General features: G+C 69.4%; 34 protein-coding genes and 1 rRNA gene. 23 read left to right on the top strand and 12 right to left on the bottom strand.

The genetic code is table 11. From position 1 onward, the window contains the following. Positions 1–92: 92 nt before the first annotated feature. The 3 genes from ACPT94_RS39735 to eccE form a co-directional block, all read right to left on the bottom strand. Positions 93–3,554, bottom strand: coding sequence for an SCO5717 family growth-regulating ATPase (locus ACPT94_RS39735; RefSeq protein ID WP_425247993.1), 3,462 nt, complete (start codon positions 3,552–3,554; stop codon positions 93–95). Between the two features lie 290 nt (positions 3,555–3,844). Then, positions 3,845–4,612 carry a hypothetical protein gene (locus tag ACPT94_RS39730; RefSeq protein WP_360345536.1) on the bottom strand — a complete coding sequence of 256 codons (768 nt, stop codon included), beginning with the start codon at positions 4,610–4,612 and terminating at the stop codon, positions 3,845–3,847. A 5-nt stretch (positions 4,613–4,617) separates the two neighbouring features. Next, positions 4,618–5,934, bottom strand: a complete 1,317-nt coding sequence (eccE, locus tag ACPT94_RS39725) for a type VII secretion protein EccE (protein WP_360345538.1) — start codon at positions 5,932–5,934, stop codon at positions 4,618–4,620. A gap of 197 nt (positions 5,935–6,131) precedes the next feature. Between eccE and eccB the strand changes: the two genes are divergently transcribed. The 12 genes from eccB (at position 6,132) to ACPT94_RS39665 (ending at position 16,818) form a co-directional block, all read left to right on the top strand. Continuing rightward, the gene (gene eccB, locus ACPT94_RS39720) at positions 6,132–7,658 is read left to right on the top strand and encodes a type VII secretion protein EccB (protein ID WP_360345540.1); all 1,527 of its coding nucleotides are present in this window, start codon (positions 6,132–6,134) and stop codon (positions 7,656–7,658) included. Between the two features lie 14 nt (positions 7,659–7,672). Next, the gene (mycP, locus tag ACPT94_RS39715; RefSeq protein WP_360345542.1) at positions 7,673–8,923 is read left to right on the top strand and encodes a type VII secretion-associated serine protease mycosin; all 1,251 of its coding nucleotides are present in this window, start codon (positions 7,673–7,675) and stop codon (positions 8,921–8,923) included. Further along, positions 8,911–9,519, top strand: coding sequence for a hypothetical protein (locus ACPT94_RS39710; RefSeq protein WP_360345544.1), 609 nt, complete (start codon positions 8,911–8,913; stop codon positions 9,517–9,519). Before mycP ends, ACPT94_RS39710 begins: the two co-directional genes overlap by 13 nt. Before the next feature lie 237 nt (positions 9,520–9,756). Next, on the top strand, positions 9,757–10,269 hold the full coding sequence (locus ACPT94_RS39705) for an SAV_915 family protein (protein WP_360345546.1): 513 nt from the start codon (positions 9,757–9,759) through the stop codon (positions 10,267–10,269). Then, the gene (locus tag ACPT94_RS39700) at positions 10,269–10,571 is read left to right on the top strand and encodes a DUF6317 family protein (RefSeq protein WP_360345548.1); all 303 of its coding nucleotides are present in this window, start codon (positions 10,269–10,271) and stop codon (positions 10,569–10,571) included. Before ACPT94_RS39705 ends, ACPT94_RS39700 begins: the two co-directional genes overlap by 1 nt. A 315-nt stretch (positions 10,572–10,886) precedes the next feature. After that, positions 10,887–11,840: a hypothetical protein gene (locus ACPT94_RS39695; RefSeq protein WP_425247992.1), complete on the top strand. Its 954-nt coding sequence runs from the start codon at positions 10,887–10,889 to the stop codon at positions 11,838–11,840. A 10-nt stretch (positions 11,841–11,850) separates the two neighbouring features. Then, positions 11,851–12,351 (top strand): hypothetical protein, encoded by a 501-nt coding sequence (locus tag ACPT94_RS39690; RefSeq protein WP_360345552.1) that lies wholly within the window; start codon positions 11,851–11,853, stop codon positions 12,349–12,351. 176 nt (positions 12,352–12,527) lie between these two features. Further along, positions 12,528–12,962, top strand: coding sequence for a DUF2563 family protein (locus tag ACPT94_RS39685; RefSeq protein ID WP_360345554.1), 435 nt, complete (start codon positions 12,528–12,530; stop codon positions 12,960–12,962). Next, on the top strand, positions 12,962–14,677 hold the full coding sequence (locus ACPT94_RS39680) for a hypothetical protein (RefSeq protein ID WP_425247991.1): 1,716 nt from the start codon (positions 12,962–12,964) through the stop codon (positions 14,675–14,677). The genes ACPT94_RS39685 and ACPT94_RS39680 overlap by 1 nt, the downstream gene beginning before the upstream one ends. A gap of 124 nt (positions 14,678–14,801) precedes the next feature. Then, on the top strand, positions 14,802–15,980 hold the full coding sequence (locus ACPT94_RS39675) for a S8 family serine peptidase (RefSeq protein ID WP_425247990.1): 1,179 nt from the start codon (positions 14,802–14,804) through the stop codon (positions 15,978–15,980). 117 nt (positions 15,981–16,097) lie between these two features. Continuing rightward, the gene (locus tag ACPT94_RS39670) at positions 16,098–16,436 is read left to right on the top strand and encodes a WXG100 family type VII secretion target (protein WP_360345560.1); all 339 of its coding nucleotides are present in this window, start codon (positions 16,098–16,100) and stop codon (positions 16,434–16,436) included. A gap of 79 nt (positions 16,437–16,515) precedes the next feature. Continuing rightward, positions 16,516–16,818, top strand: a complete 303-nt coding sequence (locus ACPT94_RS39665) for a WXG100 family type VII secretion target (protein ID WP_360345562.1) — start codon at positions 16,516–16,518, stop codon at positions 16,816–16,818. Positions 16,819–16,924: 106 nt separating this feature from the next. On the opposite strand, the gene ACPT94_RS39660 is transcribed toward ACPT94_RS39665, so the two are convergent. From ACPT94_RS39660 to eccCa, 6 genes are all read right to left on the bottom strand, one after another. After that, a complete protein-coding gene (locus ACPT94_RS39660; protein ID WP_360345564.1) occupies positions 16,925–17,914 on the bottom strand; it encodes a hypothetical protein in 990 nt (329 codons plus the stop codon). Between the two features lie 366 nt (positions 17,915–18,280). Beyond that, the gene (locus tag ACPT94_RS39655) at positions 18,281–18,838 is read right to left on the bottom strand and encodes a hypothetical protein (protein ID WP_360345566.1); all 558 of its coding nucleotides are present in this window, start codon (positions 18,836–18,838) and stop codon (positions 18,281–18,283) included. 22 nt (positions 18,839–18,860) lie between these two features. Next, positions 18,861–21,164 carry a hypothetical protein gene (locus ACPT94_RS39650; RefSeq protein WP_425247989.1) on the bottom strand — a complete coding sequence of 768 codons (2,304 nt, stop codon included), beginning with the start codon at positions 21,162–21,164 and terminating at the stop codon, positions 18,861–18,863. Then, on the bottom strand, positions 21,164–21,685 hold the full coding sequence (locus tag ACPT94_RS39645) for a hypothetical protein (RefSeq protein WP_425247988.1): 522 nt from the start codon (positions 21,683–21,685) through the stop codon (positions 21,164–21,166). Before ACPT94_RS39645 ends, ACPT94_RS39650 begins: the two co-directional genes overlap by 1 nt. 191 nt (positions 21,686–21,876) lie before the next feature. After that, the gene (locus ACPT94_RS39640; protein WP_360345571.1) at positions 21,877–22,107 is read right to left on the bottom strand and encodes a DUF6199 family natural product biosynthesis protein; all 231 of its coding nucleotides are present in this window, start codon (positions 22,105–22,107) and stop codon (positions 21,877–21,879) included. Between the two features lie 33 nt (positions 22,108–22,140). After that, on the bottom strand, positions 22,141–26,109 hold the full coding sequence (eccCa, locus tag ACPT94_RS39635; protein WP_360345573.1) for a type VII secretion protein EccCa: 3,969 nt from the start codon (positions 26,107–26,109) through the stop codon (positions 22,141–22,143). A gap of 316 nt (positions 26,110–26,425) precedes the next feature. Here eccCa and eccD point away from each other — a divergent pair, with 316 nt between their 5' ends. Continuing rightward, positions 26,426–27,931 (top strand): type VII secretion integral membrane protein EccD, encoded by a 1,506-nt coding sequence (gene eccD, locus ACPT94_RS39630; RefSeq protein WP_425247987.1) that lies wholly within the window; start codon positions 26,426–26,428, stop codon positions 27,929–27,931. A gap of 57 nt (positions 27,932–27,988) precedes the next feature. Then, on the top strand, positions 27,989–29,518 hold the full coding sequence (locus ACPT94_RS39625) for an outer membrane protein assembly factor BamB family protein (RefSeq protein ID WP_425247986.1): 1,530 nt from the start codon (positions 27,989–27,991) through the stop codon (positions 29,516–29,518). A 43-nt stretch (positions 29,519–29,561) separates the two neighbouring features. Here the strand turns inward: ACPT94_RS39625 and ACPT94_RS39620 are convergent, their stop codons facing one another. Further along, positions 29,562–29,858 (bottom strand): DUF397 domain-containing protein, encoded by a 297-nt coding sequence (locus tag ACPT94_RS39620; RefSeq protein ID WP_425247985.1) that lies wholly within the window; start codon positions 29,856–29,858, stop codon positions 29,562–29,564. 266 nt (positions 29,859–30,124) lie between these two features. On the opposite strand from ACPT94_RS39620, the gene rpsO reads away from it, so the two are divergent. The 5 genes from rpsO to ACPT94_RS39595 all read left to right on the top strand — a co-directional run bounded on the left by rpsO (position 30,125) and on the right by ACPT94_RS39595 (position 35,590). Continuing rightward, positions 30,125–30,412, top strand: coding sequence for a 30S ribosomal protein S15 (gene rpsO / locus ACPT94_RS39615; RefSeq protein ID WP_043504552.1), 288 nt, complete (start codon positions 30,125–30,127; stop codon positions 30,410–30,412). A gap of 312 nt (positions 30,413–30,724) precedes the next feature. Then, the gene (locus ACPT94_RS39610) at positions 30,725–32,947 is read left to right on the top strand and encodes a polyribonucleotide nucleotidyltransferase (protein ID WP_360345581.1); all 2,223 of its coding nucleotides are present in this window, start codon (positions 30,725–30,727) and stop codon (positions 32,945–32,947) included. Beyond that, positions 32,944–34,323: a M16 family metallopeptidase gene (locus ACPT94_RS39605; protein WP_360345583.1), complete on the top strand. Its 1,380-nt coding sequence runs from the start codon at positions 32,944–32,946 to the stop codon at positions 34,321–34,323. The genes ACPT94_RS39610 and ACPT94_RS39605 overlap by 4 nt, the downstream gene beginning before the upstream one ends. Before the next feature lie 44 nt (positions 34,324–34,367). Beyond that, complete coding sequence (gene dapB / locus ACPT94_RS39600) at positions 34,368–35,120, top strand: 4-hydroxy-tetrahydrodipicolinate reductase (protein ID WP_360345585.1); 753 nt, start codon at positions 34,368–34,370, stop codon at positions 35,118–35,120. An 11-nt stretch (positions 35,121–35,131) separates the two neighbouring features. Further along, positions 35,132–35,590, top strand: coding sequence for a hypothetical protein (locus ACPT94_RS39595; protein WP_360345587.1), 459 nt, complete (start codon positions 35,132–35,134; stop codon positions 35,588–35,590). 157 nt (positions 35,591–35,747) lie between these two features. On the opposite strand, the gene ACPT94_RS39590 is transcribed toward ACPT94_RS39595, so the two are convergent. Continuing rightward, a complete protein-coding gene (locus tag ACPT94_RS39590; protein ID WP_360345589.1) occupies positions 35,748–36,302 on the bottom strand; it encodes a YdbT family protein in 555 nt (184 codons plus the stop codon). 92 nt (positions 36,303–36,394) lie between these two features. Beyond that, positions 36,395–36,631: a hypothetical protein gene (locus tag ACPT94_RS39585; protein WP_360345591.1), complete on the bottom strand. Its 237-nt coding sequence runs from the start codon at positions 36,629–36,631 to the stop codon at positions 36,395–36,397. 199 nt (positions 36,632–36,830) lie between these two features. Between ACPT94_RS39585 and thyX the strand changes: the two genes are divergently transcribed. From thyX to ACPT94_RS39565, 4 genes are all read left to right on the top strand, one after another. Next, complete coding sequence (gene thyX / locus ACPT94_RS39580) at positions 36,831–37,571, top strand: FAD-dependent thymidylate synthase (RefSeq protein ID WP_360345593.1); 741 nt, start codon at positions 36,831–36,833, stop codon at positions 37,569–37,571. A 193-nt stretch (positions 37,572–37,764) separates the two neighbouring features. Then, positions 37,765–38,664, top strand: coding sequence for a 4-hydroxy-tetrahydrodipicolinate synthase (dapA, locus tag ACPT94_RS39575; RefSeq protein WP_360345595.1), 900 nt, complete (start codon positions 37,765–37,767; stop codon positions 38,662–38,664). Positions 38,665–38,796: 132 nt separating this feature from the next. Further along, positions 38,797–40,482: a ribonuclease J gene (locus tag ACPT94_RS39570; protein ID WP_360345597.1), complete on the top strand. Its 1,686-nt coding sequence runs from the start codon at positions 38,797–38,799 to the stop codon at positions 40,480–40,482. Between the two features lie 521 nt (positions 40,483–41,003). Beyond that, positions 41,004–42,529, top strand: a 16S ribosomal RNA gene (locus ACPT94_RS39565). The last annotated feature ends 100 nt before the right edge of the window (positions 42,530–42,629 follow it).

Here is a 42,629-nt window from a genome sequence, read left to right as displayed (position 1 = left end):
GGTGGGGGGGGGGGTGGGTGCGCGGTTTGGGCGTTCACACCGCAAGGGGGGGGGGGGGGCGGCCGCCCCCCGCCCCCCCTTTCACTGTGCGGCTACTGCTGCGGGGGCGGGGGAGGAGGCGGCGTCTGGCCCTCGGGGCCCTGCGGAGGCTGCGGGTAGCCCGCGGGGCTCTGTCCGGGCTGCGGCTGCTGCGGGTAGGGCTGACCGGGCTGGGCCTGCTGCGGGAACGGCTGACCGGGCTGCGGCATCTGCGGCTGTCCCTGCGGGGGATAGGGCTGTCCTGGCTGGGGCTGCTGGGGCTGTCCCTGCGGGGGATACGGCTGCTGGCCCGGCTGCGGATAAGCCTGTCCCGCCTGCTGCGGAGGGTAGGGCTGGCCGGGGAACGGCTGGCCGGGCATGGGCGGGGCGGCGACCGGCGGCGGGTTGCCGTCGTTGGTCCACAAGCCGTGCATCTGCTGGTGCCGGACGAAGTCCTCCGCGACCATCGCCGCGAGGTTGAAATACGCCTCCCGGACCTTCGGCCGCATCATGTCGAGGTCGACCTCCGCGCCGGCGGCCAGGTGCTCGTCGAAGGGAACGACGACCACGCCACGGCACCGGGTCTCGAAGTGCGCGACGATGTCCTCAACCTTGATCATCTTGCCGGTCTCGCGGACACCCGAGATGACCGTGAGGGACCGCGAGACGAGCTCGGCGTACCCGTGCGCCGACAGCCAGTCCAGCGTCGTACTGGCGCTGCTCGCGCCGTCGACCGACGGCGTCGAGATGATGATGAGCTGGTCGGCGAGGTCCAGCACCCCGCGCATGGCGCTGTAGAGCAGACCCGTGCCCGAGTCGGTCAGGATGACCGGGTACTGCTTGCCGAGCACGTCGATCGCGCGCCGGTAGTCCTCGTCGTTGAAGGTCGTCGAGACGGCCGGGTCGACGTCGTTGGCGATGATCTCCAGGCCGGAGGGGGCCTGGGAGGTGAACCGCCGGATGTCCATGTACGAGTTGAGGTACGGGATCGCCTGGACGAGGTCACGGATGGTGGCCCCGGTCTCCCGCCGCACCCGGCGGCCGAGGGTGCCGGCGTCCGGGTTGGCGTCGATGGCGAGGATCTTGTCCTGCCGCTCGGTGGCGAGCGTGGAGCCGAGCGCGGTGGTGGTGGTCGTCTTGCCGACGCCGCCCTTGAGACTGATGACGGCGATCCGGTAGCAGGACAGCACGGGTGTGCGGATCAGCTCCAGCTTCCGCTGCCGCTCGGCCTCTTCCTTCTTCCCACCCAGCTTGAACCGGCCGCCGCCGACCGCCGGGCGGCTGCTCTTCGCCTTCTGCTTCTTGTTGTTGAGCAGCCGGTCGGAGGACAGCTCCACCGCCGCGGTGTAACCCAGCGGTGCGGCACTCGGGTTGACCGGCTGCCGCTGGTCGTGCTGGATCGGCTGCGGCCAGGCGGCGCCGGCGCGGGGGTCAGCGGGGGGCTGGGGGAATGGGGGAGCCTGGCTGCCGTCGGCCTGCTGCGGGATGCCGGGGTGCGCCTGGGGCGCCTGCGGCGTCGGGGGCTGCGGGAAGCCGTAACCGCCGGGCGCGGTGGGGCCGGTGGGCGGCTGAGCAGCCGACGGGGCCGACTCCGCCTGGGCGTCGGGGGTGGCAGGTGGAGCCGCCGGGTTCGGGCCCGGCTGCGGGAAGCCGTAGCCGCCCGGGGTGGCCGGGGGCGTCGGCGCGGGACCGGCGGGGGGCTGGGGGAAGCCGTAGCCGGCCGGGGTGTTGGGCGCCGGGGGCTGGGGGAAGCCGTAGCCGGGCTGGGCGTTGGGCGCGGTGGGCGGTTGCGGTGCCGGGGGTTGCTGCTGTGCGGCCGGGGCGTTGGGGGCGGGGGGCTGCGGGAAGCCGTAGCCGGGCTGGGCGTTGGGCGCAGGGGGTTGCGGAGCCTGGGGCTGCTGCTGCGCGGCCGGGGTGTTGGGCGCCGGGGGCTGGGGGAAGCCGTAGCCGGGCTGGGCGTTGGGCGGTTGCGGTGCCGGGGGTTGCTGCTGTGCGGCCGGGGCGTTGGGGGCGGGGGGCTGGGGGAAGCCGTAGCCCGGCTGGGTGTGGGGGGCAGGCGGCTGCGGGAAGCCGTAGCCGGGCTGCTGCGGGGTCGGTGCGGAGGGCGGCGGGTTCCAGGCGGGCGGCGCGGGCGGCTGCTGTGCCGCCGCGGCCGCCGCGGGGTCCGCCTGCTGCGGCTGGGCCGGCCACTGGGCCGCCGGTGCCGGCGCGGCAGGCTGGTACGACGGCGGCAGCGGCGGCACACCGTTCTGCGGGGCCGGCGGGGGAGTCCAGGCGGGCGGGGCCGAGGGAACGGCGCTCGGCGGCTCGGCGTCCGGCGCGGCAGCATCCGCCGGTTCGGCCGTCGGTACCTCGCCCGACGGCTCGTCGCCGGCGGAGTCCCCCTCCGCAACGGCGTTTTCCGCGACGGGAGCAGCGTTCTGGGGCTCTGCCTCCCCGGCGTCGCCGGACACGGCCTCCTCGGCCTCGGAGATCTCCGCGCCGTCGCCTCCGGCGGACGCGCCGTCGGCGTCGCTCGTCTCGCTTTCGGCCTCCGCGGACACGGCGGATCCACCCACACCGTCGCCCTCGGCGGACGCGCTCTCCACGTCGCCGTCCCCCGAGTCGGCCGCACGACCGGCATCCGCGTCGGCATCCGACGGGGCGTCAGCGGCCGCAGCCGCGTCGACTGCGCCTGCCCCGTCAGGTGCGCCTTCCCCGTGGGGCTCGGCGGCCTCCGCCGAAACCTCGCCGGTGGCCTGAGGCGACCCGTCCTCGGTCTCCCCGTCGGCCTCGTCGGGCGCGGTCTGCGCCGCAGCCGCCTGCTCCGCGATCTGCCGCTTGAGGGCGACCGGCGAGAAGCGCATGGTGGCACCGCTCTCCAGGTCCCCGTTCTCGGCGGCGTCCTCCTCCTCGGCGGCGGGGGGCGTCACGGGAGCCGGCGTCTCCGCAGGCGCGGAAGCCGGTGCCGCGGCGGAAGCCCCCGCGGCCCCCCACTGGCCCTGGAAGTCCGCGGCCGGTCCCGTGGCCGGCGCCTGCTGCGGCTGGAACCCACCGTCCGCCGGCAACCCGGGCACGCCTACGGGCCCGCCGGTGGGAGCCGCGGGCGGCGCGGGGGGTGCAGGCGGTGTGAAAGGCGCTCCCTGAGCGGGAGCGGCAGGAGCAGAAGCAGGAGGTGTGAACGGTGCGCCGGGACCCGGCGCCACCGGCGGTGTGAACGGCGCCCCGTGCGCCCCGTTCGCATGGGCGGGGGGAGCAACCCCCGGAACCGGACCGCCGACAGGGAAGCCGCTCGCCGGCGCGTGGGGCGCGTGCGGTGCCGCCGTCGGCCCGGAGGAGCGAGGGTCCGCACCCGAACCGTCGCCCGAGGGCGCCCCCGAGCCCGGGCCCGAGGCGTCCCCCGCGCCCGACCCCCCGGCCGCGTTCTGCGTGTACCAAGCAGGCGGCGCGTAGTCGATGGTGAACTCGCCCGTCGTCTCGATGGCGGACTCCGCGTCGGGCTGGTCATCGCCGGGTGTCGCCCAGCCCCCGCGCATCCCGTCCCGATCGCTGCTCACAGTTCCTCCTGGTGTGGTCGAGCACCCTCATGCCGTGCCGGGGCGACCATTTCTCGTCGTACGAAGTGGTTTTGAGGCCGTCCGAGGTCGTCCGACGTGCCGGCCCTGGCCGGAGACATCGACACCCACCCCACGGTTTCCGGCATCGCGCCCCGCACCAGCCTAATCGCCGGGCGCCCCAGCCGGGCAGGCCCGCCCACCCCTCGGCACCAGTCCATCACGCCGGTCACCCCGCTCGGCAAACCGGCCATAACGTCCCAAGTGCCGTACAAAGACAGGGAGAAGCTCCCTCAGTCCATCCGCCGAGGCGTCCCCAGCAGCCCGATCTCCGCATCCGTCGGCTGCGTCATCACGTACTGCCGGTCGCGGTCGGCGCACCACAGCGTGAAGCCGTCGGCCAGCGTGGGCAGGGCCTCCACGTCCCCCCGGGGCAGCGCCAGCGCACGGCCCAACTCCGTGGCCTCGTCCGGCGAGATCCGCTGCACGCCGACCAGCCGGGCCTGCCGCAGAAGCCGGGGGGCGACCGGGCTGAGATACGGCAGCAGGGTCAGCACGGCCTGCCAGGGCCCGGAGGCGACGCGTCCGCGCGGCGGGCGCATACCGCAGTCCCGCACCACCAGCACGGGCGTACCCGCCGAGGCGCCCTGCGGGGGCACCCGGCCGACGTCGTACACCGCAAGGCCGTTCTGCCCGCCGCCCATGGCGTGCACCATCTGCACCCATGCCTGCGGCCGCCCCGTCTCCACGGCCACGCGCGCCCCGGTCGCCGCCGCTCTCAACGCGAGGACCTGCGCGGTCCACAGACCGCCGATGAGGACGACGTCGTACGGCGTGGGCCGGTTGAGGCCCAGCACCGCGGGCCGTCCCTCGGCGTCGACACCGATGACGACACCGTCGTCCCCGATGGGCAGCGCGAGCCCGGCCAACTGGTCCAGGGACACCGAGTGGCGGGCGTGCCGCGGACCGAGCAGACCGAAGCCGCTGCGCAGCGACCGGCCGCCCCGTCGGCCGGCGGAGGGCTCCGGCTCGCCGGGAGCGGAGGCCGCCCGAGTCGTCATCGCCGTCACCGAACACCTCCGAGGGGCAGAGTGGCCAGGATGCCGGGCACCTGTTCCCGGTCGAGGCGGGCGAGGCCCGCGCCGGTGTGCCGGGCCGCGCCCTGCACCGCGCGCCGGGCCGCCACGAGTTCGTCGTCGCTGCGCCCCGTCACCCGGATGTGCGCGGAGAGGGACACCTCCTGCCGGTCACCGCGGGCGAGGGTGACACTGAAGGTCGTGGCGAGCGCCGGGACCGCCGTGACCAGGGCGATGAACTGCGGCAGCGAGGGAGCGTCGCGGCTGCCCAGCGAGGGCCACCGGCGCAGCCAGTACGTGGTGTGCCGGCGGTTGTCGCAGCGCCAGCTCCGGCCGGTCTCCTCCGTCCGCCGGTCGACCGCCCCGGTGCGTCCGGCCTCCGCCGTCACCAGCGGGTTGGCGCAGACCGACGTGGCGATCGCGGCCGTCAGCTGCTCCTCGTCCAGGACGGTCGCGCGGAACCCGGCCCCGGTCAGCCGGCTCGCGAGATGGTCGGCCGCCCGCACCACGCACTTCTGCGCTCCGACCAGACCGCCGCCGCGCACCGCCACGGCCTCCGGACACAGCTCCGGATCCAGCTTCAGCGCGATCCATGTGATGCGCACGGCCGGTGCGCCGGTCTGCTCCTGCAGGGGCGCGTAGTTGGACACGGCCACCGACTGCGGCGGCAGATGCAGCGCGGGCGCGGGCTGGGTGTGCAGCACGACCTGCGCGGACTCCAGACGGATGCCGTCCACGTCGAGCGCGTCGTGCACCAGGGCGAGAGGCAGCGGCTGCCGGTTGCGCTCGGCCCGCAGCGCGGTCGCGTCCGCCTCCACCTGAAGGACGGCGGTGACGAACGTGCCGTCGCCGACGATGCCGACGGGCCGCCGGTCACGGCCGCCGTAGGTGTACGTCCGCAGGCTCGGGTCGCACTCCAGGGCCGGACCGAAGCCCGGCTCGGTCCCGGGCGGTATCTCCAGCTTCTCGGCCAGCCGGCGCCGGACCTTCAACGCCCGTGCCGTCGCCAGCCATTCGGGAAGAGAGCGGCCGCGGCGGCGCGCGACGGAGAGCACCACCAGCACGACGGCGACGACGCCGGCCACCGCCAGGGCCACCGGGTCGATCACCCAGCCGACGAGCAGGACGGCCGCCGCGATCTCCCACAGGACGAGGCGTTGCAGCCGGAATGCCCCGCCCTGCCCCGAACGCGCCTTCAGATGGAGCGCGCCCGACGCCGCAGGCCGCTGCCGTGCCTCCGGCCGGGGCGCCGAGGAGCCCCGTGTCCGCGATCGGCCACCGGAGCGTTCGCGCGTTCCCGAAGCCATCACTCCATCCCCCCGTTCTGCTCACGACTCGCCCGCATTCCAGCACCGCACAGGGCACTTGACGGCCCGGGAACCCTACCCGCTCCCCAAGTCCCCGCGGATACCAGGCATAGTAGGGGGCCGCTCTGACATCGAGGGCGGGGGACCGTGGCCCCGCTGGTGCGGCCAGGACGGAAAACGGGGAGAGACAGAGACAGATGGCATCCCGGCGCGATCAGCTCAATGCCTACACCTTCGCGAAGCGCCGTATGCTCGCGGCCTTCCTGCAGTCGTCGCCCGACGGCTCGGAGGAGGGAGCGCCGCGGCCGCTGCGCGCGATCCTGCCGGGCATCATCGTCGGCGTGATCGTCATGGCGGTCTTCGGGGCCTGGGGCATGTTCAAACCCACCGCTCCGAAGGGCTGGGACGAACCCAACGCCAAGGTGATCATCGCCAGCAAGTCGACCACCCGCTACGTCGTCCTGAAGACCGACGGCGAGGTCCAGCTCCACCCGGTCCTCAACATGGCCTCCGCGAAGCTGCTCCTCGAAGCCGGCAAGGGCGACGTCGTGACCGTCGCCGAGTCCGTCCTCGACAACGGCAAGATCCCGCACGGCGTCACCATCGGCATCCCCTACGCGCCCGACCGCCTCCCCTCGGCGTCCGAAGCCGGCACCACGAAGCGCTGGGCGGTCTGCGAGCGCCCGAGCGCGGGCGGCGGCGACTCCGTCCAGAAGGCCGCACTGGTCCTGTCCTCCCGCGACATGAAGGCGACCGACGGCAAGGGCCGCCTCAGCGGCGGCCAGCTGCTCTACGTGGCCGACCCGGACGGCAAGCGCTACGTCGTGGACGCGGGCGGCACCGCGTACCCCGTGGACAAGAGCGACGAACTGCTGCTGCGCGCCGTGGTCGGCTCGGGTCGGCAGCCCCAGCGGGTGTCGTCGGAATGGCTGGCCACCCTGCACCAGGGCGACCCGATCACCTTCCCGGACATCACCGGTCAGCCGGGTGACGCGGCCGGCGCGCCCGGCCAGCTGGACGAGGCGACCGACAAGGTCGGCATGGTGCTCAAGGCGCTGGACAACAACGCGGAGCAGTACTACGTGGTGCTGCCCGGCCGGGTCGCCCCCGTCTCCGCCTTCGTCGCCCAACTGCTCTTGTTCAGCGAGGAGTTGGCCCCGCTCGGCCAGGCCGGTCAGGCCCGTGGGGTCAGCCCCGGCGCGATCGTGCCGGGCAAGGCGTTCGGCACCGAGCACCGCTGGCCGACCGGGGACCCGGCCCCCGTCAACGAGGCGTCGGCGGCCAAGGGGAGCCGCAGCACGATCTGCAACGTCCTGCGCGGAGTGAACGCCGACTCGGGCGCCACCACTCTGAGCACCTGGGCGGGCACCGACTTCCCGGAGAAGCTGCCCGCCGGTTCCTCCAGCGCCTACGTCACGCCGGGCTCCGGCCAGCTCTACCGCCAGTTCCAGGGCGAGGCGACGAAGACCGGCCCGGTGTTCCTGGTCACCGACACGGGCCTGCGTTACGTCCTGCAGTCCAACGGCGACAGCGCCACGGACGACGCCGGCATCGGCACCACCGCCAAGCAGCGCGAGCAGCAGCAGCGGGAGGCCCAGCAGGCCCAGACCCTGCTCGGCTACAAGGACGTGGACCCGGCGCCGATCCCCGCCGCCTGGTCGGAGTTCCTGCCCACCGGCCCACGACTGTCGACGGCGGCGGCCCGCCAGCCGCAGGGCTCGTGAGAAGGAGGGCGACAGTGCTTCGTACGACGCTGGTGGCGGCCGCGACCCTGCTGACCGCGACCACGGTCCTCGCGCCCCCCGCGGCCGCCGCGGACAAACTGCCGTACTCGGACCAGTGCCAGTTCCCCAACGGCCTCTACCCGGGCCGCCCCTGGTCCCTGCAGCGCGTCCTGCTGGACGAGCTGTGGAGCCGGTCCAAGGGCAGGGGCGTGCGGGTGGCGGTCATCGACACGGGCGTGGACGTGAAGAACCCGCAGCTCACCGACGCCGTCGACGTCAAGAGCGGCCGCAACCTGCTGCCGAAGAACCTCAAGGACGAGGACGGCGACCCGATCGAGCGGGGCAACGAGAACGGTACGACCGACACCGTCGGCCACGGCACCAAGGTCGCCGGCATCATCGCCGCCCGCCCCACGAGCGGCACCGGATTCGTCGGCCTGGCCCCCGAGGCGACGATCATCCCCATCCAGCAGAACGACGCGGAGGGCCACGGCACCACCGACACCCTGGCCGCCGCGATCCGCTACGCCATCCAGGCCAAGGCCGGGGTCATCAACATCTCCCAGGACACCTCGAACGCGATGAAGCCGTCCCCCGACCTGGAGAAGGCGATCGACGAGGCCCTCGCCCGGAAGATCGTCGTCGTGGCGTCGGCCGGCAACGACGGCCTCGGCGGCAACGTCAAGGAGACGTACCCCGCCTCCTACGACGGCGTCCTCGCGGTCGCCGCCTCCGACCGCAACAACGAACGCGCCTCCTTCTCCCAGTCCGGCGACTTCGTCGGCGTGGCGGCCCCCGGCGTCGACATGATCTCCACGGTCCCCCAGGGCGGCCACTGCTCCGACAACGGCACGAGCTTCTCGGCGCCGTACGTCGCGGGCGTGGCGGCGCTGCTCAAGGCCGAACACCCCGACTGGACCGCCCGCGAGATCGTCGCCCAGATCGAGCAGACCGCGGAACGCACCATCGCCGGTCACGACCGCCTGGTCGGCTGGGGTGTCGTCGACCCCGTCCGCGCCCTCACCGAGGACGACCACCCCATCGAGTCCCCGTCTCCCCAGGGCGGCCTCGGCAAGGCGGAGGCCCCCACCGCCGCCGAGTTCCAGGTCGGCGAGACCCCCGACGAACGCAACGCCCGCCTCGCCACGTACGTGGCCGTGGCCGCGGCGGTCCTGGTCGCCGGCCTCGGCGGCACGGCGGTGGCCATCCGGGACGCGCGGCGCCGACGGCGCAGGCTGGTGGAGGACGGGCCGTGGACGCACTGACCAAGCTGAACATCCTGGGCCTCGTCCTGTCCGCCCTGCTCCTCGCCATGGCCTGCGTCAAGGCGGACCGGGTCCGCGCCTGGCGCGCCGGCGTCAACCCCTCCGCCGAGGAACTGCCCGACTCCGCCTTCGTCGTGGCCCGCATCAGCCTCGTCACCCTGGCCGTCATCGGCATCTACCAGTGCGTGCAGGGCTTCGGCGTCGCCGACGACACGTCCTGGGACGACAGCGAGCTGACCAGCGCCGTGCGGCAGGCCACGGACGACCTGGACGGCTACAGGTACTACGCCGACGAGTCGGGCACCCCCTTCCACTTCGACGACTACCAGACGCTCATCGAGGACAAGGTGGTCCGGTACGGCGGCGGCGACGCCCCCGAGTCGGGCGTCGCCGCCAGCCCGGCAGACGCCAACACCGCCGCCGACGCCTACTTCACGGTGACGGCGAACGGCGCGGACGCCGCGTACTGCACCCACGTCGAGCGCATCCGGTCGAAGGAGCACGACTACACGCCGCCGGGCATCGCCGGAGGCGAGGGGACGCTGACGTACCCGGGCTACCGGCTCGCCGTGGCGACGCGGGACGGGGAGTGCTGACCTCCGCCGTCGAGGCGGCCCGCCGCCCAGCCCACGCCGGTCGGACGCGGTGGCCGAACTCCCCGGGTCATCCCTCGGTCAAGCACGGACCGGCCCACAGCCAAACACCTGTATGGGTTCCGCATACCTCACCCCCGGCAACCTGAATTAGCCTGATTTGCCGGATCGTTCCCTGGCTACGGTGGTGCCGCCACAGCGTCCACGGGCCAACGTGCCCACAGGGAACAGGAGATGGCGGTGGGTGCACCGATCCGTTCGCGGCTTCTCGACTACGTCGAGGCGGAGCCGCCCGCAGACGCGGTCCCGGTGTCCTCGGCGACGCCGGAACCCCGCAGATCACGCCTGCTGGACTACGCCGAGAACGTGCGGGCTCCCGAACCGCCCGCGCGCCCGGCCGCCCCCGAACCCGGCGTCCCGGCTTACCACACACCCGTGTTCGTCCCGGCGCACCCCCGCTACGTCACCACCCCGGCCCCGTCCGACGCCACCACCCCCTCCCGCGTCCCCTTCATCACGTACGAGCTCTTCGAGCACCCCACCGACGGCACCGTGGCCCTCGCCTTCACCACGCTCCACGCCCTCGTCGCCGCGCTCGGCGAGGCCCAGCCCTGGGTCGTCACCTCTCTCGGCCCGCTGGCCGAGGGCGTGCGCGAGCAGGGCGTCACGGTGCGCCTCGACCCGCGCATCGCCGCCGGCCGTCCCAACTGGCGTCCGGCCGACCTGTCCTCCTACGCGCGGGAGGTCCGCTGATGCCGGTCGACTTCAAGGCGGTCCTGAGCGATCTCGCCGCCATGTCCAGGACCTTCCACGACGAGGCCGTCAACTACCGCGCGCTGCACTCCGACGTCGCCCCGCCCGTCGTCAGCGGCGGCGACGCCGGCCTCGACCACGCCGTCAAGGAGGTCGCCGACCTCATCGTCGCCCTGCACATCGGCTTCGCCGACCGCCTGGACGACCACGGCGACAAGGTGACCCACGCCCACGACTCCTTCCAACGGCACGACATCGACGTACACGGACTCTTCGAGGACCTGATGGCGGGTGACGGCTGATGGCCGACAGCTGGGTGGGCGGTGACATCGGCGGACTGCGCACGATGACCGAGACGTACAAGAACGCCAAGCAGAAACTGGAGGACGTCGTCCATCCGCTCGGACAGGCCGTCGAACGGCTGGTGGGTGACACGAACTGGAAGGGCGAGGCCGCCGAGACCTTCCGCGCCACCTGGAGCGAGGACGCGCTGACCGCAGGCGCCTTCGCCACCCTCGTGCACTCCGCAGGCGACATCCTCGACACGCTCGTCGCTCTCCGCCTGCGAGACGGCCCTGCAGAACGCCGAACACGTCGCCACCCGCAAGGGCGTGCCCATGGGCGACAAGGGCGTGCCGCTGGAGATCCTCACCGCGAACCCGCCCAGCGCCGACGACGAGAGGACGATCGCCGCCCTCGACGAGTACGGCAAGGTCCGCGACGAGATCCTGCACACCGCCCAGCACGCACGGCTGGTCGCGGCGGACGGACTGCGCGGCCTCTACGCACAGGTCACGGCCCCGGTGTCCACCGGAGACAAGATCACCATCGCCGACGCCCTGCGCGGCCTGTACGCCTACGACGCCGAGGACGCCCGGGCCGGCGGCCGGCACGCCCGCGAGCTGATCGACGGCGCCAAGGCCGAGGAGCGGGCCGCCAAGAAGGAACTGCGGGCGGAGCGAAGGGCGTTCCAGAAGGCGGGCCGCGCGCTGCCCGACGGGCTTCCCGCCAAGAGCGGCTATCGCGACGCGGTCATGAAGGTCGACTCGCTGGAGGACGCCATCGCCCGCGCCGACCACGGCAGTACGGCCCTCCCGTACGACCGCGCCCTCAACGTGAAGCTGGCCGACGCGGCCGATGCGCTGCGCCTGGGCGAAGGCGTGGCGAAACTACCGGAGTTCCTCAGGGAGATCCCGGTACTGGACGTCGCCGCGGCCGCCGCCTGCGGGCTGGTCGAGGCGAAGGACGACCACGACAAGGGCTGGTCCTGGCAGCACTCCGTCACCGTCGACGTCGGAGCCGCCGTCGGCGGCGTGGCCGTCGGCGCTGCCGTGACGGCTGCCTTGCCCGTCGAGGGTGCCGTCGCGGTGGCCGCGGTCGGCGTGGGGACGGCGATCCTCGCGACGGACGTCCTCGACCACTCCTTCCACGAGCACTGGAGTGAGGACATCCACGACCACGGTGTGGTCGGCGGGCTGCTGCACGGCGCCGGGAACGTCGCCACGGAGACGGGCGACGACGTCGTACGACTGGGGAAGGACATCTGGCATGGCGTCACGAGCATCTTCTGAGGCAACCGCCATGGGATCGCCTGTCCCCGTCCCCGCCCTGCCGAAGCTCGGCACCACCTGGTACGAGCGGGGTCCGCTCTACTGGCTGTGCCGCGCCCGCACGACCGCCTTCGTCATCGTCGTGGCGGCCTTCTTCTGCTTCTTCGCGCTCAGCCTCTATCGAGGGTTCACCAGCGAGTGGTCGCCGACCGTGCGCACGGTGTGGAACTGGACACAGGCGATCGCGTCCGGCGCGGCCCTGATCTGGGGCTGGACCAAACAGCGCCGTAGCCACCGCGAAGCCCTCCTCCACCCGCCCACTCCCGAGCAGACCCGAGCGGCCAAACTGGACCACAACAGGCGCGCCCCCGGCCGGGTCGCGGCAGGCCGCGGCCTCGTCCTCCTCGCCGCCCCCGTGATGCCGGCGTTCGCCGCGTATGTCGTCGGCTGGCTGACCGCCTGGCTCACCGTGCGCGAGTACCCCAGCGAGGTCGGGGCCCGGCGGTGGATGGAGGAGCAGGGCACCAGGTGAGGTCCCTTGCCTGCCGTGAAGAATCAGTGAAGCTTCGATCCGCAGTAGCAAGGCTGTTGCATATGGCAGTTGGGACTGTCGGTGGAAGTCATTAGAGTGGTCATGTTGCGGTCATGAACGCTTGAGGGGCGTGGGCTGCTCAGGACAGGCAACGGACAACGGGGAGGGAAAGCTTCGTGCTTCCTGCAGACATGGGCGGGGGAGCCGCCGACGTACGGCGTGGTCTCATGGCGCTTTCGACCTTCAAGAAGCGCGTGGACGACCTGCTCAAGGACTTCGAAGAGTCGGCCGGAGGCTCGTCCAAGGTCGGCACGCACAGCCTGTCGCAGACCGCGTTCGGCATGGGGAACTTCCCGGAAGCGAAGGCGCTCCACCTGGAGTACGAGCGCGTTCACGAGCGCATCACGGCGCTCTCCAAGTCGCTCGGCCTCCAACTGGAGGCGATGCAGATCGCCGTCCACGGCGTGGACGTGACCTTCGACAACCTCGAAGAGGACCTTCGCTACCGGTTCCACGAGATCCGCGCCGAGGTCAACCAGGAACGCGACGAGATGCTGAACGAGCAGATCAAGCGCGACAACAACGCCGACCACACTGACGCGGGGTACTGATGAGCGGCGACAAGAACAAGCAGCCGGACCCGTACAAGGCGGAACGCCAGGAGGCCGCCCAGCAGAACGGCACGCTCGACGTGGTCATGGATATGACCAAGATCATCAACCCTTGGGGGCCGAACCGGGGTCTCCACTTCGGCAAGACCAGCTTCGAGGGTTACGACCTCAACGAGATGATCGACATCGTCGAGTCCTCGAACCCGGAACTCGTGGAGTCCGCGGGCACGGCCCTCGTCGCCGCCCGCGACGCCATCACGAAGGCCGCCGAGGAACTCAGCCTCAACCTGGGCGACGTCGACTGGGAGGGCGAGGCCCACACCGCGTTCTCCACCTGGGGCAACGACCTGGTCAGCACGGCCTACGACCTCGCCAACTACGCCGACGTGGTGGGCACGCAGGTCCTCGCCGCGAGCTCCGGCCTCGCCTCCGTACGCAAGTCCATGCCGCCCCGCGACACCCGCACCGACCCCAAGAAGGTCGACGACATCCCCGAGGCCAAGCGGGTCGACAGCAACGACGAGTACACGGCGGCGGTGAAGGCGGAGAGCCACCGGCAGGAAGCCATCAACCAGATGTACCGGTTGGCGTCGTTCTACACGGTGTCGGGCGGGATGATGCAGACGGCTGAGGAGCCGGTGTTTCCGAAGATGCCGGATGCGGGGGTGCCGGAGCCGCCGCCGGGATGGTCGCCGATTGATCCGGCTGACCCGGCTGGCTCCGGGTCCCTACGGCCTGTAAGCGATTCTGGAACCACGCGTCATCACTCTGTGGACTCTGGAACTGTGCGATCAGGTGCGGAAGACTTGCGGTCATCCCACAAAACCGCGGATGAGTCTGTGACGTCTCCGGAACGGCACGTCGGCACAGAGATCGACAGCGTCGGTACGTTGCCGCCGCAGGAGACCATGAAGCCGGCGCCCGTCACATCGCCGTCGACGACAGGTCCCAACGTCACTCCGGTGGGAGCGGCACCACCGTTTGCCCCCGTCGCGGCACCTCCTGCTGTGCGAGGCCAGGCCGGGCGCACCTCAGGGTTCGGTGGCGTGCCCACAACCAGGACTCCTACCTCGGCACAGGGGCAAGTTGGCGGCATGCCGACCGGCACCCCGGCGGGGCGTGCGGGAACTGGTCCCGTGGGACCTGTGGGACGCGCCGCAGCACCAGGGCAGGGAGGTGGTCGTACCGCCGGCCCTATGGGGCGAGGCGTGTTCGGCGGAGTGCCGAGGGCTGGCGGCCCGGCTGCCCAGCAGGCCGGTGGGGGCACGCGCGGTCCGGTTACTGGCATGGGCGCCGCGAACCCCGGGCGTACCGTCACCGGACGCGCCGGTGTGGGGCGTACCACCGACGGCGTTGTCGGCGGGAGGCCTGTCACTGGGGCCACCCCTGGCTCCAATGGCTCCCGGGTGCCGCGCGGCACGGTCATTGGCGGTGAGGGCGCACCCACCTCGCGTGCCACAGGCGAGAGGCCCGGTCAGCGTGGAGTGATCGGGGCGCCCGCCTCGACGACCGGCGCGGGACAGCAGTCTCGCCGTCCCGTCGGCAGCCCTGACGGTGTCGTCGGAACGCCGAAGGGTCGAGCATCCGGGCCCCGGAACGGCGGACATACGCCCGGCGGCACCGGCGGCGCGATGCGTGGCGCTGCGGGCAATCAGGGTGGCCAGGCGCGTTCACGCCGAGACGACCGGCGTGACGGAGCGTCGTCGACCGACTGACCGGACAAGAGCGAGGACAGACAGAGGCATGGTGGCAGGGATCAGTCGACGCGGCGGGTGGGGCTCGCCCTTCGCGGGACGGAACGGAAGACGGGTTTCCGCCGTCTGCTCAGCGCTTGGCGCCTTGGCCGTACTCTCAGCAGGTCTGGCTCCGAGTGCGGCGGCCGCCGACGTCCAGTCCCAGCAGTGGTACCTGTCGGCGATGAAGGCCGACGAGATGTGGAAGGTGAGCACCGGCAAGGGCGTCAAGGTGGCCGTTGTCGACACGGGAGTCAACCCCAACACTCCCTCTCTGAAGGGGCAGGTGCTCGCTGGCGAGGTGCCGAAAGCCGTCGGCTACAAGGCGACTGAGGACTACGAGGGCCATGGGACGAGCATGGCAGAACTGATCGCCGGTACCGGTGCCGGTGGCGGTCTCAAGGGACTCGCTCCGGGGGCAAAGATCGTTCCATATAGGCTCGCCATGAAGGCCATGAAGAATGAGAGCGAGAGGAAAAGAGCGCCTGAACTGGCGGATGTGATCAGGGCAATTGCTGATAGCGATGTCAAAATCATCAGTATGTCCTTTACAGGCGGCATTGACAACCCAAAGGATCGCGAAGCATTCAAGTATGCTCAATCCAAGGGCAAGTTGATGATCGCCGGTACCGGAAATGACGCCCAAGAAAAGAACTTCATCGGATATCCAGCCGCCTATCCCTACGTAGTCGGCGTCGCGGCTTCAGACAAGTCCGGCACGGTCGGGAAGTTCTCAGAGTACGGCAACTACGTCGACCTGGCCTCCCCTGGCGTGGACGTGCCCAGGTGGTGCGACAACACATTCCGTTCGTACTGCACCGGCCAGGGCACCAGCCAAGCCACCGCCATAGCCTCCGCTTCCGCCGCCCTCATCTGGTCCGCGCACCCCGACTGGACCGCCAACCAGGTCCTCGCCAGCCTGATCGACACGGCCGGACGTGACTGGGCGAAGGACGACCCGAGCACGTACCTCGGTTACGGGCTGATCCGCCCCCGCAAGGTGCTGGAGAACAGCAAGTTCAACCCGGGTTCGGCGGGCACCGACCCGCTCGCCAAGGAGAACGCGACCGGCGTCACTGACGCCACGGGCGCCAAGCCGTCCGCTTCCGCATCAACCTCGTCACAAGCGCCCAAGGACACTACAGGCGGCCGGACTTCGGCGGCAGGATCAAGCTCGGAATCCTCCGACAACACCACGATGTGGGTGGCCCTCGGAGCCGCAGGAGCTGTTCTGGTGATCGGGGGCGGAGCCTTCGCGGTGATCCGTTCACGGCGAGGAGCTTGACGACTCACGCACGACCTACGCACGACTCAGGCCTGACACCCGAGTACGGCGATCAGCGCGGCACCACTCGGGGACGCGCGGAAACGAACCACAGCTCTCACGAAAAGGAGTGCCGAAATGGTCGACCGCAAGCTCAATGAAGGCGACGTACAGAAGCTTCAGACGGAAGTCATCGATCGCTACGACAACATCCGTCAGTCGCTCGCGAAGCTCCAGGGAACGATCGACATGATCGAGAAGAACTGGACGGGCCAGGGCGCCATGTCGTTCAACGCGAAGCAGACGGAGATCAACGGCCACATGGTCGCGATCGGCAAGATGCTGGACGACTTCCTCGAGGGCATCCACATGAACCGGACGGACAAGCGCAACCTCGAAGACCAGATCGAGGCCGACATGACCAAGATCCAGGTCGACGACCTCGGCGGCAAGACCTCGGCGCTGAACAGCTACTGACGAGCCATTGGCGGCACTGCGCCGCACCACTGTCCGGGCTGCGGTGTCCGGCTGAAATCTTCAAAGAAACGAGGGAACCATGTCCGGAGTCCACTACGACGAGCTTGCCGTCACCTACGGCACCATGGACGCGCTTGCCACCGAGCTCGGCGACCAGGCCAAGAAGCTCGAGGACGACCTCGAGGCCCTGAAGCAGGCCGTGCTCAACGTGTCCGCGGGCTGGGGCGGCGAGGCGTTCGGCGAGTTCCAGAAGAAGGCCGGCCAGTGGGACACGCACGCCCGCGGCATCCACGCGGCACTGCTGCAGATCTCGAAGCTGGTCCACACCGCCGGCGGTGACTACCGGGGCGGCGACCTGAAGGGCGCCAGCTACTTCCAGTAGAGGCACAGCACTTCACAGAATCAGGGTGGGCACGCACGGGAGGTGCCCACCCTGTGCTGTATCCGCGTCGTTCGGATGGCTCGAGTGCGAATGCGGTGCGAGCGATTCACCTTGGCAGCTTCACATCCGTGCAGCCGTGCCGCACGGCCGATTGCTCGGCGAACGCACGCAAAGCGGAGAGCAGAAAGCTCTGCTGTGGATCGGCGTACTCCGTCGCGTAGATCGAGAAGACCGCCCGAGATGCGCCGGGGCATGCTGCGGTTGCCCACGCCTGATGTCTGCTCACCCCAGTATCGGCGTTCAGCGCGTCTGGTTCATCAGTCGTCGATCGCAGTCCCTGGGCATAGGGCCCGAATGAAGCCTTGAGGTAGTACAAGGGCTCGTCGCGCGCCTTGGACTCGCCCAGCACGCACTCCTCCAGGGGGGTGGTGCCGGATGCGTCCGACTCCTTGATCCAGTCGATGCCCTCGTCTTCAGGAGTCGGGATGCTCTTACAAGACTTTGTAGCAGCACCTGCGGAGCGCTGCTCAGTCGGCGCTGATGAAATCTTGGAGATTCGTCCTCCGTAATTGGACTTGCAGGACCAGCGGTCGGCCGCGTTTCGGGCGGTCGCGGCTGCCAACTCACCCATGGCGCGAGCCTCGCTGGGATTTTCGTGCGACTCGTCGCCGTCAATGGAAACGACGACTGAAGCAGATTTGTTGTTACAGGGCAGCACGACACTGGTATTACGCAGGTCCGTATAGCCGTACCAGCCACCTCCGAGGGCTACTGGAACGTTGTCCGAAGGGCTGGCCTGCAATTCCTTGAACACTACAGAGGCGCCCGAGCCGGACCCGACAGCATCGTCGGGCACCAGGGTGATGGTCAGCGCCATGTCGGCGACTTTGCAGTAGTTGTATCCGTGGCTGCCGTAGCCGTAGTGCTTGTCTGACTGCAAGCCGACTTCTGTGTTCAGACCGGTGAAGACGGCCGACTCGTTATAGGGGATCAACCCGTCGCAATATGTGGCCAGTTTGTCCTCATAGCGCCAGCCTTTGCCGGTGTCGCTTATTTGGTACCATCCATAGCCTGCAGCGAAGGCGACTGCCAGCAATGCAATAGAGTATTGTGCTATTCGGCGCAAGACTGTGACGCGTCTATTGTTCACTGTTGTGCGCCCGTCGCGCATTCGTCTGATTTCTGGACCTCTTCGGTGAAGGGGGGGAGGTGCTTCATGAATTCTGTATGGCAAAGTGTCGTGAGCGCGGTGACAGAAACCAGGATGGCCGCTTCGTACAGTGCGTCCTTATGTAAATCGCAGAGTTGTAGTCGGCATCCTTTGCCCCGTCCCCGTAGGCACTGCCTCTCCCCGGTCGGACTGACCCGTCACCGCGGATGATCCGCTCCAGAAGGGTGCAAGGCAGAGAACTCGACTCCACCCACTCGGGACAGCCTGCAACCTCCCTCGAACCGGGGCGGTTCAGCGGCACTCGCCGGAGTCCTCGAGCGCCTTGGTATAGGCCGCGATCAGTTTCTTCATCGCGCCGGTGTCGGAGTGATCGGGGGCGAACACCTGGATCACGGCGAACAGAGTCTGATCGGGATGATCCGAGGACTTGCACGACGCCGTGGTCTTCCCTACCGCACCCGTGCCCGAGTAGAGATAACGGCCGTCGTCCGTCACCTGGCCGTCGTCCATCCTGTCGTATCCGGCGGCGACCGTGGATGCGCTCTCCCCGTTGCTCCACCAGGTCCGGATCTGCCGAACAGAGAGTTCGCCATCGACGCTCACGTCACACCGTTTGGTCCCGCCGTTGGGAGATGAAGGCTTCACGGAAAGGGAATCACCCCCTGGCAGGAAGGCGTCGAGCAGCTCGGGGTCCAGTGAGATTCCGCAGAGGGCGCTGGGGGTCGTGTACTTCTTTTCCTCTTCTCCGCCTCCGCCTGAGCACGCGGAGAGAGCCAGCGCGCCGGTCAGCGCCAGGGTGACCGAAGCTCGGACGATTCGTGCGGGTTGGTTCGGTCGCAGGCGGAACAAGGAGAGTCCCTCTCGCATGGGGTCAGATATCGGTCTTGAGGTGTGGTGCCATGTATTCGGTGTTCGTCCCCGCGTCCCGGAAGCCGTCCTGCGCCGCCGCGCGCGCTCTTTCATCGATGCTGTTGTCCTGCAGGTCGGTCCGGTTGTGCGCCTTGGCAGCGAGTTCGGCAGCCCGCTCGGTGTACGCGGAGTTCGTCTCGAGGCCGCTTTCCCATTTCTCTCCGATGACGGCTCCGGCGTCATCCTGCGCATGGCCCTCTGCGTTCTGGAACAGTTCCTCGAGGATCATGCTGCTGACAGTGCTGGCCGCGCCGCCGGCCACAGCTCCGCCCACCGGGCTCGCGATGAACGTGACGCCGACGCCGATACCCGTTCCGACACCGCCTGAGACAGCGTTCTTCCACTGGGCGACGGAATCGTCGTAGGCGTCGTCGGATTCCTTGGCGGGGCCGGCGACTGCCTCCTGACGTCCGATGGCGAGTGTTCCCGAGATCTCGCCCGAACCGTGGGCAAGCTGCTCGATGGCGAACTGTGTGTCATTGGAGTACCGGTCGCCCGCTGCCAGATTCGGGTTCATGTGGTAGTCCATCAGGTTTGCCATGTAGTCCTTGTTCGCCACTTCGACGGCTGCGTAGCCTTCAGGGTTCTGCCCGACGGAAACGAGCAGCGCCGTGACGTCCCTGTGGTTGAGCGTGGCGGCAGTTCCGGCCACCGGGAACAGCCTGTTCGTGTCTGCGTCGGCGTCGTCCGTCATCGCCCGATTGATGTCCGGGAGATACTCCGACGTGATTTGTCCGATGCTGTCGGACATGTAGCCGTGGTCGGTGAGCCGTCCGGTGTCGTCCGAGATCGATGAAACGAGGCTCTCGAAGAGCTTCGCCTGCTCCTTGTTGTGGGCGGGCGTGTCCGGCGTCGGCAACTCGCCCGCAGGGTGACCCGTGGTGGCCGCCTCCAACGCCAGCGCCAGATTGTTCTGCCCGGTGTGAAGATCGTCTCCGTGGGAGTCCGTCTCCTGAGGCCAGTCCCGTTCCTCGAACAGGTACTGGAAGTTGGACAGAGTGACTTTCCCCTTGTAGTCGTTTTCGTCGTCCGAGTCCCGCTCGAAGGGGTTGTCCGGATTGTCCTTCGAGATGTACTCCTCGTTGAAGAACTGGGTCGCGGCGTCAGGGCTGTTGGAGAGTCCTTTCAGGAATCCCGTCAGCGGATCGGACCCGCTGTCCTCGCCTATGCGGTTCAGGTACTGCGTGGTGCCGGCGGCTCCGCCGAAGCTCCAGGCAAGGTTCTGCCGTTCACCGTTGCCGGTCAGTTTCCGCTCGGTCGCCATGAGCTCGGTGCCGTACCGGTTCAGGAACTCGTCGTCGTAGTCCCCGGCCCGCATGAGGTTGCTCATGACCTGGAAGCCCATGGGCCCGTTGGATCCGCCGATACGCTTCTCGCCGAGGCCGATCACGTTGTTCTTCCAGTCCGTCATCGCGGCGGAGTCGCTCTGGGAGGCGGTGGCGAGGGTGAGGCCGAGGTTCCGCTGCATGTCGTCAAGTTGTTCGAGACGATCGCGGAACACATGGGAGTTGGTGTACGGGCTCGTGACTCCCGTCCAGAACTCCAGGGTCTTCTGCGGGCCGAGATCCGTGGCGAACCGCTCGGCGAACAGGGGGTCCTTCCCATAGTCCTTGAGGCCGGCGTTGAGCCGGTCGAACTGCGCAGTCGTGAGATCCTCGGGATCCTTCTTGGCCAGCTCGGCCAGCTCGTCGGCCTTCTTGAGCGCCTCGGCGGCCTCGTCCCGGTCGTCGTAGTCCACGTCCGAGAACCCCAGCCTGCTCTGGTCGGCGATGGCCATCAGGACGGTGCCGGCCGACGTGTCGCTCGTGGTGGCCTGCTCCAGGATCTTCTGGATCTCGTCGCGCAGCGCGGTGATCTCGCCCTTGTTGTCCTGATCCTGCTGGGCCCGCCCCTCCGGCGGGACGTTGGACGTGACGGTGAAGCCGCCCTCGTAGCCGATCACCGTGAGGTGCTTCTGGCGGGCTCGCTCCAGGGCGTCGTCGAGTTGCCCCTTGTATTTCTTCAGCTCGTCCCGGGTGTCCCTGAGGATCTTGTGGATGGACGAGGCCTGGCTGTGGGCGTCCGTGAACTCGCCGGCCGTCTTGCCGATGAACTCCTTCGACACCGTGGCGTTGTAACCCGCCCAGTTGGCCTTGTTGGCGGCGCCGTGGAGGCCCTTCTCGGCGGACTCCATCAGTGTTTCCAGGTCGCCGACCATCGTGGACCAGTCGTCGACGGCGTCGTCGAGCAGAGCGAAGTCGATGTTCCGGAGGGCGTCGAGATCCATCAGTCCTTCTTGCCCTTCTTGTCATCCTTCTCGCCGTACACCGAGTTCGGCTCGCCGGGTTTGCCGACGCGTTCGTCGAAGCCCGCGTCCAGCACGTCGATGCTGCTCATCTGGCGGCGGATGTAGTGGTCGTCGTCGGCGTGCAGCTTCTTCGTGACGGTCATGTGGTTCGAGATGTGCGCGCACGCGTCCCTGAGGGAGCCCAACTGCTCGTCCCAGCGGAGCGCGACATGCTGCAGCGCGCTGCCCAGGGCGAAGCCCCCCTTGCTGAGGACGCCGGCGGCACTCTCGCTCGTGGGGACCGCCCGCCGCCCTTTGTCCCAGAGGTCGTTGTAGAGATCGAAGGCGTGGCTGCCGATGTTCGCCAGGTCGGTCTGGTTCGCCCTGAGCTCGCCGTACTGACCGGGGTCCGGCGCGGGGCGTACAGGGCCGCTGCCGGGATCCAGCTGGTTCAGCTGCATGTGGGGCGCGCCGCCCGAGGCCGCCTCCGCCTTGAGCTGTTCCCATTCGTCCCACGCCATGCGCGTGCCCCTTCCCCGTGTCCCCGTGTCCCCGTCAAAGCCCGCGCATCGGGCGGGCGTTCCTGTCGGCTACCAACAGGCCAGATCCGTGAGCTCGATTCAAGCGAGTTCACGGATCTCACCATACTTTCCACAAATCACTGGAGGGCGGCTTGACAGCGCAGAGCGTGCCCCTGTGATGCGACCGCCTCTCACATCTGGGCAGCCAGTGAGAACGTCCACACGGCCATGCCCACCATGAGCGCGGCGCACATGAACGCCACGATCCGCTTCGACCGGTACTCCGAGTCCGACGGTTCGTTCGCCTCCGGATCCCGGAACCGCCGGGCCTGGAACCGCCACCACAGCGCCCGCTGGTCGGCCGCTCCGAGCCCGGCGAGCACCCCGGCCAACAGGAGAAGGAAGATCCCCACACCGACCATCAGTACGTCCTTCCCGACGACCGGTACGACATCTCAGTACGTCCCTTCCGGCGCCAACCCCACCTGGATCAACGGCTTTCCACGACGCCGCGAGACGAAGACGCCCCGCCCCGCGGGCATCGGCCGGGGCCGCACGCCGCCGAGGACGTCTCCCTCTGCGGGGTCGCCCGCCAGCACCACGCCCTGCGCGCCCAGTTCCTTGATGCGCTGCATGAACGGCTCGTACGCGGCCCGTCCCGCGCCGGCCGTGGACCGCGCGATGACGAAGCGCACGCCCACGTCCCGGGCGAACGGCAGCAGTTCCGTGAGTCCGGCCAGCGGGTTTCCGCTGGACGTCGAGACGAGGTCGTAGTCGTCGATGACGACGAACACGTTCGGGCCCTGCCACCAGCTGCGGTCCCGCAGCTGCTGTGCCGTGACGTCCGCGGTCGGGGTGCGGCGCTGCATCAGGTTGGCCAGGGCGGACATGTGGTGGTCCATGGCGTTGGACATCGGGATGTACTCGGCCAGGTGGGAGGACGGGGTGACGTCCAGCAGGGAGCGCCGGTTGTCGACCACGAACAGCTTGCACTCGTCGCCCGAGTAGCGTTCCGTCAGCTGCTTGATCAGCAGGCGCAGGAGGTTCGACTTGCCCGACTCGCTCTCGCCGAAGACGAGGAAGAACGGGTCCTGCTCGAAGTCGACGAAGACCGGTTCGAGGGCGTTCTCGTCGAGGGCGAAGGCCACACCCTGGCGCGGGAGGCGGTTGCCCGCGGGCAGCTGGGCGGCCGGGAACTCCCGGGGCAGCAGCCGTACTTCGGGAGCCGGCGGTGCCTGCCAGTGCCGGGAGACCTCCGTGGCCAGCGCCTGCGTGGCGTCGGAGAGGTCGGTGTCCGAGGCGAGCCCGTCGATGCGGGGGACCGCCGCCATGAAGTGCAGCTTCTGCGGGGACTGACCGCGGCCCGGGACGCCCACCGGGACGTTGGCGGCGACCTTGCGGTCCATCTCGGAGTCCATGGTGTCGCCGAGCCGCAGCTCCAGACGGTTCATCAGGTGGTCCTTGAGGTTCGCCCGGACCTCCATCGACCGGGACGCCGTCAGGACGACATGGATGCCGTAGCCCAGGCCGCGCGCCGCCATCTCCAGGACGACCGGCTCCAGCGTCTCGTAGTCCGCCTTGAAGTTGCCCCAGCCGTCGATGACCAGGAAGACATCGCCCCAGGGCTGGTCGGTGACCGAGATCTCGCCCCGGGCCCGCCGGGCCCGGAAGTCGCCGATCGACGGGATCCCGGCCGAGCGGAAGTACTCCTCGCGGCGGGTCAGCACGCCGTACACCTCGGCCACCGTGCGCCGCACCCGCTCCGGGTCCAGACGCGAGGCCACCCCGCCCACGTGCGGCAGGCCGGCCACCGCGGCCATGCCGCCACCACCGAAGTCGAGGCCGTAGAACTGCACCTCGTACGGCGTGTGGGTGAGGGCGAAGGAGCAGATCAGCGTGCGCAGCAGGGTCGACTTGCCGGACTGCGGGCCGCCGAGGATCTGCATGTGGCCGGCCGCGCCGGAGAAGTCCACCCAGAGGGCGTCACGGCGCTGCTCGTACGGCTTGTCCACCAGGCCGACCGGGACGACCAGACGGCCCGCGCCCTCGTAGCCCGGCTGGGTGAGACCGCGGTCCTGCACCGCCGTGAGGCCGGGCAGCAGGGCGTCGAGCGAGGGCGGGCTGTCCAGCGGCGGCAGCCACACCTGGTGGGCGGCCGGACCCTGCGCCTCCAGCCGGCGCACGATCACGTCGAGGACCGTGTCCGCGAGGGCCTCGTCGACCTCGGGTTCGTCGCCGGACCGCTGCTGGGGCACCTGCACATACCGCACCGGCACCTCGGCCGCCGTGAACAGCACCGGCCGCCGGTCCACCGGCAGCGGGCCGCCGCCGAGCGCCGCGCGCTGCGCGCCCGAACGGTAGACGCCGGAGACGTACGCCGCCTTGAACCGCACCATCTCGCCCGTGCCGAACTTCAGGAAGCCGGAACCCGGCACGTTCGGCAGCTCGTAGGCGTCGGGGACGCCCAGCGCCGCGCGCGACTCGGCCGCCGAGAAGGTCCGCAGACCGATGCGGTACGACAGATACGTCTCCAGGCCGCGCAGTCGGCCCTCCTCCAGGCGCTGCGAGGCCAGCAGCAGGTGCACGCCGAGCGAGCGGCCGATCCGGCCGATCTGAACGAACATCTCGATGAAGTCCGGCTTCGCCGTCAGCAGTTCGCTGAACTCGTCGATCACCAGGACCAGGGAGGGGATCGGCTGCAGCGGGGCGCCGGCCGCGCGCGCCTTCTCGTAGTCGTGGATGTTGGCGTAGTTGCCGGCGTCCCGCAGCATCTCCTGGCGGCGGTTGAGCTCGCCGCGGATGGAGTCGCCCATGCGGTCGACCAGGGTCAGGTCGTCGGCCAGGTTGGTGATCACGGCCGCTACGTGCGGCATCTGCGCCATGCCGGCGAAGGTCGCGCCGCCCTTGAAGTCGGCGAGGACGAAGTTCAGCGTCTCCGAGGAGTGCGTGACCGCCAGGCCCAGCACCAGCGTGCGCAGCAGCTCGGACTTGCCGGAACCGGTCGCGCCCACGCACAGGCCGTGCGGACCCATGCCCTCCTGCGCGGCCTCCTTGAGGTCGAGCATCACGGGCCGGCCGTCCTCGCCGACGCCGATCGGCACGCGCAGCCGCTCGGCCAGCGAACGCGGCCGCCAGGTGCGCCGGGTGTCGACGGAGGCCGCGTCGCCGAGGTTGAGCAGGTCGGTGAACTCCAGGTTGGCCAGCAGCGGTTCGTCGTCGTCCCCGCCGGACGCCATCCGCAGCGGGGCCAGTTGCCGCGCGAGCACCTCCGCGGACTCGTACGACAGCACGTCGGGCGTCCCCTCGTAGACGACTCCGTGCCCGGACTCCAGATGCAGCGCGCCGGGCTGTACGACGATGGAGAGCTCGCCGCCGGCGCCGGTCAGTTCGCCGGGGACGACTTCGAGGACCGTCACGCCCTGGAGGCCCTCGGGGTTGGCCAGGAGCGAGTCCGAGGTGAGCGAGACGCCGTCGAGGAGGACGACGATGTGCGGCTCGTCCGGCAGGGGCGTGGCGTTCGGGTGGAACCGGGGTCGGCCGCTGAGCCGGGACGCGATCATGTTCTCCAGCTCGCGCGGGTCACTGCCGATCAGCCGGCGGCTGCCCGCGCCGTCGACGGCGTCGGAGGCCTGGACGTGCGGGAGCCACTTGGCCCACTCCCAGTGCGCCAGCTCCTCCCGGCCCGCCGCGACGACGAGGACCAGGTCCTCGGGGGAGTGCAGCGCGGCCAGCGAACCGGCCAGGGCCCGGGCGGAGGACCGTACCGACTGCGGCTCGCCGCTGATCGTCACGTGGTAGAAGGCCCGCAGGGAGACGGCCATCGGCAGGTCGTCGAGGGTGCTGTGGACGGCGAGGAAGCGCTGCAGGGCGCCCGCCGTCAGCGGCTCCAGCTGCTCGACGGGCCCGGTGTCGGGGGCGACGAGCGCGGTGGCGAGCGCCTGAGGGCCGAGGCCGATGCGGACCTGGGCGAAGTCCTCGTCGCCGGGCCGCCGTTCCCACACCCGGCTGCCCTCGGCGACCAGCGCCCACAGCTGGTCGGGGGAGGGGTGGAGGTAGTACTGCGCGTCCCGTTGCGCCCTCGCGGTGTCGAGCGTGGTGCGGCGGGTCTGCGCGAGGTAGCTCAGATAGTCGCGGCGCAGGTCCGCCAACTGCCCCTGGGTGCCCCGGCGGAAGCGGACCACCATCGCGACGGACATGGCGATCGTGGAGGCGATCATGACCATGCCCATGATCCTCATGAACGGCTGCCCGCTCGTGAAGAAGAAGACCACCGAGCCGCCCATGCCGAGGGTCGGCAGGAGTTGCATCAGCACGCTCTCCTGGTGCCCCCGCGGCAGCTCGGGCGGAGGCTGCACGGCGATCTCACCCGTGGGCACCTCGGACGGCAGCGACCGAGGCGGCCGCTTCACGACGATGTGGCTCACTGCTCACCAATTCCCTTGGCGGCCACGGGAAAGTACCGTCCGCCACCCCGTGTCAGGCGGACGCAGGCCGCCGCGTGATCCTACTGACTTCTCGTGTGACGAGGGGGCGGTAGGGTGCCGGATGTTCGCGTGAGCACATGCGACATGGGCTGTGGACGCCGGGACATTCCGTGTGATTCGGAACGCTTCGGCGCTCGGCGGCCGCCTCACGGCGCCTGTTCCGCCGCCCGGCCGGACCCACGGGTCCCACGGGGCGCGGACCGGCGCAGGATCTTCACACCGCCGACGCGGAACCATCACTGAGGGGGAGCAGCAGGTGAGCATCACGGCCTCCGCGGCAGCCACCGGAGGAGGGCACGGAACGGGAGCCGCCTCCGGGACCGGGCTCGGCTTCTGCCGGGTCACGATCGTCGCGCCCGACAGCAGGATCGACGTGGCCCTGCCCGACGACATCCCGGTCGTCGACATCTACCCGGAGATCCTCAGGCTCTCCCGGCAGAGCCCCGCCGAGGGCGCCCCGGTCGGCTACCACCTGGTGCGCCGGGACGGCAGGGTCCTCGACGGCTCGCGCTCGTTCGCCGCCCAGCACATCCTTGACGGCGAACTGCTCACGCTGCGCCCCTTCTCCGAGTCGCTGCCCCCGGCCGTCTACGACGACGTCTCCGAGGCGGTCGCCTCGGCCGTGACCCGCGAACACACCCTGTGGGGCGGCGACCTGACCCGTGCCGCGGGCCTCGTCGGCGGCGGCGTCCTGCCGGTCCTGCTGGCCTTCGTGGCCTGGATGGGCGACCCGCGCCACGACATGCACTCGCTGCCCGGCGTCCTCGCCGCGGTCGCCGGCGTCCTCCTGGTGGCCCTCGCCTGCGTACGGGCCCGTGTCTACGACGACCGGCCCTCGGCCATCGCCCTGGGCCTCGGCGCTCTGCCGAACATCGGGGTGGCCGGCTCCGGACTCCTCCCGCTCGCCGACGGCCAGGGCATCGGCAAGCTCCAGTTCCTGCTGGCCTGCGCGGCGGTGCTGATCGCCGCGGTGCTGCTCACCCTGTGCTCGCCCGGCGGCGACGGCCCGTTCGTCGCCTGTGTCGTCGCCTCCGGCGTGGGCCTGGCCGCCGTGTTCGCGGGGATCCTCGCGCACTGGACGCCGTCCGAGATCGCCGCCCTGTGCGCCCCCCTCGGCGTGGGCGCCCTGGCCTTCCTGCCCGGCCTGTCCATGCGCTTCGCCCGGCTCCCGATCGGCTACGACGCCCAGGCCTCCGCCCCGCGCAGCGCCTACGGCACCGATCCCGCCCCCCAGGAGCCCGTCGACGTCGAGCGGATCACCGCCCAGGCCCGCCGCGGCCACGAACTCCTGGTCGGTCTGGTCGGCGGCTGCGCGGTCGTCGCCGTCGGCTCCTGCGCCGTCCTCGGTTTCTCCGACGGTGTCTGGGCCCAGCTGCTCGCCCTCGCCGTGGGCGTCGCCCTGCTGATGCGCGCCCACCTCTTCCGCTACACCGCCCAGGTCGCCCCCGTCCTGGTCGCGGGCCTCGGCTCCCTCGTACTGCTCGGACTCGGCCTGGCGCTCAACCCGCCCGTCTCGGTGTTCCGCGACGCCCTGACGGGCGACCGCACCGACCTGGACATCCGCACGATCTGGCTCATCGCGGCGATCGCCGCGGCGACCGCCATCGTCACCGCGATCGGCCTGATCGCCTCGCGGGGCGGCGTCACCCCGTTCTGGGGACGCTTCACGGAGATCGCCGAGGGCTTCGTCCTGCTGACCCTGGTGCCGCTGGCACTGGCCGTCTTCGACGTGTACGCGACCGCCCGGTCGATGACGAGCTGACCCGGTGCGCACGGCCGACGACGAGCTGAACGCACCGCAGGGAAAGGAACGTCGAGCGTGAGCTTCGGCCCACCCCCGTCCATCTACACCCAGTCCACCGTGACCGCGGACGCCGCCCGCGCCAAGCGCCGCCGGCAGCTGTTGGTGTGGCCGCTCGCCGTCGTGCTCGTCGCGGCGCTCGGCACCGGCGGCTGGCTCGTGTGGGGCCGTGACAGCGGCGGTACGGAGCCCACGACGCGGGCCGCCACGGGGCAGGGCCGCCTCGACGTCCGCGAGACGGTCGAGCAGCAGCCCACGAGCACGGTCGGGAAGATGGCCTTCCGCTTCTCCGTGGACGACCTGAGCCCCGGCGAGCACTACGAGATGCCGGGCATGTGGGCCACGGACACGATCCTCGCCAAGGGCATCAACAAGACCGTCGTCGGCCTGACCATCGGCACCGACGCCTCCCCCGGCGACGAGAAGTGGAAGCTCCCCCTCAACGGGCCCATCTGCGGCTACACCCGCCATGTCACCGGCGAGAACCGCACCGCCGTGCTCTACCGCGCCAACGCCGAGAAGGACTCCTACTGCAACCACGTGGCCTTCTTCGACCTCGACGACGGCCGCGCGGTCTGGCAGAGCGACTTCCCCTTCTCCGACTACGGCGACTCCCCGGGCACCCCCAAGAACGGCGAGAGCCAGGACACCCCGAGCGTGACCCTCACCCACGGCACGGTCGTCGTGACCTGGGGCGGCGGCACCGACGCGTACTCCATGGACACCGGCAAGCGCCTGTGGCGCACCACCTCCACCGGCGCCTGCCAGGACATGGGCGCCGCCGGCGGAGGCGCGCTGATCATCCGTCAGCAGTGCTGGAACGACGACGACAGCCTCCCCGTCGACTCCCTGGAACGCGTCGCCTACAAGGCCCGCAAGGTGGACCCCGGCACGGGCCGGACCCTGTGGACCTACTCCGCCGCCAAGGGCATCCGCGACCTGAACATCCCCTCCGCCGACCCGGCCGTCCTCGCGGTCCAGGCCGGCGAGATCGGCATCTCCGAGATGCTCTCCCTCGACGACCGGGGCAGCAACCGCGCCACGATCCGCCTGCAGAACGGCACGTACGAGGGGGAGTGCTCGTACGACGACTACCTCGTCGTCGACGACTGCCCGACCGTCGCCGTCGGCGCCGGCCAGGTCTTCCTGCGCAGCAAGGAGACCGGCGACCAGGCCAACGCCAACTGGGTCATCGGCTTCGACCTCGCCACCGGGAACACCACGAAGAAGTTCGACTCCGGCCCCGGCGCGCTGCTGTACCCGGTGCGGATGAGCGGCGACCGGCTGCTCGCCCTGCGCGAGACCGACGACCACATCTCCCCCAGCGCGCTGGTGGCCCTGGATCCGAAGACGGGCGAGGAGACCCCGTACTTCTACTTCGACCTGCCGGACGAGGCCGCCCTGCTCACCATGACGGACCACAACGACGTCGTCGTCCAGGACGGACGCCTCTTCCTCGGCGCCAAGAACGCCGACGGACCCGCCTCCGGGAAGGCCTGGACGTATCTCGTCCTCGGCATCGAGAGCGGCGCGGCGAAGAAGCCGTGACCGCCCGTGTGCGGCGGCCGGCGCGCGCCGGCCGCCGCAATGGCTACTGCGCCGTCAGCCCTCCGTTGTGCGGCGCCGGCTCCAGATCGAACTCGCCGTCCCGCGCACCCAGGACGAAGGCCCGCCACTCCGCCTCCGTGTAGCGCAGCACGGTGTCCGGGTCGAGCGACGAGCGCATCGCCACGGCCCCGCCGGGCAGGTACGCGATCTCCACGCGCTCCTCGTGCTCCTCCGTACCCGGCGCGCACTGCCACTCGACGCCCGAGATGTCGAGCGCGTACAGCTCGTCGCGCTCCCGCTCCTTGCGGGCCTTGACGTCCTCGTTCGTTTCCTCCGCCATGGCGCGGCGACCCCTTCCCGACGCACGGATGATCCCACCGTTCACCCTAGTGGCAGCGCCCCTGCTGCCCACACGCTTCGGGAACCGGTGCGAAGACGGTCCCGGCCTGCTGGTACTCTGGCTGACGGCCGTTTGTGTACGCACCCCCGGAGCACCCGCTCTGGAGGCCGCGCCCAGCGGATCCCCGCCATCCCGAGTAACGGAAGCTCCCCCGAGACGCAGACCGGGGGCACTCGGTGGCCATCCACAGATTTCGAGGAGTACGCGTGTCGCTCGACGCCGCAGTGAAGAAGCAGATCATCTCCGAGTTCGGTACCAAGGAGGGTGACACCGGCTCCCCCGAGGTCCAGGTCGCTCTGCTGTCCCGTCGGATCTCCGACCTGACCGAGCACCTCAAGACCCACAAGCACGACCACCACTCCCGCCGTGGCCTGCTGATCCTGGTCGGTCAGCGCCGCCGGCTGCTGCAGTACCTGGCGAAGAAGGACATCCAGCGCTTCCGTACGCTGGTCGACCGCCTCGGCATCCGCCGTGGTGCGGCGGGCGCCAAGTAAGACGCCGTGAGGGGAGCGGTTCCCGTGACGATCGGGGGCCGCTCCCTTTGCCGTACGTACGGAAACGTGCGGAGTGTCACTCACGCTTTGTAGTGTGGTAGCACAACGCAATACGGACGACACAGCACGACAAGAAGAGGAGGAGCGCACCTCGCCGCCGCCGGTCCTCGGTAGTGGCCCCCGGGGGGAAGTCAGCCCCGGGTGCTTCGATCGAAGACCGGCCCGCACCAGACGGAGCGCTTCTCCGCCACCGTCCCCCTGCCACACGGGCAGGCGAGGGGCGAAAGACGACAAGTAACGGAGAAAACGCTAGTGGAGAACGAGACCCACTACGCCGAGGCCGTCATCGACAACGGTTCCTTCGGCACCCGCACCATCCGCTTCGAGACGGGCCGCCTGGCCAAGCAGGCCGCCGGCTCCGCCGTGGCGTACCTGGACGACGACACCATGGTGCTGTCGGCCACCACCGCCTCCAAGAACCCCAAGGACCAGCTCGACTTCTTCCCGCTGACGGTGGACGTCGAGGAGCGGATGTACGCCGCCGGCAAGATCCCCGGCAGCTTCTTCCGCCGTGAGGGCCGCCCCTCCGAGGACGCCATCCTCACCTGCCGCCTCATCGACCGCCCGCTGCGCCCGTCCTTCAAGAAGGGCCTGCGCAACGAGATCCAGGTCGTCGCCACGATCATGGCGCTCAACCCCGACCACCTGTACGACGTCGTCGCGATCAACGCCGCGTCCGCGTCCACGCAGCTGGCCGGTCTGCCCTTCTCCGGCCCGATCGGCGGCGTCCGCGTCGCGCTGATCAACGGCCAGTGGGTCGCGTTCCCGACGCACACCGAGCTCGAGGACGCCGTCTTCGACATGGTCGTCGCGGGCCGCGTCCTGGAGGACGGCGACGTCGCGATCATGATGGTCGAGGCCGAGGCCACCGAGAAGACCGTCAAGCTGGTCGAGGGTGGCGCCGAGGCGCCGACCGAGGAGGTCGTCGCCGCCGGTCTGGATGCCGCCAAGCCCTTCATCAAGGTGCTCTGCAAGGCCCAGGCCGACCTCGCCGCGAAGGCCGCCAAGCCGACCGCCGAGTTCCCGATCTTCCTCGACTACCAGGACGACGTCCTGGAGGCGCTGTCCGCCGCCGTCCGCCCGGAGCTCGCCTCCGCGCTGACCATCGCGGGCAAGCAGGAGCGCGAGAGCGAGCTCGACCGCGTCAAGGCGCTCGCCGCCGAGAAGCTCCTGCCGGAGTTCGAGGGCCGCGAGAAGGAGATCTCCGCCGCGTACCGCTCGCTCACCAAGCAGCTGGTCCGCGAGCGCGTGATCAAGGAGAAGAAGCGCATCGACGGCCGCGGTGTCACCGACATCCGCACTCTGGCCGCCGAGGTCGAGGCCATCCCGCGGGTGCACGGCTCCGCGCTGTTCGAGCGTGGCGAGACCCAGATCCTGGGCGTCACCACCCTCAACATGCTCCGCATGGAGCAGCAGCTGGACACCCTCTCCCCGGTGACCCGCAAGCGCTACATGCACAACTACAACTTCCCGCCGTACTCCACCGGCGAGACCGGCCGCGTCGGCTCCCCGAAGCGCCGTGAGATCGGCCACGGCGCCCTCGCCGAGCGCGCCCTGGTCCCGGTCCTGCCGACCCGCGAGGAGTTCCCCTACGCGATCCGTCAGGTGTCCGAGGCCCTCGGCTCCAACGGCTCGACGTCGATGGGTTCGGTCTGCGCCTCCACCATGTCGCTGCTGAACGCCGGTGTGCCGCTGAAGGCCCCGGTCGCCGGTATCGCCATGGGCCTCATCTCCCAGGAGATCGAGGGCGAGACGCACTACGTCACCCTCACCGACATCCTCGGTGCGGAGGACGCCTTCGGCGACATGGACTTCAAGGTCGCCGGCACCAAGGAGTTCGTGACCGCCCTCCAGCTCGACACCAAGCTGGACGGCATTCCCGCCTCCGTCCTGGCCGCCGCGCTCAAGCAGGCCCGTGACGCCCGCCTCCACATCCTCGACGTGATGATGGAAGCGATCGACACGCCGGACGAGATGTCCCCCAACGCGCCGCGGATCATCACCGTGAAGATCCCGGTCGACAAGATCGGCGAGGTCATCGGCCCCAAGGGCAAGATGATCAACCAGATCCAGGAGGACACGGGCGCCGAGATCACGATCGAGGACGACGGCACCATCTACATCGGCGCCGCCGACGGCCCCTCCGCCGAGGCCGCCCGCGCCACGATCAACGGCATCGCCAACCCGACGATGCCCGAGGTCGGCGAGCGCTACCTGGGCACGGTCGTCAAGACCACGACCTTCGGCGCGTTCGTCTCGCTCCTGCCCGGCAAGGACGGTCTGCTGCACATCTCGCAGATCCGCAAGCTGGCCGGCGGCAAGCGCGTGGAGAACGTCGAGGACGTGGTCGGCGTGGGCCAGAAGGTCCAGGTCGAGATCGCCGAGATCGACTCCCGCGGCAAGCTCTCCCTCATCCCCGTGATCGAGGGTGAGGAAGGCTCCACCGACGAGCAGAAGGACGACACCGACAAGTGACGTCGAGCAGCTCCAAGGCGACGGCCCGCACCTCTTCGGAGGCGCGGGCCGTCGCCCGTACCCAAACCCTCATCAAGGGCGAGAACGGCACCGGTACGGTCCGCAAGACCACCCTGCCCGGCGGCCTGCGCATCGTCACCGAGACCCTGCCCTCGGTCCGCTCCGCGACCTTCGGCATCTGGGCACACGTCGGCTCCCGCGACGAGACCCCCGCCCTGAACGGCGCCACGCACTACCTGGAGCACCTGCTCTTCAAGGGCACGGCCCGGCGTAGCGCGCTGGACATCTCCTCCGCCCTCGACGCGGTCGGCGGCGAGATGAACGCGTTCACGGCCAAGGAGTACACGTGCTACTACGCGCGCGTGCTCGACGCCGACCTGCCGCTCGCCATAGACGTCGTCTGTGACATGCTCACGGGCTCCCTCATCCTCGAAGAGGACGTCAACGTCGAGCGCGGCGCGATCCTCGAGGAGATCGCGATGACCGAGGACGACCCGGGCGACTGTGTGCACGACCTGTTCGCGCACACCATGTTCGGTGACCAGCCCCTCGGCCGCCCGGTCCTCGGCACGGTCGACACGGTCAACGCCCTCACCGCCGACCGCATCCGCCGCTTCTACAAGAAGCACTACGACCCCACCCACCTCGTGGTCGCCGCCGCCGGCAACGTCGACCACAACAAGGTCGTACGTCAGGTCCGCGCCGCCTTCGAGAAGGCCGGCGCCCTCACCGACCACCACGCCACACCCATCGCCCCGCGCGCCGGCCGGCGCACGCTCCGCACGTCGGGCCGCGTCGAGCTGATCGGCCGCAAGACCGAGCAGGCGCACGTCGTCCTCGGCATGCCCGGCCTGGCCCGCACCGACGACCGCCGCTGGGCGCTCGGCGTGCTGAACACCGCGCTGGGCGGCGGTATGTCCTCCCGGCTCTTCCAGGAGGTCCGCGAGAAGCGCGGCCTGGCCTACAGCGTGTACTCGTACACATCCGGCTTCGCCGACTGCGGTCTGTTCGGCGTGTACGCCGGCTGCCGGCCCAGCCAGGTGCACGACGTGCTGAAGATCTGCCGCGACGAGCTCGACCACGTCGCCGAGCACGGCCTGTCCGACGACGAGATCGGCCGCGCCATCGGCCAGCTGAAGGGCTCCACCGTTCTCGGCCTGGAGGACACCGGTGCGCTCATGAACCGCATCGGCAAGAGTGAGCTGTGCTGGGGCGAGCAGATGTCCGTCGACGACATGCTGACCCGGATAGCGGCGGTGACCCCGGACGAGGTCCGCTCGGTGGCCCGCGACATCCTGGGACAGCGCCCGTCGCTGTCGGTCATCGGCCCGCTCAAGGACAAGCAGGCGTCCCGTCTGCACGAGGCCGTGGTCTGACACCCGTCCGTCTTCGGAAAGCACCTTCGGTAAGGAAGCAAGAGATGAGCAAGCTGCGCGTGGCGGTCCTCGGCGCGAAGGGCCGCATCGGTTCCGAGGCGGTACGGGCGGTCGAGGCCGCCGAGGACATGGAGCTGGTCGCCGCCCTGAGCAGCGGCGACAAGCTGGAGACGCTGGCGGAGACCGGCGCCCAGGTCGCCGTCGAACTGACCACCCCGGCGTCGGTCATGGGCAACCTCGACTTCTGCGTACGGCACGGCATCCACGCCGTCGTCGGCACCACCGGCTGGACCGACGAGCGCCTCGCGCAGCTCAAGGGATGGCTGGCCCAGTCCCCGGAGACCGGCGTGCTCATCGCGCCGAACTTCTCCATCGGGGCCGTACTGACCATGAAGTTCGCGCAGATCGCCGCGCCGTACTTCGAGTCCGTCGAGGTCGTCGAGCTGCACCACCCGAACAAGGTGGACGCCCCCTCCGGCACCGCCACGCGCACCGCCCAGCTCATTGCCGAGGCCCGCCGCGCGGCCGGTTCCGCCCCGGCCCCGGACGCCACGGTCACGGCGCTGGAGGGCGCCCGCGGCGCGAACGTCGACGGCGTCCCGGTGCACGCCGTACGGCTGCGCGGACTGCTGGCCCACCAGGAGGTCCTGCTGGGCGGCGAGGGGGAGACCCTCACCGTCCGCCACGACTCCCTGCACCACAGCAGCTTCATGCCGGGCATCCTGCTGGGTGCCCGCCGCGTGGTGACGACCCCGGGCCTGACCTTCGGCCTGGAACACTTCCTCGACCTGAACTGAGCCCGACAGTCATGCGCGCGAAGCTCTCCTACGCCCTCACGGCCGCCGTCCTGGTCTTCTACTTCGCCCTGGTCGGCAGCCGCGGCGTCATGCTCATCCAGTCCGGCACGCTCCTCACCGTCACCTTCGGCGTGGCGGTGCTGATCCTGCCGGTCATCGGCGTCTGGTTCCTTTGGAAGAACACCCAGTTCGTCCGCAGGGCCAACCAGCTCGCCGCCGAACTCGACGCCGAGGGCGGCCTGCCCGTCGACGAGCTGAAGCGCACCCCCAGCGGGCGGATCGACCGTGACTCGGCCGACGAGGTGTTCGCCCGGCGCAAGGCCGAGACGGAAGCCGCCCCCGACGACTGGCGCACCTGGTTCCGCCTCGCCGTCGCCTATCACGACGCCCGGGACACCCCGCGCGCCCGCAAGGCGATGCAACGCGCGATTACTTTGCACCAGACGGCACGGCAGCAGGCCGCGACCTGACGCACACGGCTGTGGGCCCGGTCGACATGTGCCCCACCGGCCCCCACCCGGGTGCGGGTGCCGGCCGGGGTCCGGGCCGCCCCGCCCCCACCGGGGGTGGGGCCGGGGTCCACTGGGCCCGCCGGGCCCCACAGCCGTGTCCGTGTCCAGGCGGTGCTCAGGGCCGCCGGTACTCCTCGGCCCACGCCTCCAGCGCATCCGTCGCCCGGTCGAACGCCTCGACCCGCGCCAGGAAGTCGGCTCCGTGCGTGGTCAGCAGCAGCATGGTGTCCTCAGCGGCCCGGTCCCGCCGTACGAGCGTCAGGGCCTGGCCCTGCACGGTCCGCGGCAGTCCCAGCCAGCGCACCGGCTGCTGCACGGTCCGCACGGCCACGATCCGGTCCCAGGGCACCGTCCGCGTGCGGGAGAAGCCCACGTGCCGCAGCCCGCGCGCGCTCACCCACACGCCCATCCGCAGCAGCCGCAGCGCACCGGCGATCACCAGCAGCGAGATCCCGAAGACCGCACCGGCCTCCGACATCGAGGCGGTCAGCGCGATCACCACCGCCGCGAACAGCACGTACGAGGCGAGCAGCAGACACAGCGCGGCCACACCGACCCGCCAGGGCCCCGGGCGATAGGGGCGCCGCCAGCGGTCAGGGTCGTCGAAGGGCAACGCGACGTCGTCGGCTGCCTCGAATGCGCGGTCGGCCGTCAGGAAGGGCAGGGGCACGGGCGGGTCCTCACTCAGTCCATGCATGAGCTGTGCCCGGTGAGGCTATCCGCCTGTGTCTGCACCCACCACCTTCGGGGGTCCGGATGGAGTCAGCGCCCCTGAGAGGCCTGTGACTGCTGAGTCTGCGCGGAGTGATCCAGGGTCAGCGCCGGCATCCCGATGACCAGGGAACCCACCAGCGCGGCCACGATGGTGAGCCCGAGGAGCCAGCGCCCGGCTATCTGGCCGGCGGAGGCCCGCTCCGGGGGCGGGGGCGCGACATTACTGCGGAACGTGTCGGCTTCGGCGAGGAAGGCGAAGGGTACGGGCTCGCGCCGACGGAACATGGCTGGTTCGTCCTCCTTGGGTCGTGGAGTGGACGTGGTCACTGATACAGACGAGCGAGTGCCCGAAAACGTGCCCCATTTCACGAGACGTCCCGTAAGAATCTCGTGGCACACCCGTGAGTACCCGTCTCGGAAGCCCCGTGGAGGCCCCCGTAGAGTTGGCGCCGCTCTCAAGCCGCACTGGGAAGGACCCCGCACCGTGACCGACAGGCCCGCCGACGAACCCAAGATCTTCACTCGCAGCGACGTCACCGTCGAGCTGGTCAAGCACACCGCGTCCGACGCCGACGTGCTGTTCGCCGCCCGTGTCTCGACCGCCGGCGAGCAGTCCCTGGACGAGCTGAACAAGGACCCGGAGCGCTCCAAGGGCCTGATCAACTACCTGATGCGGGACCGCCACGGCAGCCCCTTCGAGCACAACTCGATGACCTTCTTCATCAGCGCCCCGATCTTCGTCTTCCGCGAGTTCATGCGGCACCGCGTGGGCTGGTCGTACAACGAGGAGAGCGGCCGCTACCGCGAGCTCCAGCCCGTCTTCTACGTCCCCGACGCCTCGCGCAAGCTCGTTCAGCAGGGCCGCCCGGGCAAGTACGTCTTCGTCGAGGGCACCGAGGCCCAGCAGGAGCTGGTCGCCCGCACCATGGAGGACACCTACCGGCAGGCCTACGAGGCCTACCAGGAGATGCTCGCCGCCGGCGTCGCCCGCGAGGTCGCCCGCGCGGTCCTCCCCGTCGGCCTGTTCTCCTCGATGTACGCGACCTGCAACGCCCGCTCCCTGATGCACTTCCTCGGCCTGCGCACCCAGCACGAGCTGGCGAAGGTCCCCTCCTTCCCGCAGCGGGAGATCGAGATGGTCGGCGAGCGGATGGAGGCCGAGTGGGCGAAGCTCATGCCCCTCACCTACGCGGCCTTCAACGCCAACGGCCGGGTCGCCCCGTAGCTGGAGACGTATGTACGGATCAGCCTGGCGAAGTGTCCGTATTGCGGCATTTAGAGAAGTTCATCTAGCCTGATCAAACGGACCCGGCACTGCTTGAACCCCCGAGCAGGCAGTGCCGGGTTCCACATTTGTCGCAACTTGTCGCCCGCCCCGAGGGAAGACCCCGCCCTGAGCAACGAGTAGCGTGGTACCCATGGCTCCGACCTCCACTCCGCAGACCCCCTTCGGGCGGGTCCTCACCGCCATGGTCACGCCCTTCACGGCGGACGGCGCACTCGACCTCGACGGCGCACAGCGGCTCGCCACCCACCTGGTGGACGCAGGCAACGACGGCCTGATCGTCAACGGCACCACCGGCGAGTCCCCCACCACGAGCGACGCGGAGAAATCGGACCTGGTACGAGCCGTCCTGGAGGCCGTCGGAGACCGCGCCCACATCGTGGCCGGCGTCGGCACCAACGACACCCGCCACAGCATCGAGCTGGCGCACGCGGCGCAGAAGACGGGCGCACACGGCCTCCTGGTCGTCACCCCGTACTACAACAAGCCCCCGCAGGAGGGCCTGTACCGCCACTTCAAGGCCGTCGCCGACGCCACCGAGCTGCCGGTCATGCTCTACGACATCCCCGGCCGCAGCGGCGTCCCGATCAACACCGAGACGATCGTCCGGCTCGCCGAGCACCCCCGGATCGTCGCCAACAAGGACGCCAAGGGTGACCTCGGCCGCGCCGGCTGGGCCATCGCCCGCTCCGGCCTGGCCTGGTACTCAGGCGACGACATGCTGAACCTGCCGCTGCTCTCCGTGGGCGCGGTCGGCTTCGTCTCCGTCGTCGGCCACGTCGTCACCCCCGACCTGCGCGCCCTCGTCGACGCGTACGTCTCCGGCGACGTCCAGAAGGCCACCGAGATCCACCAGAAGCTGCTCCCGGTCTACACGGGCATGTTCCGCACCCAGGGCGTCATGACCACGAAGGCCGCGCTCGCCCTCCAGGGCCTGCCCGCCGGCCCGCTGCGCGCGCCCATGGTCGAGTGCTCGCCCGAAGAGATCGAGCAGCTCAAGATCGATCTTGCCGCAGGCGGGGTACAGCTCTGACATCAGACTTCACAACTGAATACAGCAGGCCACCGGTGCCTGCGCCGTTCCACACGACAACTGCTTCTGCACGCACGTCACGCGCGCCACGTGCCCGACCGGTACGTGGCGTGCGTGGTTGAGGAGAGTCTTTTGAGTCATCCGCACCCTGAACTGGGCCCGCCCCCGCCGCTCCCCGAAGGCGGCCTGCGGGTCACCCCGCTCGGCGGCCTCGGCGAGATCGGCCGCAACATGACGGTCTTCGAGTACGGCGGTCGCCTGCTGATCGTCGACTGCGGAGTGCTCTTCCCCGAGGAGGAGCAGCCCGGAATCGACCTGATCCTGCCGGACTTCTCGTCCATCCGGGACCGCCTGGACCAGATCGAGGGCATCGTCCTCACCCATGGCCACGAGGACCACATCGGCGGCGTCCCCTACCTCCTCCGCGAGAAGCCGGACATCCCGCTGATCGGCTCCAAGCTGACCCTCGCCCTCATCGAGGCCAAGCTCCAGGAGCACCGCATCCGCCCGTACACCCTCGAGGTGGCGGAGGGGCAGCGCGAGCGCATCGGCCCGTTCGACTGCGAGTTCGTCGCGGTCAACCACTCCATCCCGGACGCCCTCGCGGTCGCCATCCGCACACCCGCCGGCATGGCGGTCCACACGGGCGACTTCAAGATGGACCAGCTCCCGCTGGACAACCGGCTGACCGATCTGCACGCGTTCGCACGTCTGAGCGAGGAGGGCATCGACCTCCTTCTCTCCGACTCCACCAACGCGGAAGTCCCCGGCTTCACCCCGCACGAGCGCGACATCTCGAACGTCCTGCGCCAGGTCTTCGCGAGCGCCCGCAAGCGGATCATCGTGGCCAGCTTCGCCAGCCACGTCCACCGCATCCAGCAGATCCTCGACGCGGCTCACGAGTACGGCCGCCGGGTCGCCTTCGTCGGCCGCTCGATGGTCCGCAACATGGGCATCGCGCGCGACCTGGGCTACCTGAAGGTCCCGCCGGGCCTGGTGGTGGACGTCAGGACCCTCGACGACCTCCCCGACCAGGAGGTGGTCCTGGTCTGCACGGGCTCCCAGGGCGAACCGATGGCCGCCCTGTCCCGCATGGCCAACCGCGACCACCAGATCCGCATCGTCGACGGCGACACGGTGATCCTGGCGTCCTCGCTCATCCCCGGCAACGAGAACGCGGTCTACCGCGTGATCAACGGCCTGACCCGCTGGGGAGCGAACGTCGTCCACAAGGGCAACGCCAAGGTGCACGTCTCCGGCCACGCGTCCGCGGGCGAGCTGCTGTACTTCTACAACATCTGCCGCCCGAAGAACCTGATGCCGGTGCACGGCGAATGGCGCCACCTGCGCGCCAACGCCGAACTGGGCGCGCTCACCGGCGTCCCGCACGACCGCATCGTCATCGCCGAGGACGGCGTCGCCGTCGACCTCGTCGAGGGCAAGGCCAAGATCTCCGGCAAGGTCCAGGCTGGTTACGTGTACGTCGACGGCCTCTCGGTCGGCGACGTGGGCGAGCCGGCCCTCAAGGACCGGAAGATCCTGGGAGACGAGGGCATCATCTCGGTCTTCGTGGTCGTGGACTCCTCCACCGGCAAGATCACGGGCGGCCCGCATGTCCAGGCCCGCGGTTCGGGTATCGAGGACTCGGCCTTCGCGGACGTCCTCCCGAAGATCACCGAGGTCCTGGAGCGCTCGGCCCAGGACGGTGTGGTCGAACCCCACCAGCTGCAGCAACTCGTCCGCCGCACCCTGGGGAAGTGGGTCTCCGACACCTATCGCCGCAGGCCGATGATCCTCCCGGTCGTCGTGGAGGTCTGACCCCGCGGACGACCCCTCGTACGCGCGAACTCGGAGCGGGGCACCTCGATTTGCATCGGGGCGCCCCGCTCCAGTACGTTTACGGCTCCGCCTGAACGGGAACCCGGTCGCCTCGTGCGTGCCTGGGACCAACCCCGGGAGGGGCGGGAAAACCGACTCAGAACTTCTGATAAAGTCGGAACCGCCGGAAAGGAAACCGCGAAACAAAAGCGGGAACCTGGAAAGCGCCGAGGAAATCGGATCGAGAAAAGATCTGATAGAGTCGGAAACGCAAGACCGAAGGGAAGCGCCCGGAGGAAAGCCTGAGAGAGTCTCTCGGGTGAGTACAAAGGAAGCGTCCGTTCCTTGAGAACTCAACAGCGTGCCAAAAATCAACGCCAGATATGTTGATACCCCGTCCCCGGCAGTGATAGCCGAGGATGAGGTTCCTTTGAAAAAACACAGCGAGGACGCTGTGAGCGAGAGGATTATTCCTCCTCTCGTTCCGCTCTCGTGTGTGTGCACCGGATTACCGGTAAACATTCACGGAGAGTTTGATCCTGGCTCAGGACGAACGCTGGCGGCGTGCTTAACACATGCAAGTCGAACGATGAAGCCCTTCGGGGTGGATTAGTGGCGAACGGGTGAGTAACACGTGGGCAATCTGCCCTTCACTCTGGGACAAGCCCTGGAAACGGGGTCTAATACCGGATACCACTCTCGCGGGCATCTGTGAGGGTTGAAAGCTCCGGCGGTGAAGGATGAGCCCGCGGCCTATCAGCTTGTTGGTGAGGTAACGGCTCACCAAGGCGACGACGGGTAGCCGGCCTGAGAGGGCGACCGGCCACACTGGGACTGAGACACGGCCCAGACTCCTACGGGAGGCAGCAGTGGGGAATATTGCACAATGGGCGAAAGCCTGATGCAGCGACGCCGCGTGAGGGATGACGGCCTTCGGGTTGTAAACCTCTTTCAGCAGGGAAGAAGCGAAAGTGACGGTACCTGCAGAAGAAGCGCCGGCTAACTACGTGCCAGCAGCCGCGGTAATACGTAGGGCGCAAGCGTTGTCCGGAATTATTGGGCGTAAAGAGCTCGTAGGCGGCTTGTCACGTCGGGTGTGAAAGCCCGGGGCTTAACCCCGGGTCTGCATTCGATACGGGCTAGCTAGAGTGTGGTAGGGGAGATCGGAATTCCTGGTGTAGCGGTGAAATGCGCAGATATCAGGAGGAACACCGGTGGCGAAGGCGGATCTCTGGGCCATTACTGACGCTGAGGAGCGAAAGCGTGGGGAGCGAACAGGATTAGATACCCTGGTAGTCCACGCCGTAAACGGTGGGAACTAGGTGTTGGCGACATTCCACGTCGTCGGTGCCGCAGCTAACGCATTAAGTTCCCCGCCTGGGGAGTACGGCCGCAAGGCTAAAACTCAAAGGAATTGACGGGGGCCCGCACAAGCAGCGGAGCATGTGGCTTAATTCGACGCAACGCGAAGAACCTTACCAAGGCTTGACATACACCGGAAAACCCTGGAGACAGGGTCCCCCTTGTGGTCGGTGTACAGGTGGTGCATGGCTGTCGTCAGCTCGTGTCGTGAGATGTTGGGTTAAGTCCCGCAACGAGCGCAACCCTTGTTCTGTGTTGCCAGCATGCCCTTCGGGGTGATGGGGACTCACAGGAGACCGCCGGGGTCAACTCGGAGGAAGGTGGGGACGACGTCAAGTCATCATGCCCCTTATGTCTTGGGCTGCACACGTGCTACAATGGCCGGTACAAAGAGCTGCGATACCGTGAGGTGGAGCGAATCTCAAAAAGCCGGTCTCAGTTCGGATTGGGGTCTGCAACTCGACCCCATGAAGTCGGAGTTGCTAGTAATCGCAGATCAGCATTGCTGCGGTGAATACGTTCCCGGGCCTTGTACACACCGCCCGTCACGTCACGAAAGTCGGTAACACCCGAAGCCGGTGGCCCAACCCCTTGTGGGAGGGAGCTGTCGAAGGTGGGACTGGCGATTGGGACGAAGTCGTAACAAGGTAGCCGTACCGGAAGGTGCGGCTGGATCACCTCCTTTCTAAGGAGCACTTCTAGGCAGCCGCAAGGCTGTCCAGAGGCCAGTACATCGGCGAACGTCCGGTGCTGGTTGCTCATGGGTGGAACGTTGATTATTCGGC

Origin of the sequence: Streptomyces aurantiaciflavus, assembly GCF_049808595.1 — a bacterium.
GTDB lineage: Bacteria > Actinomycetota > Actinomycetes > Streptomycetales > Streptomycetaceae > Streptomyces.
This window is presented reverse-complemented; position numbering and strand designations above follow the sequence as displayed.

What these genes read in the sequence shown, in the direction of transcription:
- ACPT94_RS39730 (WP_360345536.1), bottom strand. Translation starts at nt 4,612, where the DNA reads ATGACGACTCGGGCGGCCTCCGCTCCCGGCGAGCCGGAGCCCTCCGCC.
- eccE (WP_360345538.1), bottom strand. Translation starts at nt 5,934, where the DNA reads ATGGCTTCGGGAACGCGCGAACGCTCCGGTGGCCGATCGCGGACACGG.
- eccB (WP_360345540.1), top strand. Translation starts at nt 6,132, where the DNA reads ATGGCATCCCGGCGCGATCAGCTCAATGCCTACACCTTCGCGAAGCGC.
- ACPT94_RS39700 (WP_360345548.1), top strand. Translation starts at nt 10,269, where the DNA reads ATGCCGGTCGACTTCAAGGCGGTCCTGAGCGATCTCGCCGCCATGTCC.
- ACPT94_RS39695 (WP_425247992.1), top strand. Translation starts at nt 10,887, where the DNA reads ATGGGCGACAAGGGCGTGCCGCTGGAGATCCTCACCGCGAACCCGCCC.
- ACPT94_RS39690 (WP_360345552.1), top strand. Translation starts at nt 11,851, where the DNA reads ATGGGATCGCCTGTCCCCGTCCCCGCCCTGCCGAAGCTCGGCACCACC.
- ACPT94_RS39680 (WP_425247991.1), top strand. Translation starts at nt 12,962, where the DNA reads ATGAGCGGCGACAAGAACAAGCAGCCGGACCCGTACAAGGCGGAACGC.
- ACPT94_RS39670 (WP_360345560.1), top strand. Translation starts at nt 16,098, where the DNA reads ATGGTCGACCGCAAGCTCAATGAAGGCGACGTACAGAAGCTTCAGACG.
- ACPT94_RS39665 (WP_360345562.1), top strand. Translation starts at nt 16,516, where the DNA reads ATGTCCGGAGTCCACTACGACGAGCTTGCCGTCACCTACGGCACCATG.
- ACPT94_RS39650 (WP_425247989.1), bottom strand. Translation starts at nt 21,164, where the DNA reads ATGGATCTCGACGCCCTCCGGAACATCGACTTCGCTCTGCTCGACGAC.
- ACPT94_RS39645 (WP_425247988.1), bottom strand. Translation starts at nt 21,685, where the DNA reads ATGGCGTGGGACGAATGGGAACAGCTCAAGGCGGAGGCGGCCTCGGGC.
- ACPT94_RS39640 (WP_360345571.1), bottom strand. Translation starts at nt 22,107, where the DNA reads ATGGTCGGTGTGGGGATCTTCCTTCTCCTGTTGGCCGGGGTGCTCGCC.
- ACPT94_RS39620 (WP_425247985.1), bottom strand. Translation starts at nt 29,858, where the DNA reads ATGGCGGAGGAAACGAACGAGGACGTCAAGGCCCGCAAGGAGCGGGAG.
- dapB (WP_360345585.1), top strand. Translation starts at nt 34,368, where the DNA reads ATGAGCAAGCTGCGCGTGGCGGTCCTCGGCGCGAAGGGCCGCATCGGT.
- ACPT94_RS39595 (WP_360345587.1), top strand. Translation starts at nt 35,132, where the DNA reads ATGCGCGCGAAGCTCTCCTACGCCCTCACGGCCGCCGTCCTGGTCTTC.
- ACPT94_RS39585 (WP_360345591.1), bottom strand. Translation starts at nt 36,631, where the DNA reads ATGTTCCGTCGGCGCGAGCCCGTACCCTTCGCCTTCCTCGCCGAAGCC.
- dapA (WP_360345595.1), top strand. Translation starts at nt 37,765, where the DNA reads ATGGCTCCGACCTCCACTCCGCAGACCCCCTTCGGGCGGGTCCTCACC.